Origin of the sequence: Nocardia pseudobrasiliensis NBRC 108224, assembly GCF_001613105.1 — a bacterium.
Lineage (GTDB): Bacteria > Actinomycetota > Actinomycetes > Mycobacteriales > Mycobacteriaceae > Nocardia > Nocardia pseudobrasiliensis.
Map to the genome: position 1 here is coordinate 1 of NZ_BDBS01000009.1, position 57346 is coordinate 57346.

At 67.2% G+C, this 57346-nt stretch carries 57 protein-coding genes (1 of these 57 cut by a window edge); 30 read left to right on the forward strand and 27 right to left on the reverse strand.

Annotation, left to right across the window (positions count from 1 at the left end; translation table 11 throughout):
- Together NP4_RS40810 and NP4_RS09555 are read right to left on the reverse strand one after the other, a co-directional pair.
- Positions 1 to 2115: WXG100-like domain-containing protein (locus NP4_RS40810; RefSeq protein WP_067995153.1), on the reverse strand; the 2115-nt coding region annotated here is incomplete at its 3' end.
- Between the two features lie 73 nt (positions 2116 to 2188).
- On the reverse strand, positions 2189 to 2377 hold the full coding sequence (locus NP4_RS09555; protein WP_211335883.1) for a GNAT family N-acetyltransferase: 189 nt from the start codon (positions 2375 to 2377) through the stop codon (positions 2189 to 2191).
- 123 nt (positions 2378 to 2500) lie between these two features.
- Here NP4_RS09555 and NP4_RS09560 point away from each other — a divergent pair, with 123 nt between their 5' ends.
- The gene (locus NP4_RS09560) at positions 2501 to 3322 is read left to right on the forward strand and encodes an MBL fold metallo-hydrolase (RefSeq protein ID WP_067995156.1); all 822 of its coding nucleotides are present in this window, start codon (positions 2501 to 2503) and stop codon (positions 3320 to 3322) included.
- Here NP4_RS09560 and NP4_RS09565 read toward each other — a convergent pair.
- The 5 genes from NP4_RS09565 to pheS all read right to left on the reverse strand — a co-directional run bounded on the left by NP4_RS09565 (position 3315) and on the right by pheS (position 10317).
- Positions 3315 to 4307 carry a Gfo/Idh/MocA family protein gene (locus NP4_RS09565; protein ID WP_211335882.1) on the reverse strand — a complete coding sequence of 331 codons (993 nt, stop codon included), beginning with the start codon at positions 4305 to 4307 and terminating at the stop codon, positions 3315 to 3317. The genes NP4_RS09560 and NP4_RS09565 overlap by 8 nt on opposite strands.
- 71 nt (positions 4308 to 4378) lie before the next feature.
- Positions 4379 to 6229: a Xaa-Pro dipeptidyl-peptidase gene (locus tag NP4_RS09570; protein WP_082875713.1), complete on the reverse strand. Its 1851-nt coding sequence runs from the start codon at positions 6227 to 6229 to the stop codon at positions 4379 to 4381.
- A gap of 170 nt (positions 6230 to 6399) precedes the next feature.
- Positions 6400 to 6666 (reverse strand): hypothetical protein, encoded by a 267-nt coding sequence (locus NP4_RS09575; protein WP_067995158.1) that lies wholly within the window; start codon positions 6664 to 6666, stop codon positions 6400 to 6402.
- A 53-nt stretch (positions 6667 to 6719) separates the two neighbouring features.
- Positions 6720 to 9224 (reverse strand): phenylalanine--tRNA ligase subunit beta, encoded by a 2505-nt coding sequence (gene pheT / locus NP4_RS09580; RefSeq protein WP_067995160.1) that lies wholly within the window; start codon positions 9222 to 9224, stop codon positions 6720 to 6722.
- 31 nt (positions 9225 to 9255) lie between these two features.
- Entirely contained in the window at positions 9256 to 10317 is a 1062-nt protein-coding gene (gene pheS, locus NP4_RS09585; protein ID WP_067995164.1) for a phenylalanine--tRNA ligase subunit alpha, read from the reverse strand.
- A 215-nt stretch (positions 10318 to 10532) separates the two neighbouring features.
- Here pheS and NP4_RS09590 point away from each other — a divergent pair, with 215 nt between their 5' ends.
- From NP4_RS09590 to NP4_RS40815, 3 genes are read left to right on the forward strand one after another with little or no spacing between them, the layout of a single operon-like run.
- Entirely contained in the window at positions 10533 to 11279 is a 747-nt protein-coding gene (locus tag NP4_RS09590) for a FadR/GntR family transcriptional regulator (protein WP_067995166.1), read from the forward strand.
- Entirely contained in the window at positions 11276 to 12025 is a 750-nt protein-coding gene (locus NP4_RS09595; protein ID WP_082875714.1) for a sterol desaturase family protein, read from the forward strand. Before NP4_RS09590 ends, NP4_RS09595 begins: the two co-directional genes overlap by 4 nt.
- 38 nt (positions 12026 to 12063) lie before the next feature.
- The gene (locus NP4_RS40815; RefSeq protein ID WP_156524900.1) at positions 12064 to 12225 is read left to right on the forward strand and encodes a hypothetical protein; all 162 of its coding nucleotides are present in this window, start codon (positions 12064 to 12066) and stop codon (positions 12223 to 12225) included.
- A 7-nt stretch (positions 12226 to 12232) separates the two neighbouring features.
- Here NP4_RS40815 and NP4_RS09600 read toward each other — a convergent pair whose 3' ends face one another.
- Complete coding sequence (locus NP4_RS09600; RefSeq protein ID WP_067995169.1) at positions 12233 to 12541, reverse strand: cytochrome P450 family protein; 309 nt, start codon at positions 12539 to 12541, stop codon at positions 12233 to 12235.
- Positions 12542 to 12633: 92 nt separating this feature from the next.
- Between NP4_RS09600 and NP4_RS42500 the strand changes: the two genes are divergently transcribed.
- Positions 12634 to 12903, forward strand: coding sequence for a response regulator transcription factor (locus tag NP4_RS42500; RefSeq protein ID WP_067995172.1), 270 nt, complete (start codon positions 12634 to 12636; stop codon positions 12901 to 12903).
- A gap of 6 nt (positions 12904 to 12909) precedes the next feature.
- Here NP4_RS42500 and NP4_RS09610 read toward each other — a convergent pair whose 3' ends face one another.
- Positions 12910 to 14226: an LVIVD repeat-containing protein gene (locus NP4_RS09610; RefSeq protein WP_114755694.1), complete on the reverse strand. Its 1317-nt coding sequence runs from the start codon at positions 14224 to 14226 to the stop codon at positions 12910 to 12912.
- A 166-nt stretch (positions 14227 to 14392) separates the two neighbouring features.
- On the opposite strand from NP4_RS09610, the gene NP4_RS09615 reads away from it, so the two are divergent.
- Positions 14393 to 15859, forward strand: coding sequence for a peptide ABC transporter substrate-binding protein (locus tag NP4_RS09615; RefSeq protein ID WP_067995178.1), 1467 nt, complete (start codon positions 14393 to 14395; stop codon positions 15857 to 15859).
- Between the two features lie 3 nt (positions 15860 to 15862).
- On the opposite strand, the gene NP4_RS09620 is transcribed toward NP4_RS09615, so the two are convergent.
- Entirely contained in the window at positions 15863 to 16297 is a 435-nt protein-coding gene (locus NP4_RS09620; RefSeq protein WP_067995180.1) for a hypothetical protein, read from the reverse strand.
- Between the two features lie 59 nt (positions 16298 to 16356).
- Positions 16357 to 17142, reverse strand: coding sequence for a hypothetical protein (locus NP4_RS41990; protein ID WP_067995183.1), 786 nt, complete (start codon positions 17140 to 17142; stop codon positions 16357 to 16359).
- A gap of 214 nt (positions 17143 to 17356) precedes the next feature.
- On the opposite strand from NP4_RS41990, the gene NP4_RS09630 reads away from it, so the two are divergent.
- Entirely contained in the window at positions 17357 to 18307 is a 951-nt protein-coding gene (locus NP4_RS09630) for a hypothetical protein (protein ID WP_373863819.1), read from the forward strand.
- A 142-nt stretch (positions 18308 to 18449) separates the two neighbouring features.
- On the opposite strand, the gene NP4_RS09635 is transcribed toward NP4_RS09630, so the two are convergent.
- Positions 18450 to 19922 (reverse strand): flavin-containing monooxygenase, encoded by a 1473-nt coding sequence (locus NP4_RS09635; RefSeq protein ID WP_067995188.1) that lies wholly within the window; start codon positions 19920 to 19922, stop codon positions 18450 to 18452.
- 160 nt (positions 19923 to 20082) lie between these two features.
- Here NP4_RS09635 and NP4_RS09640 point away from each other — a divergent pair, with 160 nt between their 5' ends.
- Positions 20083 to 20760 (forward strand): PAS and ANTAR domain-containing protein, encoded by a 678-nt coding sequence (locus NP4_RS09640; RefSeq protein WP_067995190.1) that lies wholly within the window; start codon positions 20083 to 20085, stop codon positions 20758 to 20760.
- A 3-nt stretch (positions 20761 to 20763) separates the two neighbouring features.
- On the opposite strand, the gene NP4_RS09645 is transcribed toward NP4_RS09640, so the two are convergent.
- Positions 20764 to 21960, reverse strand: a complete 1197-nt coding sequence (locus NP4_RS09645) for a cytochrome P450 (protein WP_067995193.1) — start codon at positions 21958 to 21960, stop codon at positions 20764 to 20766.
- 207 nt (positions 21961 to 22167) lie between these two features.
- Here NP4_RS09645 and NP4_RS09650 point away from each other — a divergent pair, with 207 nt between their 5' ends.
- Positions 22168 to 22857: a GbsR/MarR family transcriptional regulator gene (locus NP4_RS09650; RefSeq protein ID WP_067995196.1), complete on the forward strand. Its 690-nt coding sequence runs from the start codon at positions 22168 to 22170 to the stop codon at positions 22855 to 22857.
- A gap of 8 nt (positions 22858 to 22865) precedes the next feature.
- Here the strand turns inward: NP4_RS09650 and NP4_RS40820 are convergent, their stop codons facing one another.
- Positions 22866 to 23015: a hypothetical protein gene (locus NP4_RS40820; protein WP_156524901.1), complete on the reverse strand. Its 150-nt coding sequence runs from the start codon at positions 23013 to 23015 to the stop codon at positions 22866 to 22868.
- A gap of 41 nt (positions 23016 to 23056) precedes the next feature.
- Here NP4_RS40820 and NP4_RS09655 point away from each other — a divergent pair, with 41 nt between their 5' ends.
- The 3 genes from NP4_RS09655 to NP4_RS09665 all read left to right on the forward strand — a co-directional run bounded on the left by NP4_RS09655 (position 23057) and on the right by NP4_RS09665 (position 25918).
- Positions 23057 to 23782, forward strand: coding sequence for an LGFP repeat-containing protein (locus NP4_RS09655; protein ID WP_067995199.1), 726 nt, complete (start codon positions 23057 to 23059; stop codon positions 23780 to 23782).
- A 15-nt stretch (positions 23783 to 23797) separates the two neighbouring features.
- The gene (locus NP4_RS09660) at positions 23798 to 24463 is read left to right on the forward strand and encodes an alpha/beta fold hydrolase (protein ID WP_067995202.1); all 666 of its coding nucleotides are present in this window, start codon (positions 23798 to 23800) and stop codon (positions 24461 to 24463) included.
- A 192-nt stretch (positions 24464 to 24655) separates the two neighbouring features.
- Entirely contained in the window at positions 24656 to 25918 is a 1263-nt protein-coding gene (locus tag NP4_RS09665) for a DoxX family protein (protein ID WP_245997919.1), read from the forward strand.
- A gap of 4 nt (positions 25919 to 25922) precedes the next feature.
- Here the strand turns inward: NP4_RS09665 and NP4_RS09670 are convergent, their stop codons facing one another.
- A complete protein-coding gene (locus tag NP4_RS09670) occupies positions 25923 to 26501 on the reverse strand; it encodes a TetR/AcrR family transcriptional regulator (protein ID WP_067995205.1) in 579 nt (192 codons plus the stop codon).
- 53 nt (positions 26502 to 26554) lie between these two features.
- Between NP4_RS09670 and NP4_RS09675 the strand changes: the two genes are divergently transcribed.
- On the forward strand, positions 26555 to 27409 hold the full coding sequence (locus tag NP4_RS09675) for a phytanoyl-CoA dioxygenase family protein (protein ID WP_067995208.1): 855 nt from the start codon (positions 26555 to 26557) through the stop codon (positions 27407 to 27409).
- Between the two features lie 2 nt (positions 27410 to 27411).
- Here NP4_RS09675 and NP4_RS09680 read toward each other — a convergent pair whose 3' ends face one another.
- The 4 genes from NP4_RS09680 to NP4_RS09695 all read right to left on the reverse strand — a co-directional run bounded on the left by NP4_RS09680 (position 27412) and on the right by NP4_RS09695 (position 29611).
- A complete protein-coding gene (locus tag NP4_RS09680; protein ID WP_067995210.1) occupies positions 27412 to 27840 on the reverse strand; it encodes a VOC family protein in 429 nt (142 codons plus the stop codon).
- 70 nt (positions 27841 to 27910) lie between these two features.
- On the reverse strand, positions 27911 to 28288 hold the full coding sequence (locus NP4_RS09685; protein ID WP_211335881.1) for an SDR family NAD(P)-dependent oxidoreductase: 378 nt from the start codon (positions 28286 to 28288) through the stop codon (positions 27911 to 27913).
- An 88-nt stretch (positions 28289 to 28376) separates the two neighbouring features.
- Entirely contained in the window at positions 28377 to 29252 is an 876-nt protein-coding gene (locus tag NP4_RS09690) for a sigma-70 family RNA polymerase sigma factor (RefSeq protein ID WP_245997917.1), read from the reverse strand.
- Positions 29249 to 29611, reverse strand: coding sequence for a VOC family protein (locus NP4_RS09695; protein WP_067995213.1), 363 nt, complete (start codon positions 29609 to 29611; stop codon positions 29249 to 29251). The genes NP4_RS09690 and NP4_RS09695 overlap by 4 nt, the downstream gene beginning before the upstream one ends.
- Positions 29612 to 29682: 71 nt before the next feature.
- On the opposite strand from NP4_RS09695, the gene NP4_RS09700 reads away from it, so the two are divergent.
- Complete coding sequence (locus NP4_RS09700) at positions 29683 to 30558, forward strand: TIGR03621 family F420-dependent LLM class oxidoreductase (protein ID WP_067995216.1); 876 nt, start codon at positions 29683 to 29685, stop codon at positions 30556 to 30558.
- Between the two features lie 13 nt (positions 30559 to 30571).
- Here the strand turns inward: NP4_RS09700 and aspS are convergent, their stop codons facing one another.
- Both aspS and NP4_RS09710 read right to left on the reverse strand, forming a co-directional pair.
- A complete protein-coding gene (aspS, locus tag NP4_RS09705) occupies positions 30572 to 31858 on the reverse strand; it encodes an aspartate--tRNA(Asn) ligase (RefSeq protein ID WP_067995902.1) in 1287 nt (428 codons plus the stop codon).
- 201 nt (positions 31859 to 32059) lie between these two features.
- Positions 32060 to 32650 (reverse strand): TetR/AcrR family transcriptional regulator, encoded by a 591-nt coding sequence (locus tag NP4_RS09710; RefSeq protein ID WP_067995218.1) that lies wholly within the window; start codon positions 32648 to 32650, stop codon positions 32060 to 32062.
- Positions 32651 to 32741: 91 nt separating this feature from the next.
- Between NP4_RS09710 and NP4_RS09715 the strand changes: the two genes are divergently transcribed.
- The 7 genes from NP4_RS09715 to NP4_RS09745 all read left to right on the forward strand — a co-directional run bounded on the left by NP4_RS09715 (position 32742) and on the right by NP4_RS09745 (position 40382).
- The gene (locus NP4_RS09715) at positions 32742 to 33425 is read left to right on the forward strand and encodes a nitroreductase (RefSeq protein WP_067995221.1); all 684 of its coding nucleotides are present in this window, start codon (positions 32742 to 32744) and stop codon (positions 33423 to 33425) included.
- A 120-nt stretch (positions 33426 to 33545) separates the two neighbouring features.
- Positions 33546 to 34148, forward strand: a complete 603-nt coding sequence (locus tag NP4_RS09720; RefSeq protein ID WP_067995224.1) for a DUF4126 domain-containing protein — start codon at positions 33546 to 33548, stop codon at positions 34146 to 34148.
- A 73-nt stretch (positions 34149 to 34221) separates the two neighbouring features.
- The gene (locus tag NP4_RS09725; protein ID WP_245997914.1) at positions 34222 to 35103 is read left to right on the forward strand and encodes a D-alanyl-D-alanine carboxypeptidase family protein; all 882 of its coding nucleotides are present in this window, start codon (positions 34222 to 34224) and stop codon (positions 35101 to 35103) included.
- 54 nt (positions 35104 to 35157) lie between these two features.
- A complete protein-coding gene (locus NP4_RS09730) occupies positions 35158 to 37926 on the forward strand; it encodes an aminotransferase class III-fold pyridoxal phosphate-dependent enzyme (protein WP_082875716.1) in 2769 nt (922 codons plus the stop codon).
- A 174-nt stretch (positions 37927 to 38100) separates the two neighbouring features.
- Positions 38101 to 39123 carry an alpha/beta hydrolase gene (locus tag NP4_RS09735; RefSeq protein WP_245997913.1) on the forward strand — a complete coding sequence of 341 codons (1023 nt, stop codon included), beginning with the start codon at positions 38101 to 38103 and terminating at the stop codon, positions 39121 to 39123.
- A gap of 115 nt (positions 39124 to 39238) precedes the next feature.
- Positions 39239 to 39973 (forward strand): class III extradiol ring-cleavage dioxygenase family protein, encoded by a 735-nt coding sequence (locus NP4_RS09740; protein ID WP_067995229.1) that lies wholly within the window; start codon positions 39239 to 39241, stop codon positions 39971 to 39973.
- Positions 39974 to 40034: 61 nt separating this feature from the next.
- Positions 40035 to 40382 carry a hypothetical protein gene (locus tag NP4_RS09745; protein WP_147287977.1) on the forward strand — a complete coding sequence of 116 codons (348 nt, stop codon included), beginning with the start codon at positions 40035 to 40037 and terminating at the stop codon, positions 40380 to 40382.
- 18 nt (positions 40383 to 40400) lie between these two features.
- Here NP4_RS09745 and NP4_RS09750 read toward each other — a convergent pair whose 3' ends face one another.
- From NP4_RS09750 to NP4_RS09765, 4 genes are all read right to left on the reverse strand, one after another.
- Positions 40401 to 41081 (reverse strand): DUF8020 domain-containing protein, encoded by a 681-nt coding sequence (locus NP4_RS09750; protein WP_245997912.1) that lies wholly within the window; start codon positions 41079 to 41081, stop codon positions 40401 to 40403.
- Positions 41082 to 41184: 103 nt separating this feature from the next.
- A complete protein-coding gene (locus NP4_RS09755; RefSeq protein WP_082875717.1) occupies positions 41185 to 42096 on the reverse strand; it encodes an alpha/beta hydrolase in 912 nt (303 codons plus the stop codon).
- An 82-nt stretch (positions 42097 to 42178) separates the two neighbouring features.
- Positions 42179 to 43882 (reverse strand): arabinofuranosyltransferase AftB family protein, encoded by a 1704-nt coding sequence (locus tag NP4_RS09760; RefSeq protein WP_147287976.1) that lies wholly within the window; start codon positions 43880 to 43882, stop codon positions 42179 to 42181.
- A gap of 72 nt (positions 43883 to 43954) precedes the next feature.
- The gene (locus NP4_RS09765) at positions 43955 to 47134 is read right to left on the reverse strand and encodes a D-arabinono-1,4-lactone oxidase (RefSeq protein ID WP_067995241.1); all 3180 of its coding nucleotides are present in this window, start codon (positions 47132 to 47134) and stop codon (positions 43955 to 43957) included.
- 325 nt (positions 47135 to 47459) lie between these two features.
- Between NP4_RS09765 and NP4_RS09770 the strand changes: the two genes are divergently transcribed.
- From NP4_RS09770 to NP4_RS09780, 3 genes are all read left to right on the forward strand, one after another.
- On the forward strand, positions 47460 to 48323 hold the full coding sequence (locus NP4_RS09770) for a helix-turn-helix domain-containing protein (RefSeq protein WP_067995244.1): 864 nt from the start codon (positions 47460 to 47462) through the stop codon (positions 48321 to 48323).
- Positions 48320 to 48520 carry a DUF397 domain-containing protein gene (locus NP4_RS09775; RefSeq protein WP_067995247.1) on the forward strand — a complete coding sequence of 67 codons (201 nt, stop codon included), beginning with the start codon at positions 48320 to 48322 and terminating at the stop codon, positions 48518 to 48520. The genes NP4_RS09770 and NP4_RS09775 overlap by 4 nt, the downstream gene beginning before the upstream one ends.
- Positions 48521 to 48588: 68 nt before the next feature.
- Entirely contained in the window at positions 48589 to 48978 is a 390-nt protein-coding gene (locus NP4_RS09780) for a hypothetical protein (RefSeq protein ID WP_114755690.1), read from the forward strand.
- Positions 48979 to 49044: 66 nt separating this feature from the next.
- On the opposite strand, the gene NP4_RS09785 is transcribed toward NP4_RS09780, so the two are convergent.
- Complete coding sequence (locus NP4_RS09785) at positions 49045 to 49284, reverse strand: hypothetical protein (RefSeq protein WP_067995258.1); 240 nt, start codon at positions 49282 to 49284, stop codon at positions 49045 to 49047.
- Positions 49285 to 49609: 325 nt separating this feature from the next.
- On the opposite strand from NP4_RS09785, the gene NP4_RS09790 reads away from it, so the two are divergent.
- From NP4_RS09790 to NP4_RS09800, 3 genes are all read left to right on the forward strand, one after another.
- A complete protein-coding gene (locus NP4_RS09790) occupies positions 49610 to 50290 on the forward strand; it encodes an HNH endonuclease family protein (RefSeq protein ID WP_067995260.1) in 681 nt (226 codons plus the stop codon).
- 54 nt (positions 50291 to 50344) lie between these two features.
- On the forward strand, positions 50345 to 51175 hold the full coding sequence (locus NP4_RS09795; protein ID WP_067995264.1) for a helix-turn-helix transcriptional regulator: 831 nt from the start codon (positions 50345 to 50347) through the stop codon (positions 51173 to 51175).
- 82 nt (positions 51176 to 51257) lie between these two features.
- The gene (locus NP4_RS09800; RefSeq protein WP_067995913.1) at positions 51258 to 52355 is read left to right on the forward strand and encodes a serine hydrolase domain-containing protein; all 1098 of its coding nucleotides are present in this window, start codon (positions 51258 to 51260) and stop codon (positions 52353 to 52355) included.
- On the opposite strand, the gene NP4_RS09805 is transcribed toward NP4_RS09800, so the two are convergent.
- On the reverse strand, positions 52352 to 54649 hold the full coding sequence (locus NP4_RS09805; RefSeq protein ID WP_067995266.1) for an Orn/Lys/Arg family decarboxylase: 2298 nt from the start codon (positions 54647 to 54649) through the stop codon (positions 52352 to 52354). The genes NP4_RS09800 and NP4_RS09805 overlap by 4 nt on opposite strands.
- A 399-nt stretch (positions 54650 to 55048) precedes the next feature.
- On the opposite strand from NP4_RS09805, the gene NP4_RS09810 reads away from it, so the two are divergent.
- The 3 genes in view from NP4_RS09810 to NP4_RS09820 are tightly spaced (at most 6 nt apart) and all read left to right on the forward strand, a layout consistent with a single transcriptional unit that may run on beyond the window.
- On the forward strand, positions 55049 to 56599 hold the full coding sequence (locus tag NP4_RS09810) for an AMP-binding protein (protein WP_067995270.1): 1551 nt from the start codon (positions 55049 to 55051) through the stop codon (positions 56597 to 56599).
- Positions 56596 to 56844, forward strand: coding sequence for a phosphopantetheine-binding protein (locus tag NP4_RS41590; RefSeq protein WP_067995273.1), 249 nt, complete (start codon positions 56596 to 56598; stop codon positions 56842 to 56844). The genes NP4_RS09810 and NP4_RS41590 overlap by 4 nt, the downstream gene beginning before the upstream one ends.
- A 6-nt stretch (positions 56845 to 56850) precedes the next feature.
- Positions 56851 to 57346, forward strand: partial view of an acyl-CoA dehydrogenase family protein gene (locus NP4_RS09820; protein ID WP_211335880.1) — the start only. It continues 617 nt past the right edge of the window; only the first 496 of its 1113 coding nucleotides appear in the window; its start codon is at positions 56851 to 56853; its stop codon lies beyond the right edge, outside the window.

A 57346-nucleotide genomic window follows, 5' to 3' on the forward strand; every position in this document is an offset into this window, starting at 1 on the left:
GCCAACCGAGGGCGCACCCGCCGAATGCGCCGGACTGCCAGGCGGAGTCCCGCCGACCGGAGGCGCACCCGTCGAATGCGCCGGACTACCAGGCGGAGTCCCACCAACCGAAGGAGCCGGGGTTCCGCCGGTGGAGGGCGCGGGGGTACCCACCGGGGTACCGGTACCGCTCGGTGGGCGCCAGCCGCCGTCGACGGAGGATTCCCACGAGGTGGGTGGGCGTGGGGATCCGCCCGAGGAATTCGAGGAACCGGCGCTTCCCTGCGACCCGTGATTCGACTGTCCGCCAACCGAACCGCCCGGCCCGTGGACCGATGAGGTACTGGACCCGCCCCCACCGTAGAGATCGATCAGGCTGGACAGCCCCCCTCCGGAACCCGTCGACCGCCCACCGCTGGACCCACCCCCGTAGAGGTCGATCAAACTCGACAGTCCCCCTTCGGAATTCGTCGACCGCCCACCACTCGGCCCCCCGGTATACGAGCCGTCCGATGCGATGGACCCCGGCCGCGACCCCGACCCGCCGCCATACATATCGATCAAACTCGACACGCCGCCATCCGAATGCGTCGACCGCCCACCACCCGAACTCCCCCCGACCGACCCCCGCGTGGACCCCCCATCACCCACCTCGGGCACAACCGACGAAGACCGCGAATTCTGCTGCCCCCCACCGTGCGACCCCTCACTCGCCACCGACCCACCCCGCGAATTCCCGGACCCACCCCCCTGCGAACCCTCGACCACCATCGAGCTCGACCGCGAATTCCCCGACCCACCCTGCGACCCTTGCGACATCACAGACCCTGGTCGCGAACCACCCTGCGATCCCTCGGCCACGACCGACCCCGGCCGCGAACCACCCTGCGACCCTTGCGATCCCACCGCCCCAGGCCGCGAACCCCCGGACCCACCTCCATGCGACCCATCGGTCACCAAAGACCCCGGCCGCGAATTCGACCCCCCACCAACCGAACCGCCCCCACTGCTCCCCCCTGGCAGCGAGCCCAATTCGATCGATGACCCTCGACTCGACCCACCCACCGTCGGCGCGTTCGACGGCGGCGTGCGCGGCGAGCCGGGCTTGTGCATCCACAGCGGGTACCGCACATCCGATTGCGAGATCGGGCTCGACTTCGAGAACGCACCCCGCGCGCCGCCGACCAGCCCACCACGCGCGATACCGCCCACCCAGCCCGTCGGTGAACCGAACGAGGAGAAATCCCCGGTCGCCGCGCCGACCGCGAGATTGCCGAAGACCGAACTCACCACACCCGCCGACGCCCCGATGAACGCGCCGCGCCCGGTCCGCCCCCAGGCATTGTTCAATGCCCGCGCGCCCCACTTGTCGATGCCATTGCCCAGATACCGCGCGAACTCTCGCGACGGCAAGGTCCCGGCCACCGAGGCGAATATCGAGATACCGAATTCCCGGCCGTCGAAGCTGCGCCGCTTACCGTCGGCCATCTGCCCCAACTGCACCGCCGCGTTCAAACCCGCCGACGTGACCGCGCCCTCGCCGAATTTGACCGCGTAGACGCCGAAACCCTTCGCCGTCGGCAGCACGAACCGCCCGCTGGCCAAGGTCTTCCAGAAATACCGCTTCTCGGCCGAGGCGCCCAGCTTCAACGCGAGATTCTGAATCGCCTTCTGCACCATGTCCTCGAACACCCGCAGAAACGATCGGGTGGTCGACACCGCCGCGGCCTCCACCGCCGCCGCGGTCGGCGGAAACAGCCAGGCCCAGGCGATCTCGGCCGCCAGCCAGCACAGTGAGACGATGATGGTGAGTTTGGTCGCCTGCAGTTGCGTACCCATATCGAACGACGAATCCGAAATCTGCTGCAGCAGTTCGGCCAGCGATTCCAGGGACTGATCCCCCGACCGCAACCCGTCGAACAGCTTGCCCATCGCCTCCGCGGCCGCACCCTGCGGATAGGCCAGCTTCGTATCCTGCTTGGCGCCATCGACCTCGGCCAGCAGCGTTTTCAGTTCCGCACTCGCGGCCTTCCACGCCTCCGAGATCCGCCACATGGCGTCCTCGTCACCATCGGGCCAGCTCGATCCCGCGATCCAGCCCAGCCAGCGCAACTCCGGGGGCAGATCCAGACTCATTCGAATCAGCGAACATGACCAAGTTCACCGCCGCGCTAAGGAACTTCGCCACCGTGGTGACGGGCGAGTGAACTCATCTGTGCGGCGGCGCGGTGGCCAGCGTCTGCTCCGCGTCGAACAGCTCGAATGTCCCGACCGGCCGAAAACCCAAGCGAGCAGCCAGTTTCAGCGAACGCGCATTGGCGCTTCGGGTAATGATCAGAACCGGCTGGTCGGGTAACTCGGTCGCCGCCCGCAACACCGCCTCGTAGGCCAGCCCCACTCCCCACGCGCTGCGACGCAGCAGATCGAGATCGTCGGCAATCGGCTCATCCGGCCGATGCTAGCGCGGGGCGGCGAACGTCACAGTTGACCTCGAGCCCGCTCGAGGTTTCAGAATTCGATCATGACGACATGGATATGCGACGGCTGCGGACTCGAACACTCCGATTCGGTTGCACCGCCGGGGCGTTGCGTGCTCGCCAGCGATGCGGTCGGTGATGAGGAGCGCGGTGATCTCGGTCCGCACGGCCGATGGACCACACACGACGAGCTCGCGCGGACGCCGCATCGCACCGATCACCGCGACCATGGGCGCGGCGTGCACAGCCTGCGCCGCGAACCGCGCTTTGCCATCGGGCACTGGTCGTTCGTGGTGCGAACCCCGCACGGCAACCTGCTGTGGGACCCGCCCGCCTACCTCGACGACGAAATCCTCACCCGGGTGCGGGAATTGGGCGGCATAGCGGCGATCGCCACCAGCCACCCGCACATGTTCGCCGCCCAGATCACCTGGAGCCACACTTTCGGCCGCGTCCCGGTGTTCGTCAACGAACTGGACCGTGAGTGGATCCCCCGCCCCGACCCGGTGATCGAATTCTGGTCCGGGCGCGCCGAACCCGTCCCCGGCATCGACCTGATCCACGTCGGCGGCCATATGCGCGGCAGCTCGGTGGCCCGCACCGCCGACGGCACCCTCCTGTCCGGCGACTCCATCGCCGGAACCCTCACCCCGGGCTGGGTCTCCTTCCAGCGCAACTTCCCCCGCCACGTCCCGCTGTCTCCCACAGCCGTCCGCCGCATCGTCGACACCCTCGCCCCGTACCCCTACGACCGCCTCTACACCCTGGGCGGCGACACCCTCGACCACGACGCCAAGACCATCGTCGAAGCCGCCGCCGTCCGCCACATCCGCTGGGTGACAGGCGAATTCGATCACCTCATCTGATATCGTCCGGATACACCACCCCGACCTGCCCGCGGATCTCGTCCATCGTGCGCAGCACGTCGAGGGTCTCCGCCCACGGCACGAGCGGACTCTCGATCAATCCCGCACGCAGACACCGGTGCACCTCCAGCGCCTCGTGCGCCAGACCGCGGCCGATCAGCGGCGCGTCGATCCTCTCGATCGGCTCCGCGCCGCGGTAGAGGTGAAATCCGGAGGGCGCGAAGAAGTCTCGCCCCAGATCAATGCGCCCCTCGGTACCGGAGACGGTCGCGGTGCACGGCCCGTCGGCGGCGATCGAACTGGTGAGCACCGCCAGCGCGCCGCAGTCGTGGCCGAGGATGACCGCGATCGTCTCGTCGACCCCTTCGGGGGTCAATACCGCACGGGCACTGATCGTTTCGGGCGCACCGAGCACCACCCGCGCGATCGTCAGCGGATAGATGCCGACATCGAGCAGACTGCCGCCGCCCAGCTCCGGATCGCGCACCCGATGCCCCGGATCAGCACCGAAGTTGTTACTGAAATCCGCTGACACCAAACGAGGTTCACCGATCGCGCCCGCCGCGATCAACTCCCCCATCCGAACGATCGCCGGAACGCAGCGCGTCCACATCGCCTCCATGAGGAATACCTGCGCCGCCCGTGCGCGATCCATGAGATCGCGGGCCTGCGCGGCGTTCACGGCGAGCGGCTTCTCACACAGCACGGCCTTACCCGCCGCCAGACACAGCGCACTCGCCGCATGATGCGCCGGATGCGGCGTGGCCACGTAGACGACGTCCACGTCCGGATCCTCGGCAAGCGCCTGCCAGCCGCCGTAGGCCCGCGCAATCTCGAATTCGTCGGCGAACGCTCGCGCGGCCACCGGTGTGCGCGAGGCCACCGCTACCACCTCGGCGTCAGGCAGCAGGCACAGATCCCGGACGAAGACCCGCGCGATATTCCCAGTGGCCAGAATCCCCCAGCGAATCTTCCGTTCGGTCACAGCGTTCAGCGTAAAGGCCGCGATATACGACGAATCGGGCGGTCGGCGACCGCCCGATTCGCCTGTGCGCACTAGCCGATCGCCGCGTTGAGCGCCGGTTGTCCGCCCGCCACCGGGAATGAGATCCGTGTGGCGCCGAGATTCACGCTGAAGCCAGGGCCGGGTTTGGGCCGCAGCGTGTACTCGTTGTCACTGGACAGGATCACGATTCCGAGGCGATGCCCCTTGGCCAGCACATAATCGTGCGGTTGCATATTGACGTTGATCTGATACTCCTTGCCGGGAGTGATCGCGGTCGTCTTGTTGATCGCGTCGCGGTTCTGCGGATCGGTCCAGCCGCGCGTGACGATGCGCGAACTACCGTCGGGACCCCGGTCCACCAGCAGCGCGGTCACATTGGCCGCCTCCCGCTTGAACGACGCCGCCACCGAGACCCCGACCGTGCCGCTGATCCGCAGCGCCGCCTTGGTCGGCTTGGAGTAGTAGGCCAGGCGGTTGGGCGAACTCGACGCGGCGACGAGATCGGCCGCGAGTTTGGTCGCGTCGTCGTCGAGGGCTTCCACGGTCTGATCGGCGCGGAATCCGGCCGGGGTGAGCCCGCCGGTGGTGCGACCACCGGGCTGCAGCGCCGCCGCGGCGGTCATGGTTCCCGGTGCGGGCCAATCCGCCTCGTTCACCCAGGACTTGTCCTCGCGCTGGATGGTGGCCTTGGGCTCGACATCGATGCCGTTGTTCTGTCCCAGCAGATATTTGCTGAACCAGCGATTCACCGTGCGCAGCCACTCGTCGCGGCGCAGCCCGATCGGATCGGTGTGACCGGACTGATGCAACCAGATCTTGTGCGGCACACCGGCTTTGGAAATCGCCGAATACCACTGCGCGACCTGGGTGGTCTTGACGTTGAAATCGTTGAGCCCATGCACCGACAGCACGGCCGCGTGCACCTTGTTCACATTGTTCAGATAGTTGCGCTCATCCCACAGCGGGCTGTAGTCGCCGGTGATCCGGTCCTGATCGTGTTCGATCTTGCTGATGACCGGTTTGCAGATATCGCGATCGGCGCGGGTGTAGACGTAATCGGCGAGTACATCGAGATCCTCGCCCTGATACGTTCCCGGCGCGACCACCGCGCCATTGGCACGGTAGTAGTCGTACCAGCTGCTGATCGCGCCGATCGGTACGATCGCCTCGAGTCCGGGCACGCCCGTGGTGGCCACGGCGATGGGCAGGGTGCCGTTGTAGGACACGCCCATCATGCCGACCTTGCCGCTGGCCCAGCCCGCGGTGACCGGCTTGTTCTGCGCGTCGCGCGCGGCGGCGCGGCCGTTGAGCCAGTCGATCGGCGCACGCGCGCCGATGGTTTCGTTACTCGCCCCGGAGGTCGGGCAGCCGCTGGACTGGCCGCTACCCAGCGATTCGCCGTACATCACCGCGAATCCGCGCGAGAGGAAGTAGTCCTCGTAGGCCCAGGTGATCTGTCCTGCGCGCACGGCGATGCCGTTCGCCGCGAGCTCGTCACCGGAGCGCCCGCGCACCGGACCGGGCGGCAGGGCCATGCGGGTCTGCGCGCCGGGCGGGGTGTAGAGCTCGACGTCGACATTGTGATTGGCGACGTCGTTACCGCCCGAGAAATACGGGCTGGCCTGATAGACCACCGGCAGCTTGCCGGTGGCCCCCGACGGGCGCACGACCTGCACGTGCACCTCGTCGTTCTTACCGTCGCGATCGCTGTCGACGGGGGCCTTCACCCAGACGTCCTGGCGCACGGATTGGGCCGGATCGAATGCGGGTTGGGCCTCACCGCCGGAGAAGTGGGGTCCCGTCGGTGGCGGCGCCGCGACCGCGGCCGTGCCCGGGAGCAGTAGCGTCGCCGCCGTGGCGAACAGGATGAGCCGATATGTCAGTCGCCGTCTGGATGTCATGGATCCTCCGATACCCGATCACGACGCTCCCCCAACGAGCCAAATCCCCACCGGCTCAAGGGAATTGCCTGGAAAACCCATGGTAGGACGCGAATCGGGCGGCGATGAGCGCAACGGCGGCGCAATATGATCCGCCGCAGGCGTTTTCGCGGCGGGGTAGGGGTATGCGGTCAGGCCGGATCGCCGAGGCGACGAATCCGCGGCAGACCCGCGCCCCGCCGCGGCCGACCGGTGCTGCGGCGGTACACGTCGGCGGTGATGGTCGCGCCGAGGGAATCGGTGACGAAGAAGTATTCGCCACCGATTCCGGCAGCGGCGCGGGCGATCTCGTCGATAAGGCCGTGAATGTCACCCGCGCCCAGCGGGCTCGAGCGCATTTCGACCCTTCCGACCGCCTCGAATCCCTCGGACGGTGTGGTGCTGAGTTCCTCTGCCATCGGACGCACCGACCCACTGTCGACCGGTTACCGGCCGAAGTCAATGCCAGAACTCAGCCGCGCAGTACCGCGCCCACGGCATCGGACGCGGCCGCGACCGCGCCGTCGCGCGCGGCACTGGCCTCGTCCTCGGTCAGGGTGCGATCGACCGCGCGGAAGCGCAGAGCGTAGGTGAGCGATTTACGGCCCTCGCCCGCCTGCGCGCCCTCGTAGACGTCGAACAGGGCGATATCCTCGAGCAGTTCGCCCGCACCGGCGCGCAGGGCCGATTCGACCGAAGCCGCGGGCACGGCCTTGTCCACACTCACCGACACGTCCTGCAGCACCGCCGGGAACGGGGAAACGACCGGGGCCAAACGCGTTTCGCGCAGCGGCAGGGCGTCCAGATCGAGTTCGAGCGCGCAGGTGCGCGGCGGCAGGCCCGCGCGTTCCAGCGCGGCCGGATGCAATTCACCGGCGTGGCCGATGACCTGACCGTCGACGACCAGTTCCGCGCAGCGCCCGGGATGCCAGGGCAGATAGGCTCCCGCCCGCCGCTCGATCCGCACTCCGGCCGCGTCGGCGATCGCGTCGACCAGCGCGAAGGCATCGGCCGCCTCGACCGCGCGACCCGGCCCCCACGGACCGCGCGGATCCCGGCGACCCGACAGCACCGCCGCGACCCGCACCGGCTGCAGCGGCAGCGAATCCATCAGCGCCGCGATCTGTTCATCGCTCGGGCGCCGATCCACCGGCAGCGGCTCGACCGGTCCGGTCCGCTCGGTGGGCAGCACCACCTGTTCGATGCCGTAGATCGCCAGATCGCGCTGACCGCGAGAGATATTGCGGGCGGCCACTTCCAGCAGTCCCGGCAGCAGAGTGGTCGCGAGTTCGGCGCGCTCCACATCCAGCGGGTTCAGCACGCGCATGGTGTTGCGCCGCGGATCGTCGGCGGCCAGGCCCCAGGTGTCGAATACCGCGCCGGGCATGAAGATCGGCACCGGCACCTCGACGGTTCCGGCGAAGGCCAGCGCCCGGCTCACCGCGCGGCGACGCCGCTGGGCGGGCGACAGACCGCGCCCGGCGGGTGCGGTCGGCAGCACCGACGGGATCTTGTCCAGGCCCTCGAGCCGCAGCACCTCCTCCACCAGATCGGCGGGCTGCAGCAGATCGGGCCGCCAGCTCGGCGGGGTGACCACGAGCTGGCCGTGACCGGATTCGCTCACGGCCACCTCGACCGTCGCGCCGATCTGGGCCAGTCGGCGCGCGGAGGATCCGGTCGGGTAGCTCACTCCGGCCGTGCGATCGGCCAGATCGATATCGATGCGGATGGGCTGCGGGCCCGGCGTCGGCACCCGGACATCGCTGAGCACGGATTCGACCGTGCCCCCGGCGATTTCGGCCAGCAGCGTCGCGGCGCGATCGAGGGCGGCGATATTGAGCTCCGGATCGACGATCCGCTCGTAACGCTTGGCCGCCTCGGAGGGCAGCTTGTGCCGACGCACCGTGCGGGCGACCGCGATCGGATTCCAGGTCGCGGCCTCGAGCAGGATATCGGTGGACTCGCCGCTCACCTCGGTGCTCGCGCCGCCCATCACACCGGCCAGCGACTGCACGCCCGAATTGTCGGCGATCACCACATCCTCGGCGTCGAGCACGCGCTCGACATCGTCGAGGGTGCGCAGCGTCTCGCCGGTGTTCGCGCGGCGAACCACCAGGCCGCCATCGAGTTTCGCGGCATCCCACGCGTGCAGCGGCTGACCCAGTTCGAGCATGACGTAGTTGGTCACGTCGACGGCCGGGGAGATCGGGCGCACGCCCGACAGCAGCAGCCGCCGCTGCAACCACCAGGGACTCACCGCCTTCGGATCGATACCGGTGACCTTGCGCGCGGCGAACCGCGTGCACAGCGATTCCGGCTCGAGCCGGATCGGCCAGGCCTCGTCCTCGTCCTCGGGCAGCGTGCGCACGGCCGGATCGGCGTATTCCAGGTCGTAGGCGCAGGCCAGTTCGCGAGCCAGGCCGCGGACGGAGAACGCGTAGCCGCGATCGGCCGTGGGGGCCAGTTCGATGACCGTATCGCCCAGGCCCAGTAGATCATTGGCGTCGGCGCCCGGTTCGGCGGTGCCCGGCTCGAGCACCAGGATGCCCGCATGGTCCTTGCCGATACCCAGTTCCGCGACCGAGCAGATCATCCCGTTGGAGGTGTGCCCGTAGGTCTTGCGCGCGGTGATCTTGAATCCGCCCGGCAGCACGCCACCGGGCAGCACCACGACCACCAGATCGCCCACCGCGAAATTGGTGGCGCCACAGATGATCTCCTGCAAGTGGCCGGGCTTGCCGATATCCACCCTGCAGAACCGGATCGGCTTCTTGAACTCGGTCAGCTCGTCGATCTCGGCGACCCGGCCGACCACCAGCGGCTGTTCGATGTCACCGCCGATCCGCTCGAGGGTCTCGACCTCCTCGACCTCGAGTCCGACCCGGATGAACGCGGCGTCGAGCTCCTCGGGCGTCACCGACCACTCGGGGGCGGTCCGGTGCAGAACTTCGGCCAGCCAGGACTGCGCTACTCGCACTTGACGTTTCGCTTCCTCGTATAAGAGACGGTCAGGACTGGATGCCGAACGGCAGCGTGAAGCGCACATCGCCCTCGACGATGTCGCGCATATCCGGGATGCCGTTGCGGAACTGCAGCGTGCGCTCCAGGCCCATGCCGAACGCGAAGCCGCTGTAGACCTCCGGATCGATACCGCTGGCGATGAGCACCCGCGGATTGACCATGCCGCAGCCGCCCCATTCCACCCAGCCCGCGCCGCCCTTCTTGTCCGGGAACCAGACGTCGACCTCGGCGGAGGGTTCGGTGAACGGGAAGAAGCTGGGGCGCATGCGGGTTCGCGTCTCGGGACCGAACAGCGCCCGCGCGAACGCGTCCAGGGTGCCCTTCAGATCGGCCATGGTCAGGCCCTTGTCCACGGCCAGACCCTCGACCTGGGAGAACACCGGGGTATGCGTGGCGTCCAGCTCATCGGTGCGGAAGGTGCGGCCCGGGCACGCCACATACACCGGCAGCTCACGCTCGAGCAGCGAGCGCACCTGCACCGGGGAGGTGTGCGTGCGCAGCACCTGCCGCGAGCCCTCGGGCGCGACGTGGAAGGTGTCCTGCATGGTGCGCGCCGGATGGTCGGGCAGGAAGTTCAGCGCGTCGAAGTTGAAGTGCTCGGTCTCGACCTCGGGCCCCTCGGCAATCTCCCAGCCCATCGCGATGAAGATATCGGCGACCCGCTCCGACAGCACGGAGTTCGGATGCCGGGCGCCGACCGGCTGACGGCGCGCGGGCAGCGTGACATCGATCGCCTCGGCGACCAGCACGGCCGCGTCGCGCTCGGCCTGCAGCTGCGCCTGCCGGGCCTGGAAGGCCGCGGTGACCCGGCCGCGCGCGACGTTCACGCGCTTACCGGCCTCGGCCTTCTGATCTTTGGGCAGCGCACCGAGCGAACGCTGGGCCAGCGAGATCGGCGACTTGCCGCCCATATATTCGGTCTTCGCGACCGCGAGCGCGTCCAGGTCGGTGGCAGCGGCGAACGCCTTCTCGGCCGCTTCGGCCGCGGCCGAGAGCGATTCCTCGCTCAGCGCCTCGTTCTGCTCGGCTGGTGCGTTGTCCTCGGCCACGATGGTTCGTCTCTCCCCTGCTGCTGGCGGGTCTCGCGGGCGGATTACCCGCCCCTATTGTTGCTGGTCGCATCGTAGGCGATGCGACCAGGCCGCTTCACCTGGATTTCCGCTGCTCACCCGGCTGTCACGAGCGCGTCGGCCGCAGCCGGCACGGCACGATCGAATTGGTCTGACCACTTGACCTCTGACCACGCGAGTTCTACCGTCGGACCATGGCATTGCAGCGCATCGACCGGCGGACCGTCCCCGACACGGTGTTCGAGCAGTTGGTGGACGAGGTCCTCGACGGCGAACTCACCCCCGGCTCGGCCCTTCCGGCCGAGCGGCAATTGGCCGAGACGCTGGGCGTCTCCCGGCCGACCGTGCGGGAGGCGCTGCAGCGGCTGTCGCATGCGGGCCTGGTCGAGGTGCGTCAAGGCGGTGCGACGACCGTGCGCGATTTCCGCCGCTTCGCCGGATTGGACATGCTGCCGCGCCTGCTGCTGCGCAAGGGGACGCTCGACACCGGCGTGGTGCGCAGCATTCTCGAGACGCGCTCGACCATGGGCCGCGAGGTCGCCGCGCTCGCGGCCGCGCGCACCGGCGCCGGCATCGCCGAACAATTGCGCGCGGCGGTGGAATCGCTTGCGGCGGAGAACGATCCGGTCGCCCAGCAGTGGGCCGCGCTGGGGTTCTGGGAGATTCTGGTCGACGCCGCCGATTCCATCGTGCTGCGCCTGCTTTTCAACAATCTGCGCACCGTCTACGAGCCGACCATGGCCGCGCTCGCGCAGGTGATGACCGCCGAGGTGACCCGCATCGACCGCTACCGCGCCCTCGCCGAGGCGGTGATCGCGGGCGACGCCGCGGCGGCCCAGCGGTCCGCCGGGGAGCTCTTGTCCGCCGCGGCAACGGAATTCGCGACCGTCATGGACCGACTGGACCGGGCGGCCGAGGGTATCGAGGAGGTACAGCAATGAATATCAGCGCTCGCGTCCGGGCCCACCGGGATCAGGAGGCCCAGAGCGCCCGCACGGCCCGGGCGCGCCTGGCCGACGCCGAGGCCGCCGAATATGGTCGGCGGGCCCGCCTCTCGCTCGGCGGGGCCTTCGCCGTCTTCGCCCGGCGACCCTCCCCCTGGAGCATCGCCGCCCTGCTGGCCGGCGCGCTGACGGCCCGCCTCGTGGTCGGCGACTGGCAGCCCACCGACGCCCTCGTGCCGGTGCTCATGCTGGCGCTGTTCCCGTTCGCCGAGTGGGTGATTCACGTCTGCGTGCTGCACTGGCGGCCGCGACGGCTCGGGCCGGTGACGATCGATTCGCTGCTGGCACGCAAACACCGCGAACATCACGCCGATCCGCGCGATGTGCCGCTGGTGTTCATTCCGTGGCAGACGTTGCTGTGGCTACTGCCCGCACTCGTGCTCATCGGGCTGCTGGCATTTCCGCGCCCGGGGCTGGGGCTGACCTTCCTGGTGGTACTCGGCGTACTCGGGCTGAACTACGAGTGGACCCACTACCTCATCCACACCGACTATCAGCCCAGGTCGCGGCTGTTCAAGGCTGTGCGGCGCAATCATCGCCTGCATCACTTCAAGAACGAGCACTTCTGGTTCACCGTCACCACCTCCGGCACCGCCGACCGCTTCCTGCGCACCTGTCCCGACCCCGCGGGCGTCACCGCTTCCCCCACGGTCAAGGCCCTGCACGCGCAGGGCATCGGATAATTCGGTTTCGGTCGCATCCGATCGGCAATCCGGGACCCGTGAGCGACTCGGTGAATTTCGGGGAGTACAGCGACGAGGTGCCGATCAAACCGGACGAACCGCAACCGTCCGAGGATCGGGACGACAAGACCGCCGCCCAGGACGCGGGTCCCGAGGCGGCCACCGATCAGGCCGAGGGCAGCGGCGAACCACCGGACTAGCCGCGGCTCAGTCGACGGCCACGGGCAGCGCGAGTGGGCCGCGGTGACGAAAGCCGGAGCGCCAGTTGATGTTCTGTTCCTCGGCGAGGATTCTCAGCTTCGGCCAGCGGGTGTAGATCTGGGCGAGCACGGCCGCGGTGACGGGGCGGACGAGTCCGGTGCCGACGCATGCCCGCACACCGTGGCCCAGCGCCAGATGCGGATTCGTTGTGCGGGCGAAGTCGATTCGATCCGGCGCGGTGAATCGCTCATCGTCGTGATTGGCCGAGGCCAAGCAGAACAGGACGGTCTGCCCGCCCGCGATCCGGTGCCGCACTGCGTCTCGGCACCAGCGCCTTTCTCCCCAAATCCCTGCTCGCCCACGACCTCGTCACCGCCGTCCGCACCACCGCCCACGGCCACCCCCTGGTGAACCCCCACCTCACCCGCCGCCTGATCACCCGCCTGACCCACGGCGCCGAACCCTTCCCCACCGCCCCCGAACTGAAAACCCTGACCCCACGCGAACATCAGGTCCTACGCCTGATAGCCCAGGCCCACACCAACCCCGAAATAGCCCGAGCCCTCGGCGTGGGCGAACAGACGATCAAAACCCACGTCTCCAACATCCTCGCCAAGCTGAGCCTGCGCGACCGGGTCCACGCCGCCATCTACGCCCACACCCACCACCTGCTGTGAGGTCGGTCAGACGGTGAGCTGGAGAATATCGATGCCCCGGTTGTTGTCGGCGACGTAGACGAAACCCTTGTGCCAGTAGGGAGCCCATGCCCGCACGTCGGCCGGACGGTAATAGGCGATCTGCTTGGGGTTGGTCGGGTCGCTCACGTCGAGGAAGCGGGTGCCCTGGCCGTAGAACGACTGGACCAGAACCTTGCCTCGAACGTCGAAGTAGTGCGCCGAGCAGTCGCCGGACGCCGGGTCGCTGCCCTCCTGGCCCGCCACGGCCCAGGTGCCGATCGTCTTCAGCCGGAAGGGTTTCTGCGGTGTCGAACGCCAGCCCTCACCGTGGTAGGAGCCCTCGAGCGAGGAGATGACCAGTACGCCGTCGCCCGCGCAGCCGTCGACGAAGTTCTCCTCGGTGGCGTAGATCAGATTGCCGTCGCCCCAGGACCCGGCCACGCCGCCGTCCTCGATTCGCAGGCCGATCGGGCGAAAACTGTTGTGCATGAACCGTGATGGCGCGGCCGTCTCCTGAATTCCGCCGCCCGCATACGGAATCGGTTCGGTCGGCGAGGCGAGACGGTTCACCCCGGTCACCGGATCCACGTGCATGCCCTGGGTCCAGTAACCGCGCACGCCGCCGCGGCCGGACACCCAGGCGACGCCGGTCTGATCGACCTGCACATCGTGCACGTAATCGGTCTTACCGTCGTTGCGCGCCAACTCGATCGGATTCGGGAACACCTTCGGCTTGCGCGGATCGCTGACATCGGTGACCCAGATCGGGCGACCGCCCCATGCGGCGGGCATACTGTCGGCCTTGGCCGGACCACCGGTCCACAGGAACTGACAGTCGTTGATGCACGTCGTGGTGTGTCCGGCAGGCACTTTCACATAGCTCAGCACCGAGGGCTTCTCCGGGACCGCCAGATCCACCACGTAGATACCGGATTCGCCGGTGCCGGTGTTGCCGCCGAACGCGCGGGGATCGCGCGACAGGAAGGCCCGCTTGCGCACCGGATCGACCTCGGTGTCCTCGGTCTCCCACATCCCCGGAAGGTCCAGCCGCCCGACCAGCTTCGGCGCGGCCGGATTCGCGGTGAGATCGTAGGTCTTCAGACCGAACTGACCGGATACCACCATCACATCACGCGGCCCGTATTGCAGGAACTGCAGCGAGATCGCGCCCTGCGCATCGGGCAGATTGCCGACCACCTTGACATTCTTCTGCGCCCCGGCAGAGCCGGTCGCCGGCGGCGGCGCGGTTTGCGGACCGTCCTCGGCGCAGGCGGCGGCGGGTAGCGTCGTGGCGGCCAGGCTCGCGGCGACGGTGACCAACATCAGAGACGATCGAAAGAACCAGCGGCGCACGACTACCTCCCAGCGAGTCGTAGATACGGCTCAGGGTAGCCGCGCACCGGACGCGGCGGCGATACCCGAGCATCGATACCCCTACCGGGAGAACATCTTTCACACACCGAGCGGGCGCGCGGGGAATGATGTTGTCATGTCCGCTCGTCTACGCCCGATCGTCGTGCTGGCGGCGCTGCTGCTCGGCATGACCGGCTGCGCGCAATCACCCGCACCCCCGCAGCCGGGCGTGCTGACGGTAGGAGTCGGCGAACCGGCGAGCCTACTACCCGCCGACCTGCACGATCAGATGAGCCGGATGATCGTCGGCGCGCTCTGGACGCCCCTGGCCGACTACGACGCGGCGACCGGCCGGAGCACCCCGCGGGCCGCGGAGTCCATCACCAGCGCCGACCGGATCACCTGGGATGTGACGCTGCGCCCGGGCGGCCGGTTCCACGACGGCACACCGGTCACCGCGAAATCCTATGTCGACACCTGGCGCGCGGTCGTGGCCGAGCACTGGCCGGGATCGAGCGCACTGACGAAGGTGTTGCGCGCCAAGGAGATCAGCGCCACCGATGAGCACACCATCCATATCGTGCTGGACCGCCCCTTCGGTCAGGCCCCGGCGGTACTCGCCGCACCGGCTCTGCTCCCCCTGCCCGATTCGGTTCTGACATCACGGGACTGGGCCGGATTCGCCGCCAACCCCGTCGGCAACGGCCCGTTCCGCATGGCCGAGCCTTGGCGGCCCGGTTCGGGTGGTCGGCTCGTGCGAATCGACGACGCGCCCGGCAAGGCACGCGAAATCCAATTGCGGGTCGGCGATTCCACCGCGCAGTACGACGCGGTGAAGACGGGCGCGCTCGATCTGGCGAGCGAGGTCCCCGGCGAACGCCACGAGGCCATGCATCACGATTTCGCCGACCGGCACGCGATGTGGCCGCTGCCGGAGGCGGGATACCTCGCATTCCCGGTGTCCGACAAGCGATTCGAGGATCCGACCGCCCGCCACGCCTTCGCGATGGCGGTGGACCGCACGGCCCTGGCGGCCGGTCCGCTGGCCCAGCAGGTCGATCCGGCGGCATCGATCCTGCCTCCCGGTATCGCACCGGGAGTCCGCTCGGGCGCCTGCCGCCCGTGCGTCCATGATCAACCCGCGGCGAAATCCCTACTCGACCAAGCCGCCTTCACCGGCCCGGTCACCCTGTATTTCGATGCCGGACAACAGAGCTGGGCGAAACCGCTGGCCGATCAGCTCGCGACCGCGCTCGCTCTCGCGATCACCGCGACCCAGCGTGACGGCGAAACGAGCCGAAGCGCCGACGGCCCCTTCGCCGTGACGATCGCGCCGAGCACCCCCAGCCCGCACGAACCGCTCGCCGCTCTCGCCGAGATCAGCGGCTACACCGATCCGGGCTTCACCCAACTGCTCGCCGCCGCCGAGGCGGGCGCGGACGACAGCGCCCAGCTGTATCGGCTCGCCGAAAACCAACTGCTGCGCGATCTCCCGATCGCGCCGCTGTGGTCCGGCCACGGCCACGCGGTCTGGGCACAGCGGGTGCACGACGTCACCGCGACGCCGCTGCGCGGAATCGACCTCGCCGCGATTTCGGTGTGACCGTCAGCCCACGATGCGGACCGGCTTCGCGCCGGTGCAGGCCCGAACGGTCTGCCCCTGCACGAGCGCGACGGTCACGGTGCCGCCGGATTCATTGGGCAGCGCCCGGCCCGGCGCCACGAGCCGACCCGCCCACTCGTGCTGAGCGCCGTCGCAGTCGACCATGACCGGCCCGTCGAGCCGAATGGCGATCGGCCCGCCGACGCCGCCGCGGAACATCTGTTCCAGCGACCCGTCGGTGACATCGACCCCGGCGACGCCGCCGCCGTCACAGGCCGCGGTGCCCTTGATGGTCAGTGTGGTGACGTTGTAGGCGAGCTCCGGTTGGACCGCGATGGACGCGCCGTCCTCGGCCGAGGCGGGCGCGGCGAGCGGTCCCGAGCAGCCGATCGCAGCGACGACCAGCGGCAGCGCGGCGCGCAGTCGAATGTGAAACATGGATGGACCTCCTGTCGATGCCTGATCGCAAGATGCCAACCTGATCATCATCGCAGGTACTACCGGGTCGGGTGATTCCACCCGGACGGTGTCGGCGTCGTGGTCCGCGTCGTAGTCGACGGCGTCGTGGTGGGTGTCCGGGTCGGCGTGGTGGTCGGGGTCGCCGTGACCGTCACGGTGGTCGTGGGGATCGGCGCGGGCCGCGGCGACGGCCTGGTGCACGGACTGCGGCGCTGCGTGGTCGTCGGTGTCGTAACCGTCACGGAGACAGTCGGTTTCGGCCGCGCCCACGGCGGACGCAGGACGCCGCACGGGATCGGCGGACGGCCCTGGACATAGAGGAACAGCTCGATGTGCAGCGCCACCCGGGAGTCGGGCGGGACGACCGTCGCGGTGGTCGTGATCGGCGGGGAGGTGGTGTCGGTCGTGGTCGTATCGACGGTGGTGGTGCTCGACTCGGTGGTCGATTCGGTCGTCGACGCCACCGCCTCGGTGGTATCGGTCGTCGAGGTCGGCGTCTCACCGGTTTCGACGGTCTGCGTGCCCGGATCGGTGGCGTCGGTGGGCGGCGGATCGGTGGCGTCGGCGACCGGCGCGATCGGGGTGTCGGCCGGCGGTGTGTTCGTATCGGTCTGCTCGGACGCGGGGTCCGGCGGCGGCGGTTCGGTGGAGGTCGTCTCCTGCGGCAGCACGTCGACCGGCTGGGAGGTCGAATTGTCGACCGGCGCGGCGGCCAGCTGCTGCTGGGTCCCTGGATTCGGGGTGCCGACCGGAGCCGCCGAGGCCGACGCCAGCAACCCCACCACCGCCAGCACGGATACGGTGATCGGGGCCGAGATACGCATCCGGGCAATTGCTGTCGACGAAAACCATTGCTGGACACGGTAATACGCGTCACGCACCCAAGCATGGTAAACGAATCGGACACCGCCCGCCCGGCTTTCGGCTCCCGGAACGCGCCTACCCCTACTCGGCAGCGATGTCCGCGCCCCTGGCGCAACCCCCACCTGCGGCCCAGAATCGAAGGTATATGCACCATTGAATCCGAAGGGACAGGCAATGGTCGATTCACTGTTCGCGGACGTCTCCGAATTCCAGATTCCGGTCGACGACTCCTACCCGTACCAGATCTTCTCGCACCGCTCCAACGACGGCACCTACCGCGATCACAACTTCTACGACAACTACGCCTGGTCCGCCGCGGCCGCGGACGCCGGACGTATCTCGTGTTTCATCGTCTATTTCTACTGGCGGCCCAACTGGCTGGACACGATCAACACCCATCGGGACATGATCGGCCAGGCGGGCGGCCCGCATCCGAAGATGATCTCCATGGTCGACGTGGAATCGGGCGGCAATCCCGGCGGCGACCAGTCCGACGGCATCAATCGCGCCTACTGGGGTATGGCCGACTGGCTGGGCTCGACCGCGCGGGTCATCGGATACGCCAATCGTTCCGACTTCTTCACCATGTGGCCGGTGCGCCCGGACGGCCTGCGCGTCATCGGCGCGGGCTACGGCAGCAATCCCCTGCTGCCCGGCCAGATCGCCCATCAGTACACCGACGGTCGCGGCTACGGCGGCGGCCTGCCCGAGGGCGCCCCGCCGTTCGGCAACTGCGATATGAATTCCGCCGACGGCCTGTCACCGGAGGACTTCGCCAACGAATGCGGCGTCGGCACGGTCGCGCTGGATCCGGTGAGCGACATATGGATTCAGTTCATGGGCGTCGGCGGGCGGGGCTGGCCACAACTGGCCGATCGCTCCCTCGTCGACGCGGTCGCCGCCATCGGCCACACCCTCGGCATCCCCGGATTCCATCCGGCCACGCGCCCGGACGCCGCGCCGCTGCCCCGCGACACCTCCGCGCGCATCCGGGAACAGTGGATCCAATTGCACGGCAACCGAGGTCAGGGCTGGCCCCAACTCGCGGGCCTGACCTTCGTGGACGCCATCGCCGCCATCGGCAACCACCTCGACATCCCCCAATTCCATTCGCCCACCGACTGACTCGCGGTCACGGCGCGCTCGTCATCGTCCGGCCGAGCCCAGCGCTGACGCGATACCGCCGAGAAAGTCGGAGACGGCGATATTGGCCGCGGCGATGGCCACCAGAATGAATTCCATATCGGGACCCGGGCGTATCGGGGCGTTAACCCCTCGCGGCGCTGCCGCGCAGGTGGAAGTCGTTCTCGTCGGGGGCGGCGAGCATGCTTTCCATGGTTCGGCGGTCGAAGGGCAGCAGGTCGATGGCGCCGCCCTCGGTGAAGTACCAGGAATTGCAACCGGTGTTCCACACGGTGGGTTCGAGCGCCTCGCCGACCTGGGCCCCGAAGCGCGCGGTGGCGTCCTCGGTGACCTCGACGGTGTCGAATTCCCCTGCGCTCCAACGCTCGAGCCATGCGCTGATGTAGCGGGCGGTGACCTCGGCCGCGTGATGCAGGGGAATCGAGCCGGTGGGTGAGTTCGGGCCCAGCACTGTGAACAGGTTGGGGAAGCCGGGGATCGCGGTCATTCGGTAGGCGCGCGGCCCCTTGGCCCAGGCGTCGTCGATCGAAATGCCGTCGCGGCCGGTGAGATTCATCGGCCGCATGTAGTTGTGCGCGCGGAAACCGGTGGCGAAGACGATCAGATCGACCTCGTGGTGCCGGCCGTCGGCGGTGCGGATTCCGGTCGGGGTGACCGCCTCGATCCCGGCGGTCACCAGTTCGGCATTGCGGGCGTGCAGCGCGCGGTAATAGCTGCCCGAGAGCACCTGCCGCTTGCACAGCGGCTGATAGTCGGGGGTCAGTTGTTCGCGCAGCCGCGGGTCGCGGACCTGGGCGCGCAGGCTCAGCCGCGCGAATTCCTGTACCGCCCGCCGCCGCCAACTCGGCCGGGTGACGATATCGGTGAACAGTCGTGCCCCGGTCATACCCGCCTGATACAGCGCCCGATTGAGCCTGGGCGCCCGATCGAGCAGCGCGCCGACCAGCGCGGGTTGCGGCAGACGCATCGGCGCCCAGATCACCCACTGCGGGCTGCGTACGAAATGGGTGAGCCGCCGCGCGTTCGGCTGCAGCGCCGAAACCACCTGCACGCCGGTCGATCCGGTGCCGATTACCGCGATCCGGCGTCCCGCGGTCGGCACCGCGTCGTCCCAGCGCGCGGTATGCAGCACATCGCCGGTGAACTCGTCCAGTCCCGGCAGCTCGGGCCACGCCGGATGATGCAGCACACCGGTCGCGGCGATGACGAAATCGGCGTCGTAGCCGTCACCGTCGGCGGTGTCGACCCGCCAGCCCGAACCGGTGAAGCGCGCCCCGACCACCTCGGAGTTCAGCCGCAGATGCGAACGCAACCCGAACCGTTCGGCCACCTCGGCCAGATAGCGCTGGATCTCCGGACCTGGCGCGAAGATATGCGACCAGTCCGGCTTGGGCGCGAATCCGAACTGATACAGCTGCGAGGGCACATCGCAGGTCAGTCCCGGATACCGGTTCCAATGCCACACCCCGCCGACATCGAACCCCTTCTCCAATATCACGAAGTCGTCGAAGCCGTTGCGCCGCAATGTAATCGCACTCGCGATGCCGGAAACGCCGGCGCCGATGATCACGATGCGGGGTGTGCGATCACGCGCCACGACCCACCTCCTAGACAGATACCAACAGTATTCGAATACCGACGGTATTGGGCGACGGGTATCGTGTCAATCTCATCCATCACCCCCTGAACACCCACTCGCTTCTATTGTGATGCGCGTGGGGCCCGAGCGCGGCTACCAATAGGGCAATACTGGACCCGTGACTCCTCCCGCGACGCCGGACACCTCGGACTCGGGCCTGCCCGCGCCGGGTGGGCCGACGGTCGGCAGCTTCCGGTTCTGGTTCGCCACGCAGCGGTGGGAATGGTCGCCCGAGGTCTACCGGATACACGGGTACGCCCCCCGGGAGATCGAACCGACCACCGAACTGATGCTGGCCCACAAACATCCCGACGACCGCGGCTACGTCGGCGACACCATCGCGCGCTGCATCGAATACGGCGAACCGTTCTCGAGCCGCCACCGACTGATCGACACCACCGGCGCCGAGCACACCGTCATGGTCGTCGCCGACCGCATCCTCGACGACCGCGACCGGCCCGCGGGAACGGCCGGTTTCTATATCGACCTCGGCGGCATGCTCGCCGAGACCGAACAGGACGTGCTCGACACCGCACTACCGCAATTGGTCGCCGACCGCGCGATCGTCGAACAGGCCACGGGCATGCTGATGTGGGTCTACCGGATCAGCGCCGAACAGGCCCTGAAGATTCTCACCTGGCGATCCGACGAGACCGGCACTCCCCTGCGCCTGTTCGCGGCCCGCCTGATCGCCGATCTGAGCCAGGAGCCGCCACTCCCCGCTTCGACCACCGCGGCCGTGGATCACCTCCTGCTCACCCTTCACCACCGCGCACCGGCCGAGAAGCCGCACTGAGCGCTACCAGGTGACCAGCAGGCGTCGCACACCATAGACGCCCATCGGATTCGGGCGCATCACGATGTCCTGCGCCGCCACCGCGAGCCGCAGATCCGGAAACCGGGACAGCAGGGCGGGCAGCGCTATTCGCATTTCGACCCGCGCCAGCTGCTGCCCCAGGCATTGATGGACCCCGTGGCCGAACCCGAGATGCCCGATCGCCGAACGCCCCAGATCGAGGCTGTCCGGCCGCTCGAACCGCGCGGGATCGCGATTGGCGGCCTGCAGCGAAAGCGATACCGTCTCACCGGCTTTGATCACCTGACCGGCCAATTCGACATCCTCGAGGGCGGCCCGGGTGGTGGTGTGGGCGACCGACAGATAGCGCATCAACTCCTCGACCGCGCGATCGATGAGATCGGGATCGGCGCGCAGCGCGGCCAGTTGTTCCGGATTGCGCAGCAGTGCGAAAGTGCCGAGCGCCAACATATTCGCGGTGGTCTCGAACCCGCCGATCAGCAGCAGCACACCGACCCCGGTCAGCTCCTCGTCGGTGAGATCGCTGCCGGTCAGATCGCCGAGCAGATCATCGGTCGGTCGCACGCGCTTGGCCTCGACCAGCCGCCGCATGTATTCCTGAGCCCGCGCCAGCGCCGCGAGACCCTGTTCGAGAGCCTCGCTCGGGGACAGGGCCGGATCGTTGAGCCGGGCGACGATCTCGGATATCAAGCGCTGGAACCGCTCCCGATCGGCCTCCGGCACACCGAGCATCTCGCAGATCATCACCGCCGGAACCGGATAGGCGAACGACTCGACCAGATCCACCGGGTCGCCGGCGCGTTCCATGGCGTCCAGATATTCGGCGCATGCCCGCCGCACCCGCTCGGCCAGCAGTCGCATCCGCCGCACGGTGAACTTGCCGGTCAACAGCTTTCGATAGCGCGTGTGCTCGGGCGGATCGAAGGCCAGGAAGTCACCGGGCGGGGCCGGGGGCAGCCGATCGCCCTGTGGGGAACGCATGAGCTCGGTGCGCGCGCTGAAACGCGGATCGGCCAGCACGGCGCGCACCGTGGCATGCCCAGTCGCCAGCCAGCCTTCGTGTCCGCCGGGAAACACTATGCGCGTCAGCGGGTTTCGATCGCGCCACAGCGCCAGTTCGGCGGGCGGATCGAACGGACGATCCTCGGGGCGCGCGGTGGGTATCGAGGCGGCGGTCATGGCGTTCCTCCCGGGTGCACAACTTTCGATATGCGCCGAACGCTAGGTTGCGTTCAGCAATGTCTCAACAAGCATCGGCCGACATTTTCCCATCACCGCAGGTAGATTTGATTCACACATGCAATGACCCTGCAACCGAACGCAATAGCGAACGGGTCCGATTGCAATGGGATGCCGCTGAACGCATGATCACGAAGGATTGCACCGATGCCAGGAGGCAGACTCACCCTGCACGAGCGGGAATGTATCGCGGCCGGTCTGGCCGACGGACTGGGCTACACCGAGATCGCGCGCCAGCTCGACCGACCGGCCTCCACCGTCAGCCGCGAGGTGACCCGCAACGGCGGACCCGGCCGCTATCGCGCCGATCGCGCGCACCGGGCCACCGTGGCGCGGGCGCGGCGCGGCAAAGCGTCCGCCGCGCCGCGTTCGGCCCCAGCGGGATTCGTCGTCGACAACGACGCGCTGCGCGAATTCGCCGACCACTTCACCGAATTGCTCACCGCCGAGGGCCTACCCCGCATGCAGGCGCGGGTGCTGACCTGTCTGCATCTCACCGATTCGGGCAGTCTCACCGCCGCCGAACTGGCGCGGCGGCTCGAGGTGAGCCCGGCGTCGGTCTCCACGGCCGTCCGCGCGCTGGAACGGCGGGATCTCCTTCGCCGAGAACGCGATTCGCCCCGCCGCGATCGCTACCGCATCGACAACGACACCTGGTACCGCGGCACCCTGAACCTCGCCCGCACCGCCGAGGCCCGGTTCCGCGCGGCCCGCCGGGGCGCCGAACTCCTCGGTCCGGCGACGCCCGCGGGCCAGCGGCTCGACGAGATGGGCCGACTCTTCGACTATCTCGGCCGGGAGATGGTCCTGGCCGTCGAACGCTGGCGCTCGACCTGACCCGGCGATCAGCGACGTCGCCGAGGCAGCAGCACGATGGCCGCACCCGCGAACATCACCACGACCGCGCCGGACACGAGGATCGGCGGGAGCTTCGCGCTGTCCACGGCGATCTCGCCATCGGCACCGCGGCCCTTGGCATCGGCCGTATTGATCACGCAGAATTGATGTCCAATGTCCTGGGGTGCAAGGAGGGGCCATGTCATCCCGCGCGTTCCGAGCCGCCACCGTACTGGCGGTGTTCACCACCCTCACGCTGACGCCCGTCGGGGCCTCCGCACAGCCGTATCCGATCTACGGCGCGATCCGGATCGAATACGACGAGGCCGGCGGCGCAACGTTTTTCGGCAATGCCATCAACGCGGAGTCCGACGCCGCCCGTGGCGGGCGCTGGCAGGAGTTCGAGAAGAACAGCTCGATCTATTGGCACCCACTGGTATCCGACGGTCACGCCAACCAGATCGGCGGTGCGATCCGCGCCAAATGGGCCGAGCTCGGCTGGGAGAACGGCGCGCTGCGCTATCCCACCACCCGGGAGCTGCCGACCCGTAAACCCGGGCGGTTCAACCACTTCGAGGGCGGCACGATCCACTGGTCGCAGTCGACCGGCGCGCACAATACCTGGGGCGAGATCCGCAACAAGTGGGCCACGCTGTCCTGGGAGGACGGCCGCCTCGGCTTCCCCGTCACCGACGAGTTCCGCGCCAAGAACGGCGGGGCGGGACAGCATTTCGAGGGCGGTTCGATCTACTGGTCCGCCGATACCGGCGCACGCGTGGTCGTCGGCGCGATCCGGGACACCTGGGCGAGTCAGAACTGGGAGAACGGCCGCTACGGCTATCCGATCAGCGATGAGTACGACTACAACGGCGGTCGCGCCCAAGACTTTCAGGGCGGCCGAATCGAATGGTATCCGCCGCGCTGACGCTACGGTCGAGCCGTGGCTACCTTCGTTCTCATCCACGGCGCCGGTGACGTCGGCTGGTACTGGCATCTGGTGGAGGCCGAGCTGCGCGAGCGCGGGCACGACACCGTGGCCCCGGATCTGCCCTGCGACAACGATTCAGCGGGTCTGCCCGACTACGCCGACACCGTCGTCGCCGCCATCGGCGACCGCACCGACCTGGTGATCGTCGCCCATTCGATGGGCGCGTTCACCGCCCCGCTGGTGTGCGAACGAGTACCCGCCGAACTGCTCGTCCTACTCACCCCCATGATCCCCGCCCCCGGCGAGTCGCCCGACGCCTACTGGTCCGCCTCCGGCTACGACCGGGAGGAACGAGACCGCTACGACGACACGATCGCCCTGTTCTACCACGATGTCCCACCCGCCCTGGCCGCCGAGGCCCTACGGCGCGGCCGCGCCCAATCCGAAGCCCGATTGGGCGAACCATCCCCGCTGCGCTCCTGGCCCGACGCCCCCACCCGAGTCCTGATCTGCCGCGACGACCGCATGTTCCCACCCGCCTTCCTCCGCCGCGTATCCCGCGAACGCCTCGGCATCACCCCCGACGAAATGAGCGGCGGCCACACCCCGGCCCTGAGCCATCCCCGCGAACTGACGAACCGCCTGACCGCCTACGCCGACGCCGTCCTGCCTCGCTGAACGCGATCGCCCACTGTTGCGATGGTGGTGCCAACCCCACCCCGGCCCGGGGGCGCACCGGATTTTCCCGACAGCCGTCGCTTCGTAGCGTCGACGCCGATCAATGACCTCTCTTCCAGGAAGGGGACCGGCGTGGGCGTTGGCTGGAATCCGTTGACCCGTATCGCATTCCGCTTATGCTTCATATATTTCGTGCTGTGGTGCCTCAGCAATTCGCAGATCACCGGTGTATTCCTGGGCTGGTTCGAAGCGCGGTTGCCCAGGGATGTGGTCGCCGGGCAGGAGTGGTTACTCACGCCCGCGGTGAAATGGTTGGGGCACAACGTCTTCGGCGTCGACGCCATACTACTCGACACCGGCAGCGGTGATCAGACCTATCACTGGGTATTGCTGTTCTGCCTGCTGGGTTTCGCGGCGGCGGCAACGGCCGTGTGGACCGCGCTGGATCGGCGACGTACCGAGTATCGACGGCTCGCCGGCTGGTTTCTGCTGTTCATTCGAGTCTGCCTGGGCGGGCAGATGTTCTACTACGGCGTGGGCAAGATGATTCCCCTCCAGATGCCCGAACCGGGACTGGCCACGCTGCTGCAGCCCTACGGTGATATGACGCGCATGTCGGTGCTGTGGAATCAGGTGGGAGCCGCCCCGAACTACGAAATCCTGCTCGGCACAGCGGAAGTGCTGGCCGGACTGATGCTGTTCATCCCGAGAACCGCCGTCCTCGGCGCGATGCTGGCCCTGATCGATATGGCGATGGTGTTCGTCCTCGACCTGAATTTCGATGTGCCCGTGCGGATCGGATCCGGTCACCTCATGCTGATGAGTCTGCTGCTGCTCGCTCCCGAGGCGAAGCGGCTGGCCGCGGTGCTGGTGCTCGATCGGCCGTCCGGCCCGCCGACCGCGCCCCGCCCGTTCCACACGCCACGATCGCGACGCCCCGCCGCGATCACGCAACTCGCACTGGGTATTTGGATCATCTTCGCGCAGGTTCATGATGATTGGGGCTACTGGAACAAGTACGGTCCGAACCGTCCCGAACCGCCGCTGTACGGAATCTGGACGGTGCGGGAGTTCACTCGCGACGGCCAGGACCTTCCGCCGCTATTGACCAACGAGAATCGTTGGCAGCGAGTGGTTTTCGATACTCCCGGCCTGATGCAGTATCAGCGGATGGACGGCACGCTGGTACCCGCGCGACTGGAGATCGATCCGCAGGCGCATCGCCTGCTGCTACGGACCGCCGAAGCGCCGGCCACGATGCATCGGACACAACCGCGACGGCAGCCGGAATCGGTGGGCGCCTTCACCTTCCAGCAATCGGCTGCGGATCGGCTGCGCTTGGACGGCGAATTCAACGGTCACCCGGTCACCGTCACGCTCGAACGGTTCGACGAGAACACATTTCCGTTGCGCGATCGCGAATTCCGCTGGGTGCACGAATATGCCGGATTCTGAGCCGTCACACGATACCGAGGGCATTGCCGGTCAGACGCCAGAGCCGATCGGTGGCCTGTTCGACGGTCGGGCGCGGGGTCAGGCGCAACTGCTGGGCGATGCCGTGGCGCAGACCGCCGATCACATAGGCGCCCGCGCTGTCGGGGTCGATGGATGCCGGGATCTGGCCGGTCTCCTGGCCCTCGCGAATATTGTGTGCCGCGGCATCGCTCATAGCACGCACGTAGACGCCCTCCAGCTCGGTCAGTTCGAGGACCGGCGCGGCGCGGTTGAGCAGGAGCGGCGCGAGCGGATCGCCGAAATGATAGGCGACGAATCGGCGGGTCCGCTCGCGCTCGCGCGCACCCCAGCCGACCGCCTGGGGCAGGTGAGCATCGGCGATGGCGTGAGCCAGCCCGTCGTAGAAACCGTCGTAGATCGCCGCCAGCAGACCGGCTTTGGACCCGAAGTGGTGATACAGCGCACCGGTGCTCAACCCCGCGCTGCGGGTCAGCGCGCTCAGCTCCAGATTGCCGTTGCCACTGACCAGGGCCTCGCGGGCCGCGTCGAGAAGTTGTTGACGTCCGATCGGTGCGCGTGCCACAGTCGAACCATAACAGAATTCAGTTATGTTTCAGCCGCAGGAGGAGTTCCCTCATGAGTTCGGACCTGTCGTCAGCGGTGGATCTGGGTGGTGACCTGGCCGGAACCTATCGGTGGACGGCCAGCAGCGGGGCGGGCGTCGACCCGGCGATCGTGGAGGCCGATCTCGCGACCCTGCGACGCGACGGCTATGTGATCCTGCCCGATCTGTTGACCACCCCCCAGCTCGACGCGATTCGCGAAGCCGTGGGACCGCTGCTGAATCGGCAGGGGCGCAACACCTTCGAGGGTCACACGACACAGCGCGTGTACAGCGTGCTCAACAAGACCCGCGCCTGTGATCGGATCGCGGATCATCCCCGCGTCCTCGCGCTGCTGGACCGGATGTTCCTGCCGAACTATCTGCTGTCGATGCTGCAGGTGATCAATATCCTGCCCGGCGAGCGGGCGCAGATGCTGCACACCGACGACGGCTTCTATCCTCTGCCCCGCCCGCGCGCGGCCCTGGGCGCGGCGACGATCTGGGCCATCGACGATTTCACCGCCGACAACGGCGCGACCGACATCATCCCGCGCAGCCACGAGTGGGGCGAGCGCCTGCCCCGCGACTCCGAACGCGAACCGGTCGTCATGAGCGCGGGCTCGTGCGTCTTCTTCCTCGGCACCCTCTGGCACGGCGGCGGCGCGAACCGTACCCCGCACCCTCGCCTGGCCCTGACCGCCCAGTACTGCGAACCGTGGCTGCGCCCGCAGGAAGCCTTCACCCTCTCGACAACCCGCGACACCGTCCGCGCGGTCTCCGAGGACATCCGCCGCATGCTCGGCTACAGCATCCACCCACCGTTCATCGGTCAGGTCGACGGCATGCACCCCAAGCGCCTGCTGGAACCGGACGCACCGGAGGTCTGAACTCAGCCGTTCAGGAAGTAGACGACCTCCCACATATGCCCGTCGGGATCCGCGAAGTAGCCCGCGTAGATTCCCCACGGGCGTTCCAGCGGGGCCCGGACGATGACGCCGCCCGCCTGCCGCGCGCGTTCCAGCACGCGATCGACATCATCGCGAGCATCCACGAAGTACCCCAGGCTCATCGGTGATCCGGCGATGCGGTCGGTATCGACACCGGCGTCCTTCGCGAGGTTCTCCCGCGAGTACAGCGACAGAATGAGCCCGCTCTCCAGCGTGAACATCACCGTAGCGCCGCCCGGATTCCTCTGATCCGCAACATATTCGGTACCGATGATCCCCGGCGAGGACAACCCCAACCCGTCCCGATAGAACCGCAGCGACCGCTCCAGATCCGCGACCCCCAGGGTGATCGCGGCAATATCGATCTTCATTGCAAGACTCCTTTCCTCGCGCATCAGTCAACGCCGAGCGCGAGGAGCGGTCTTGAAGAAATCGGACGAACTAGGGCGCTTCAGCCAACGACAGGCTGTTTCGATCGGGATGCCATGCGCCGCGAGGCACCTCATCAGCGCCCATGATGTTGAGCCCCGCATTGTGCACCAGGATGTCGATCCCCGACTCCCCGTGCGCGCGCAGCCCGGCCTCCAATTCGCCGGTGAGCGAATCGACATCACCGGGAACGCCCAATTCCGCGCCCACGATGAAGGCCCGGCCACCGGCCCGCTCGATCGCCGCCGCGGTCTCCTTCGCGGCCGCCTCATTACTGCCGTAATGCACCCCGACCAGCGCACCGTCGCGGGCCAGCCGTTCGGCGATACCGCGCCCGATACCCCGGCTGCTACCGGTGACCAGCGCGACCTTTCCACTCAGGTCTCCCATGTCGCTACCTCCTTACTCGCTCGAGTGGATCGGCCGATCCGGTACGACATCAGGCTAATTCGGCGCATCGACGGTAGGCGGCCAACTTCTACCCCGAGACGGCCAATCGGATCGAGGCGAGTTTGGCCGGGTCGACGACAATGTGGATGGCGACGATCCGGCCTTCGGCCACCACGAATGCGATGAGCGACAGGGGCGTTCCATCGCCGCGCCACGACATATGTCCCGGAAGGCCGTCCACCAGCACGGGCCGATGCCGCGCGACCTCGCCGGAGAACATGCGGGCCCCGGCCGCGACCTCGGTCGCGCCCAGCGTGACCACCACGCCGCCGGGGGTATCGACGGTCAACTTCACATTCGGGTCCAGCACCCGCAACAATGCCTCGAAATCACCACTCAGCGCGGCCGCGCGAAACGCTCGAACCACCTCGCGCCCGGCACGATCCGCGCCCATCGGCCGTTCCGCCACCCGGACCTTGCGCCGCGCGCGACTGGCGATCATCTTGGCCGCATCGGCGGATTTGCCCAGAATCTGGCCGATCTCGTGGAACGAGACGCCGAACATATCGTGCAGCACCAGCGCCAGCCGCTCCCCCGGGGCGAGAGAATCGAGTACGACCAGCAGCGCGAGGCCGACCGAATCGGCCAGCGCCACTTGCTCATCCGGCGTCGGATCGTCATCGGGCGTCACCACGAACTCCGAAAACTCACTCCCATAGGAGGTTTCGGGGCGGGCCTGACGAGAGCGCAGCAGATCCAAGCTGATTCGACCGACGACGGTGGTCAACCAACCCGCCACATTGTCGATGGCCGCCGCGTCCTGGCGGACCAGGCGCATCCACGCCTCCTGGACGACATCCTCGGCGTCGGCGTGCGAGCCCAGCACGCGGTACGCGACGGCGCGCAGCCGATCGCGCTGGGCCTCGAACACCTCGGCCATGACGCCGGACGAGCGGGCGGTCACCGCTTGGACTGCTCACGCAGCGAGATCAGATTGCCGTCCGGATCCCGCGCCCCGATCCGCACGCCGAACGGATAGTCCTCGGGTTCGGATCGATCGAACGCGACGCCGCGCTGCCGCATGACCTCGAAATCCTTTCGCAGATCCTCGGATTCGAGAACGATCGGGCCGGGCTCGGCACCGGCCGCGTGCGGCCAGAGGATGATCTGCGCCGCATTGCCGGGAACGCCGACGGTGAGGAAACGTCCCTCGGGTCCGGTGACGTCGATCCGCTTCTCCAGGCCGAGCCTTTCGGTGTAGAACTCCAGCGCGCGGTCCTGATCGGTGACGTAGATCGTCACGAACATGATGTCTGTCAGCATCCTGCTTCTCCATTCACTCACCGATACGACGAGCGCCGAACCGAAAAGGTAACAGTTGGTAGGTTGGGCCGATGGGAAGCGGTTTTCGGTTCGGTGTGGCCATGACCTCCTCGGGTTCCCGGGACGACTGGATCGAGAAGTGCCGCCGGGCAGAGGGATTCGGTTATGACGTGATCGGCGTCCCCGACCATCTGGGCATGACCGCCCCCTTCCCCGCGCTGATCGTGGCCGCCGAGGCGACACAGCATGTGCGGCTCAACACATTCGTGCTCAACGCCCCCTTCTACGACCCGACGCTACTGGCCCGCGAGGTGGCGACGGTCGACCAACTGACCGGCGGCCGAGTCGAACTGGGCCTCGGCGCGGGTTGGGTTCGGGCCGAATTCGACGCCGCGAACATCCCGTTCCTCACCGGCGGCCAACGCGTCGCCCACGTCGCGCAGACCGCCGCCACCCTGCGACGCCTGTTCGCCGACCCCGCCTACCGTCCCCGCCCGACCCAGCCCGGCGGCCCGCCCCTGCTCATCGCCGGATGGGGCGAGCGCATGCTGCGCACCGCGGCCGAGCACGCCGACATCATCGCCCTCACCGCGGCCGCAACCGCCGACGACGGCCGCATGATCCTGGCGACCCAGGCCGAGACCGCGAACCGCATCGCCCGTATACGAACGCTCCTGGGCCCCCGCTCCGACACCACCGACATCAATCTCGTGATCCAGGCACTGCTCGCCCCGCACGAAAACGAATCGGCTCTCGCACCACTGGCCCGATACCTGACGATGGGCAAGGACACCGACCTCGAGGACTACCCGGCCCTGCTCGTCGGCACGCCGCACCACATGGCCGACCAACTCCGCCACCGCCGCGAAACCTACGGCATCGACTACATCACCGTCCTGGAACGCAATATGGCGAAATTCGCCCCTATCCTCGAGCTCTTGCGCTGAGCCGCAACGACTCTCACGGCTGGATCCGGTGGATGTCGCGAGGGAACAACGCCGCGTAGCGAATGTTGTCCGCCCGCAGCAGGCGTGCGATGAGGCGTTCCAGACCGATCGCGAAACCGCCGTGCGGCGGCATACCGTGCGCCATCGCCTCCAGATAGGACGAGTACTGCTCCGGACGCTCGCCGCGCGCGGCCAGTGCCGCGAGGTAGTCGGCGTGGCGGTGCAGGCGTTGCCCGCCGGTGACGAGTTCGAGTCCCCGGAACAGCAGATCGAAGGAGTTCGTCCAGCGTGGGTCGCCGGGCTGCGGATGGGTGTAGAACGGCCGTTTCGCGGCCGGATATCCCTCGACGGCAAGGAAATCCGAGCCGAATTCCGCCTGCGCCCATTTCCCCAGCGCGCGTTCGTGTTCCGGCGCGAGGTCGGGTTCGGCGGGGTCGGCCCCGACGAGTTCGAGAGCCTCGGCGAAGTGCACGACCGGGATGGCCTCCGGCACGCGCGGCAGTTCGACGCCCAGGGTTTCCACCGCGCCGCCCGCCGTGTCACCGATGCGGCCGATCATCACGGCCAGGGTGTCGCGCAGCAGCGCCAGCACGTCGCGATGATCGTCGATGAAGCCGAATTCGACATCCAGGGAGAGGTATTCGGACAGATGCCGCGCGGTGTCGTGCGGTTCGGCGCGAAAGACCGGCCCGACCTCGTAGACCCGTTCGAAGACCCCGACGAGGATCTGTTTGTAGAGCTGCGGGGATTGGGCGAGGTAGGCGGGTGTGCCGAAATAGTCCAGGGGGAATGCGTTCGCACCGGATTCGGAGGACTGCGCGACGATCTTCGGGGTCGCGACCTCGGTGAATCCGATGCCGTCGAGATGCCCGCGAAATCCCGCCAGCGCGGCCGCCGCGATCGTCCACACCGCCCGGCGCGCTGGGTGACGCCAGGTCAGCGCCGCGTGGTCGAGCACTGTCGGCAATGTCGCGCTGAGCGTGGGCCGCCACAGTTCGACGGGTTGCCGCCCAGCCGGTGCACCGAGCGCCGTGATCATCGGATCGATGATTTCGACACCGCCGGGCGCTTTCTCGCTGGCGACCAACGCGCCGGTGACACGCACGACGGTCTCCTCCGGCAGCGCCGCCGCCTGCGCACGTATCGCGGGATCGGTCACGACGACCTGCGCGAATCCGGAGCGGTCGCGAATCACGACGAAGGTGACGGTCGCGAGTTGTCGACGCCGATGGATCCATCCCTCGACGGTGACCACTTCATCGAGTGCGCGAGTCAAGCTCGAACAAAGGCTGCGTGGCATGAGGCTCACCTCTGGTTGCTGTCCCCGGGAGGTGTGGGCGATCGGGTTCGTCGCGGTGCCACCACACCTTCGCGGCGAATCGCCGCCTCTGCGGTCGGTTTTCGATCGGCGACCAACCGATGCGGCTCGAGGTTCGTCACACCCGTCGCAGCCGACTGGGCCCAACATATCTCCGACGACCGGTCGAGCGCATCCGGATTTTCACGCCGACCGAGACACCGCGTCGAGCAGGGCCGTCGCGGCGGCTCGTGCGTGCCGGAGGCAGGCGGGGTCGTCGAGGACCATCGAGCGGCTGGCCGCGCCGTCGGCGAGGATGGCGAGTTGTTCGGCCAGGGGTCGGGGGGGGGTGACTTCGAGGGTGGACAGCAGGTCGGTCAATAGGTCGGAAAGGCGGCGTTTCTGGGTGGCCGCGTAGCGGTGAACCGCACTGTTCGGGTCGGGGAATTCGGCTGCTGCGGCGACGAAGGGGCACCCGCGGATCGGGGCGGTTCCTCGGGCCGGGGGCGTGAACAGGGCCAGGATTCGTTCGCGCGGAGCCAGATCCTCTCGGCGTAGTACGCCCTCCATGGTCTGCCCGGATTCGAGCAGATGCTCGAGGTAGGCGACGACGAGTTCGTCCTTGTTCGAAAAGTGCGTGTACAGGGTGCGTTTGGAGACGGGAGCGGCGGCGGCGACCTGTTCCATACCGGTCGCGGTGATCCCCTGCGATTCGAACAGCGCGGTGGCCGCGGCGAGGACGCGCTCTCGGCCGCCCCGGCCGCGGCGACGTCGGATCGTCTGCTCCTCACTCATCCCTAAAGCATACGGCACTGTTTACTTAATGAGTACGCGGTGCTAGCCTGCCAACGTTATGTAAACGAATATGTATACATAAGGATCAGCCTTGACCGCACCAGACATCCGCCCCGAATACGCCGAGCGATTGATCCGCTCCCGAAAAGCCGTACGCGCCTTCCGGTCCGATCCGATCCCGGACCACACCATGCGAGCGATCTTCGCCCTGGCGGGTACGGCCCCCTCCAACTCCAACACCCAGCCCTGGACCGTCCACGTGGTCAGCGGAGCCGCCCGCGACCGACTCAGTGAGGCACTGCTGGAAGCCCACGCCCACCAACGCCTCTCGGTGGACTTCCCCTACCGCGACGAGCACTACAACGACCTGCACCGACAGCGTCGCCGCGACTTCGGCGAAAGCATGTACGCCGCACTGGGTATCGCCCGTGACGACCTCCCGGCCCGCGCCGCGCACAACGCCGAAAGCCTCCGCTTCTACGGCGCACCCCACGTCGCCCTGCTGTGCGCCCCCGCCGACGCGGACGCCCGCATGACCGCCGACATCGGCATGTACGGCCAAACCCTGCTCCTGGCCATGACCGCCTACGGCATCGCCAGCTGCCCCCAGGGCCTATTGGGCTTCTACGGCAACACGATCCGAGAGACTCTGCACATCCGCGACACCAAGGTCCTGTTCGGCGTCTCCTTCGGATACGCCCGCGACCAGGCTCCGGTCAACAACCTCGCCATTCCCCGCGCGGCGCTCCACGAGACCACCAGATTCCACGACTGACGCTCCGGTTGATCCGATTTGCCGCGTGTCGCCACCCCTGAACGCCGACACCGACGTCCGTACGCCGCTCATGGCGCGGCCACTGCTGTGGACCGCGCGCCGTGACGGCACACTTGTGGCATGGAGATCACTTCGGCCGTCGGGGCGGTTCTCGGCGCGTTCGGATTGTCGGGCGCGGCGGGGCTCAATGCCTGGCTACCGCTGCTGGTGGTCGGCGTGGCCGATCGGTTCGGATGGATTGATCTCGGCGACTCCTACGGGTGGCTGTCCTCGACTCCCGCGCTGATCGCCATCGCCGTGCTGTTCATCCTGGACCTCGTCGGCGACAAGGTTCCGGCGTTGGATTCGGTGCTGCATGCCATCGGAGCCCTCGTGGCGCCGGCCTCCGGGGCGATCCTGTTCACCGCCGAGTCCAGTCTGTCCGCACATCTGCCGCCCGCCGTCGCCGCGGTGCTCGGTGCGGTCACCGCGGGCAGCGTGCACGCCGGGCGAGCCGTGGCGCGGCCGTTCGTGACGGGAACCACTGCGGGCGTGGGCAATCCGGTGGTGTCGACCGTCGAGGACGGCGTCTCGCTCGCGCTCACGGTCCTGGCCTTGGCGGTACCGGTGGCGGCCTTCGTGGCGATCCTGATCCTGCTGACAGCGCTGGGCTGGTTGGCATTGCGCGCGACCCGCTGGCTGCGCAACAGACGCGGACGTGAGCCGGGCCGAACCCGACCGTGATCGAACTCGCCGGACGCGTCCGACGAATTCGCGAAATCCCGCTGTTCGACGCCTCGGCCGGCACAATGTAGCGATGCGATCATTTGCCCGAATGATGCTGGCCGCCGTCGCCGGAGTGCTGATCGGGACGGGCCAGGCCGCCGCCGTACCCGCCTGGTTGTCCCCGGAACCACCCGATGTGCAGGCCCCGCAGGCGGCGCTGGCCGACGGGAACACCGGCGCGATCCGCTGGTCGCGCGAGGCGAATACGCCCGTCCCGATCGCCAGCATCACCAAGGTGATGACCGCGCTGGTCGTATTGAACTCCGGCGATATCGATCGCACTATCACTGTGCCGCAAGGGATCATCGACTACGACCGCAAATACGGTGCGAGCACGGCCGATCTGGTCCCGGGCGAGGTGCTCACCGCGCGCGAGCTGCTGTACGCGCTGCTGCTGCCGTCCGGCTGCGACGCCGCCTACACCCTCGCTGAGGCCTACGGACCCGGCCGTGGCGAATTCATCGCCAAGATGAACGACACCGCACGCCAACTCGGTATGGCCGGAACGCATTTCAGCGATCCCAGCGGACTGCCCGACCCGACCGACTACTCCACCTATTCCACCCCCACCGACCTGGTCACCCTCGGCCTGCGCGCGATGAGCCAGCCGCTGTTCCGCGATATCGTCCGCCAGCAGAGCCACCACCTGCCCGCGGCCCCCGGCCACCGCGATCACGTCTGGGAAACCACGAATTTGCTGCTGCACGACTATCCCGGCACCGTCGGCATCAAGACCGGCTCCACCGACGCCGCGGGCACCTGCCTGCTGTTCGAGGCGGTCCGATTGGGCCAGCCCCTGATCGGCGTGGTCCTGCACAGCTCCCCCGACAGCGACGTCGCCGCACAACGCGACGCCGAGCACATGCTGAACTGGGGCTTCGGACCGATTCTGAGCGCGCTGCCGATCGGTTAGGCGCTCGCCCGCACCGGTCGACAGGCTCGCGCGCGTCGCTTAACTTCGGATGCCATGACCAGAAGGCTGTCCGCGGAAACGCTTGCCACACTTGCCGAAACGCTGTTCGGGGTGGCGGCCGAGGCGGTTCCGCTGGCGGGCGAATGTCAGTTGAACGCCCGATTGGATGTCGATGGGCGGCCGCGGTATCTGCTCAAGATCTATGACGCCGACGCCCCCGAGGTGGTATTGCAGGAGGCCCTGCACGCCCACCTCGCCGAACCCGAATCGGCACTGCGTCATTCGGCGACCACCGTCATCGATGGCCGATCGCGAGTGGCCCACCTGCTCGACTGGGTCGAGGGCGCGGTATGGGCCGCGGCCGGTCCCGCCGATACCGCGCGACTCGTCGGCCTCGGCGCGGCAGTCGCCCGACTCGACACGGCCCTGGCCGGTTTCGACCACCCCGCGCTGGATCGACCGTATCGCTGGAATCCCTTGTACGGCAATGAATTGCAACGAACCCTGCCGATCCTGACCGATCGGGATCGACCGATCGTCGAATACGGCCTGTCCCGGCTGGCCGCCATCCTGCCGACCCTGCGATCGCTCCCCCGGCAGGCCATCCACAACGACGCCAATGACCACAACGTGATCGTCGCCGCCGACGGATCCATCGCGGGGATCATCGACTTCGGTGACATCGTCCGCGCGCCTCGGGTCTGCGGGCTGGCGGTGGCGATGACCTACGTCCAACTGGACACCCCCGATCCGATATCGGCCGCGACCGCCGTGGCGTCCGGGTATCACGGCGAATCCCCCTTGACCGCAACCGAACTGGCGCTGCTACCCGATCTGATCGATATCCGACTGGCAACCAGTGTCGCCAACGCCGCCGAACAGTACGCCGCCGATCCGACCAACGACTATCTCACCATCAGCCAGCCACAGATCCGCCGACTCGTCGCGACCTCGGCCGACCACCCCAGGCCACTGCTCGAGGCACGCCTGCGCGACGCCTGCGGCTACCGGCCGATCGCCGCCGAACGCGCCATCGTGTCCTGGTTGCGCTCGGCCGAATGCCGACCCGCACGGATACTGCGCACGATCGACATCCGTCCCCCGAGCGACGAACGCGTCCACCTGGGAGTCGAATTGTGCGGTGCGCCGGGCGAACCGGTGTTGTCCCCGCTGGACGGCACGGTGATCGCCGTGGACGAGCCGAACAACGCCGTTCTGCTCGAGCACCACACCGGCGACGGCACACCGTTCTGGTCGCGCCTGCGGCACCTCGGCGAACGCACCGCCGAGCAGGGCGACCATCTTCGCGCCGGAGACCCGCTGGCACACCTTCCGACCGACGAGCCCCACCTCCACCTGCAACTGTTCACCACCCTGCTGGACCGCCTCACCGATCTTCCCCACACCGCCGACCCGGCCGAGCAGGACATCTGGGAAAGCATCTCCCCGTATCCGAATCTGCTGCTACGCCAACCGATATCGCCGCGGTCCATCCGCCGCCGCACCGCCTCCGAGATCGCCGCGCGCCGCCGATCGAATCTGTCCGCGGCGCTGTCGCTCAGCTACGACGAGCCCCTGCACATCGCGTCCGGCCGGGGCGCGGAACTGATCGACGCCCACGGCCGCCGCTATCTGGACCTGGTGAACAATGTCTGCCACGTGGGCCACTGCCACCCGCGAGTGGTCGAGGCCCTCAGCACCCAGGCGGGCCTGCTGAACACCAATACCCGCTACCTGCACGCGAACCTCACCGATTACGCCCGCCGCCTCGCGGCCACCTTCCCCGACCCGCTGAATGTGGTGTTCCTGACCAATTCCGGCAGCGAGGCCAACGATCTCGCGCTGCGACTGGCCCGCACCGCGACCGGCCGCGAGCACACCCTGGTCCTGGACTGGGCCTACCACGGCAACCTCACCTCGCTGATCGAGATCAGCCCGTACAAGTTCAACGGCCGGGGCGGCCTCGGACCCGGACCGCGCGTGCGGATATGCGCGGTACCCGATCCCTACCGGGGCGAATTCGGTTCCGACGGTCGACGCTACGTCGCCGATGTCGCCGCCCACTGCGCCGAATTGACCGCCGCCCGAACACCACCCGCCGCCTTCATCCACGAGTCGATACCGGGCTGTGCCGGACAGATCGACCTCGCCGACGGCTATCTGGAACACGCCTACGCCACCGCCCGAGCCGCGGGCGCGCTGTGTATCGCCGACGAGGTCCAGTGCGGCTTCGGCCGCGTCGGCACCCATATGTGGGCCTTCGAACGACACGGTGTGACGCCCGATATCGTCACGCTGGGCAAGCCGATCGGCAACGGCCACCCGATCGGCGCGGTGGTCACCACCCCGCAGGTCGCCCGCCGATTCGTCACCGGCATGGAGTATTTCAACACCTTCGGCGGAAATCCGGTCTCCTGCGCGGTCGCCTCGGCCGTCCTCGACGTCATGGAGGATGAACGATTGACAGCACACGCCCAGATCGTGGGCGGGCGGCTGCGGACCGTGCTGGAATCGCTCGCCGAACGCCACGACGCGATCGGCGATGTCCGCGGCCGCGGCCTTTTCCTGGGCGTCGATGTGGTGACCGACCGGCAGAGCAAACGGCCGGATCGCGCAGTGGCCGAACGCATTGTCGAAGTGGCCAAGCACGAGGGCATTCTGCTGTCAACCGACGGTCCGGCGAACAATGTGTTGAAAATCAAGCCGCCCATGGTGCTTTCGATGACGCAGGCGGAACACGCCGCGGCCGTAATCGGCAACGCACTCGATCAAATACGTTCATCCAGTTCAAAATGCGAGAATTTCACCGAGAGAAGGGGTTGAAACCGGGCGGTCTTCGGGTACGAGACCGCATTGCGTCGGGGGCGTAAGTATTACGAATTGCGCAAAAGGCTCCGAAGCCGTTGCGGCTCGATAAGACGGCGCTATAGCCTGCGAATCACGTTGAACGATCAACCTCGGGATGATCGTTCTCGTGAATCACCAAGGAGCGCAATCGTGCGAAATTCATTACGTACAATCTCCGCATCGCTGACCGCGGCACTGCTCTGGCTCGTACCGAGCGTATGTCAGGCCGATCAGCCCGCTCAACCGGATCACTGTGAGTCGGTTTCCATTTCGGTGCTGCTGGGCGCCCTGGCCGGGACGCTATGCCTGCCCGACAGCGGCCCGACCGGCACGGTCATGGTGTTGATGGCCGGTTCCAACTACAACCACACCTACTGGGATTTCCCGTACCAACCCGAAACCTACAATTTCCGCCGCGCGATGAACGCGGGCGGTTACGCGACGCTGGTGGTCGATCGGCTCGGCAACGGCGCGAGCACCCGCCCGCCGAGCGCCACGCTCACCGCGACCGGATCCGCGGCCGCATTGCATCAGGTCGTCCAGGCGCTGCGCCACGGACTCGCGGGCCATCAACCGTTCGACAAGGTGATCACCGGCGGCCATTCGCTCAGTTCCGGTTTCAGTGTGCTGGAGGCCGTCACATTCCACGATGTCGACGGCGTATTGCTCACCGGATACTCGCACACCCTGGACTATCTCCAGGTGGGGAGCGTGGTGTCCACCTATTATCCGGCAATCCTGGATCCGAGGTTCATCGGCCGCGGCTACGATCCGGGTTATCTCACCACACGACCCGGCACCCGAGCCGCCGATTTCTATGGACCCGGCGACTTCGATCCGCAGGTGCTCGCGACCGATGAGGCAACCAAGGAAGTCTTCTCGCTCACCGAATATCCCGACGGCCTGGCCTCCACGCTCCCACCGGTTTCCAACCTCATCGATGTCCCGGTCATGGTGGTCGACGGCAGTATGGACAAGTTGTCCTGCGGCCCCGATTTCTCGATCTGCCACGACACCGCGGCATTGCAGGCCGCGGAAGCGCCGTACTTCAGCCCGGCCGCGCATCTGCGCACCTATGTACTCCCCGGTTCGGGCCATTCGGTGAATCTCGCCCTCAACACCGAGGATTATCAAGCCGCCGTTCTCGACTGGGTGAACTCCACGGTCCGATAGGCGGATTCCGCATTCGGTTCCCGCGTGTTCCGTTCGGAACACGCGGGAACTTCCCCTGCCAATCACCTTGATCCCCAGTACGTTCGGATGTGACGCACGCTCACGAGGAGGACCTGTGCCGCTGATCTCGGCCGCGATCTGCCCGCACCCGCCGTATCTCATCCCCGAGGTCGCCGGAGCCGCCGCGCCCGAATGGGCCGGATTGCACACCGCGTGCACGGAATCGTTGCGGCGGTTGCGGATTCCGCAGTTCGGGGTGAAGGCCGACGGGTGGGCGGTGTTCGACAGTTTCGATCTGCGCCCCGCCGACGCCAGCACACCCGACCTCGTGGTGATCGTCGGCGGCGACAGTTCGACCAGAACCTACGACGGCCCGGGCTCCTACAGCAGCCTCGAGCAGCAGGGCATCGACTGGGACTTCGGCTGGGGCCGGACCACCGACAACCCGATACCCCTGCCGCTGTCGCTGTCGCTGGGCCACTGGATCCTCTTCGGCTGCAGTCCCACCGCGCTCTTGGTGGCCGACCTGGAGTTGCAGGCCGTGGCGTTCGACGCCCCGCCGCAGGAGTGCGCGGAGCTGGGGCGTGCACTGGCCGCACGGGCCGAGCGGGTCGCGATGCTCGTCATCGGCGATGGGACGGGTTCGGATCACACCCGAATCGCCAGCGCTCTCGCGCACGCCGATGCCGCAGCGCTGGACCGACTCGATCCCACGCCGACCCCGAGCGGGCGAGCGCCCTGGCAGGTCCTGGCCGGCGCTGCCGAGGGACACCGCTTCACCGGCGAACTCCGCTCCGACGAGAAATCCCACCGCGCGGGCTTTTTCGTCGCCAACTGGTTCCGGGCGTAGGCGCCGCCGGTTGATAGGGTCGATCAGGCGGAACGATCCGCGAGACGTGAAGGAGAGCGGCATGCCGGAGGTCCTGGTCGCTGAGATTCACTCGGATAGCCGGCCCCGTTCGGGGCAGAAGGATCGGTGCAGCGCGAACTTCTCGCTGGCCGACATTCCGCAGGAGACAAGGGAACTGCTCTGGCGAACCGACCCCGACGCCGCGACCATCAGATTCAGCGTCATGTCCGACGTGCGAGCCAACTACGACCAACGCGTCCTGTCCAATATCCAGTCCGGCTCACGAACCCCGGTCCCCCGCGAACGACAGTCACTGTCCCGCCGCGGCTTCTACCTGGCCGACCCCTCCGGCGCACCGGAATCCGGCTTCACCGTAAGGGTTTACGCCCTACTGCCCGACCCGCGCTAGCTGTACCCGGTCAGCGGACTAATTCGTCGGCGCGGCGGGCTGGTCGACCGTGTTGAAGAACAGGATGGCTGCGGCGATGGCTACCGGGACGCCGACGGCGATGGTGCCGACCAGGCCGCCGATGGCTCCGGCGGCTACCGCGGTGAGCAGGCAGCCGCCGAGGAAGCCGGGGACGGCCAGGACGCCGATCGACGGGATGGCCGCGACCGAACCGGCGGCCAGGCCGCCCGCGAGACAGCCGATGCCCGCGCCGATAACCGTGCCGATCAGGCCGCCGAGGGCGGTGCCGATGCCGACCTGGGTACCGAAGTGGGACAGGGCGTCGTTGAATTGGTCCGAACCCGGGTTGAGGTCGACCTGGGTGAGGGCCGGAAAGGGCGCGGGGGTCGCGGCGGCCGGGTCGGTGCTGGGCGTGAGCCGGGCGGTCCGGCCGGTGATGGTTGCGGCAATCGGCCAGCGTTTGCCGTCGCGCTCGTAGAGCAGCGGGATGCCGCCGACCAGGACATCGCCCGGATCGCGGATCTGCAATTGCCCGTCGGCCACCGCGAGACGACCCGAGTCGACGCTCATCAGCACCGAGTCACCCGAGATATCGGCGCTGTAGTGCATATCCTCGGGCGCCTCGGCGCGGGCGACCGCCGCGGTTCCCACCACGCTCACCACGAAGGCCGACAGCATCGCAATACGTCTTACTTTCACCGAGACACCCACAATCAAGCGCACGAAGGTTCTCTCGATGAAACAGGCAATTATTCAGCTATTCAACGGTCTGTGACGGAAATTACCGTCTGGAAATACCCGTTCAGGCGCCGATGGCCCGGGCAAGCTGCGGCCAGGATTCGTGCAGATCGGTCTCGAACAGCCCCCACGTATGCGACCCCTCCGAACGCACGATGTGGGTAGCCGGAATACGCAACTGACTGAGCCGACTCGCGAACGAGGTCGTACACGAATTCGCGATCGACTCCACCGGCGGGAAGGTCAGCCCGCCCTGATCGATCGTCCCGGGCACACCGGACGCGGCCGACAGATAGACCGTCTTCCCCGACAGCGCGTCGGCATGCAGGAAAGCGTCGTGCGCACGCCAGGTCTCACTTCCCGGCACACCCCACATGTTCCCGGGATTGCCGCCCCCGCGAACCACCTGCGCCGCGACCATGGCCGTACCCGCCGGATCCGAGGTCCACGGACATCCGCTGTAGGCCGCCACCGCCTCGTACCGATCCGGGGCCTGCACGGCCAGATCGACCGCCGACGCCGCACTCATCGACACACCCGCGATCGCGTTGCGCCCGGTGGAATTCAGCCGCTCGTCGAGCACCGCGGGCAACTCCCGGGTGAAGAACGTCTGCCACCGATTACGCCCCAGCACGGGATCGTCGGCGAGCCAATCGGTGTACATGCTGTAGGCCCCGCCGATCGGCATCACCACATTGACATGCTTATCGGCGAAGAACTTTCGCACATCGGTATCGTCCCACCACGAAATGCCGTCCGCCCCACCGCCGATGCCGGTGAGCAGATACAGCGTCGGCGCGGGCCCGCCACCCGCGGCGCGAATCACCCTGCTGCTCACCACCTTGTCCATCGCGGGCGAATACACATCGATCCGTTCGGCGGAATCATCGATCGGATCGGAGGCGACCACCCGCGCCCCGGGCGGAGCCGCCGCGGTCGGCCCGGACGCGACGAACGAACCCACGATCACACTCATCAACACTGTCAGATACTTAGAAGCCCTCACTATTCCGGTCTACCGCGCCGAGATCATCGCTACACACCCCAGTTTCGTGGTCTCAGTCGCAGAACCGCTGTTCCGCGATGACCGGGTCCTGCGGAATCCGCAGGGTCGTCCGGCGCAGCGCACCGGTCAGGTTGCGCCAGAAGCGACTCGGGCTCATCGGCCGACTCGTCGAATCCACGAGATCACGAAGCGGCTCGCAGGACAGCGCGTGCCGCGCCGCGCGCACTTGGGCTCGCGTCGCACCTCGCGTCTCGTCCATGGTGGCGACCAGATCCGCATCGGCGTACTGCGCGAGCACCCACGCTGTGGGAAGCCACTTTTCGTGACCCGGCCGCCCGCGCTGGTCGAGTCGCAGATGACCGGCCAGCGGCGACACCAGCCCGTTCACATCGACCACGGTGCCGTGCAGCGGCATGATCGCCGCCGCGATACCCATATTGTTGTAGAAGTAGACGCTGTGATCCGGCGCCGTCGCCGACAGCGGCATCATCCAGATATTGCCGTCGGCCGTGATTCCGCTGCGCAACACCAATGTGCGGTCGCGGTGATCGGTCAGGCTGGCCAGCGTCGCCAGCAGCGTGATGTCCCGTCGGCGTGATTCGGCGCGCGGGTTCGGGTCGCTGTAAACCACCGCCTCGTAGGCGCGTTCGTCGGTCAGCCCGGTCGGGCCGAACTGAGTGCCGTGATACGACGGCCCGAGCCACAGCCCGGCGATCAGCGCCCACCCCGCGAGCAGTACCGCCCCGATCGTCTCCAGCCGCCGCGCGACCGGCGCGGCGAACATCGGCAGCAGCAGGGCGAACAGCACGGGAATCCACAGCCGGGCGTGCATGTAGTCCCCGCCGACTCGGACCAGATAGACACCGAGCGCCACGGCCGCCAGCACCGGCGCGGCCATCAACACCGCACCGCGCCGATCGACCCCGCCGCGATCGAGCAGGCGGGTACCGATGACCGCGATCACCAGCAACGGAATCCACAGCAGATAGGCCCCGACGAAGTCGTTGAGATACGACAACCCCTGCGCCCATTGGGATCTGCCGGCCTCCTTCGCCAAAGCCGGTAGCGGTACCAGGATTCCGTAATATCCGGCCCGAAAGATCTCATAGCCGACCGGTACCACCAGCCCCGCACCGCAGTACCACAGCGCTCGCCCGCGACCGGGCCGTGTGATCATCAATGCCGCCACGCCGAAGACGATCGACGCCAACAGGAAATCCGGCCGGATCAGCGGCCCGAGTCCGATCACCACCGCGGCCACGATCATCCGCGCGCGGCCGGATCGTTCGGTGAGCGAAACCAGCAGCCACCACACCGATCCCAGCCAGCCCAGGCTGAGCCCGGTCTCCAAACCCGATGTGGCATAGTCCCAGAACCCGCCGACCGCCAGTGGTACCAGCGCGCCCATCGGCAGGATCATGCCGGTCTCGCCGCGTTGCCGATACAGCGTCACGCATCCGGCCAGGCCCGCGGCGATGCCCGCCATGGCGAGCGCCAGCCCCAGCCCGACCGAGGTCGCCGCGATATCACTCGGTCGCAGCCAGCCGAACGCGGCGAGCAGCCACACCCACAGCGGGCTGGTCGCCGCCTCGGCGCGCTCGAACGGATTGTAGTCGGGCCCCGCCCCGGCCAGGATCTGCTCGGCCACCCGCACCACGATCATGCCGTCATCGCTGATCCACCGGCGCTCATAGGCGAACACGCCGAACAGCAGGACCGTCACAAGCCCTGCTGTCAGCGTGAGGCGTTCCCTCATCGGTATGGACATCGCACTTCGATGGTCCAGCGCCGAGGCCGAACAATCAACCAGCGCAGTATATTTGAGGCTTCACGCCCCCGGGGCGGCCGCCATGCGCGCGGCGAGGTTGTCGCCCGCCCATTTCAAACCCGCGGCATGGTCCTGGTCACCGGGAAATTCCGTCACCAGCGCCTGATACATCACCACTCCCGCCTCGGTGACGTCCACGGCCTCCTGCCCCGCCGGGAGATAAGCGCCGACATAGATCAGATTCGACGCGACATCGGCGCGCGCCTTCGCCTCGGCGTGGGTGAGCCCCGCCGCCAATTGCGCGGCCTCGTAGCCGAGTCCGTCTGCGCCGTGCGGATTTCCGGCCCCGTTGTACCGAGCGACCAGATTGTGCAGTGCCCACGACAGGCTGTCGAGATAGGCGAAGTTGTCGGGAAACGCGGCATGAAGATCCCGATAGACGGCGACGCCCGCGGCCGTGACGTCGACGGCCTCCTGTCCGGCCGCGAGATAAGCGCCCACGTAGACGAGATTGGAGGCGACATCGGCACGAACGTTCTCGGCAGCCCCGGTAGTGACGAACCGTTCGGGCAGCCGGGCGGCCTCATGACCGAGACCCGCTGCGCCCTGCGGATTTCCGGCACCGTTGTGGCGGGCGGTGAGATTGTGCAGCGCCCAGGACAGGCTGTCGAGATAGGCGGCGTTGTCGGGGTGCGCGGCGTTGAGGTATCGATAGACCGCCACACCCGCGACCGTCACGTCGACGGCCTCCTGTCCAGCGGGCAGGTATGCGCCGATGTAGATCAGATTGGAGGCGATCGAGGATCGTACGTCGGCGGGTGGCTCGGTGGCGGTGAATCGTTCCGGTAGTTGGGCGGCCTCGTAGCCGAGTCCGTCCGCGCCGTGGGAGTTTCCGGCGCTGTTGTAGCGGGCGGTCAGATTGTGCAGCGCCCAGGACAGGCCGTTCAGGTAGGCGGGCGAATCTACCTGGGCGGCAACGGCATCGCGCAGTAGCTGGACCCCAGCGGCGGTGACGGCTACCGCCTCGTCACCCGCGGCAAGGTAAGCGCCGAGGTAGATCAGGTTTCCGGCCATATCGGCGGAATCGTCGGCGGTGGTCCGCAGGTCGCCGAGCTCGGCCAGCGATCGCTCGGCCTCGTAACCGAGTCCGGCGGATCGGTCCTGATGTCCGCTCGACTGCAGTTGCCGCGCGGAGTCGTTGAGTATTCGAAGGCGAGCCCGAATCGCTTTGACCGACAATGGTTCCAGCCCGTTCGTCCGGCTGAACGCCGTGCTGAACACATCCTGGCCCGCATCGGTCAGGGTGGCCAACGCCATGCGCCAGGTTCGCATTCGATCGCCGTAGAGGCCCGCGAGATCGCTTGCGGGGATTCGGAATTCCTGTCCCCAGTGTGGGATCGCGCCGAAGGTCCGAGCCGCGGCGTGAACGTCGTCCCAGAATCCGGCGTAGATATCGTCCTGCCGCGCCCGGCCGGTCGCGATCTCGACCGAGACGCTCAGGTCGTAGCGCTGCATCGCGATCAGCGCCGAGGATTTGGGCGTGAACCGAATCCCTATGTACCCGAACACCGGACGTCCGGCGGCGAGCCGATCGCGCGCCAATTGCAGAATCGTGTCGATGAAGGATTGATAGTTCAGGCCCGCGTCGAATATGAACTCCGCGGAATTGCCGCTCTGCGCGCCGTCGAGTGCGTAGTTGTGTGTGTCGAGCATGTCGCAGGCGTGCCCCAGCCGCAGCACGGGACTGAAACTGTCGGCCAGCAATTGGGAGACCGCGGCAATGACCTGGGGTCGCCCCTGCGGACCGAGAACCGGATTGGTGGCGAGTCGATACAGAATGAGTACGATCGCCTCGCCGCTCGTGGTGCTGGACTGGAGGATTCGCTCGAGTTGCGGGCGGAAGTTGTCGACGAGCTCCTCCGCATTGTCGCAGCCCAGCGCATTCCCCAAGGCGATCTCCAGGTCGGAGTAGTCACCCTTGATCTGATCCCACAGCACCGGCCCGATCTCCACTGGCGACCGCGGATGTTCGATGACGGCCTTCGCGACTCCGGTCGGCGGTTTCGGCGTGAGATCGGCCTGTCCGGTCCCGATCGGCACGGCCCAGCGCCGGGTGATCCAGCACTGGTCCGGGCGCGACAGATTCACGCCGATATTGAGGTGCCGCAATGGTTTCGCGGGACTGCCGTGCAAGCGCTCGGCGATGCGATGCAGTCCCCAGTGATCGATCCACGTCTGAAGCGACGCCAGCTCCGGGAACACATCGCCGACGGTCCAGACCGGCGTCGGCGCGATACCCGGATTGTCGAGGATGAATTGTTCCTTCTGTCGCTTCACGTACTCGTAGGCTTGTTCGAAGTAGCCGCCGCCCAGATCGGTGAACAGGGCGTCGAAGATTCCGGTCCGCTCACCCGCGCCGATGTGACTGTGCGCCAAGGTATCCCGAATGGAGGGCCAGCTGTGCTCGAGATTGATCTCGAACAGCGCGTAGTCCGGCACGACCTCCAGAATCACGGCATAGGCGACACCGGCGCGACCGACCGCGACCCGGGCCGCGTCGAACAGGTTGTCGTCGGCGGCGATTCGGGTCTCGGCGCACCACTGCGGTAGATGCTCGCGCGCCTTCTCACCGGGAAACAGCGGATCGGCGGGCGTGATCCACCATTCGATGCCACCCGGCCCGACCAGCAGTATCGCCCGGATCCAATCACCGAGCGGCGACACCTCGAAATCGCCGCCGTGCGTGCCGGTCGACACCGCGCCCGACAGTGTCTGCCCGCCGCCCGCGCCCATCGTCGGCAGCGCCAGCCCGCACCGCTTCAAATCCGTGAGCAACTGTTTGATCTGAATCCCGGCCTCGACGAAGACGAAATGACGCCCCGGCAGATCCGCGGCCTCCCGGGCGCACATCCGCGACAGCAGCAACTCATCGGCCCCCGGCAGCAGCCGTTCGGGGGTCAGCTGTCCGCGCGGCCTCGGATACGGCTGCGACAGATGCGACTGAAGAAAGGTCATCGCCACCAGATTGTCGGCAACGTGATTGGGCGACAACGAATACAGCGACCCGGCGGCGCGCAGCGACCGCCCCTCACCGGCGGCCGCCAGCACCGCGGCGACCAGCGCGCCCCTGGTCCGTGGCGAATACAACTTCGCCTGGAAGGGATGCAACTCGAGCAGATCGGTGAGTGTTATAGGACTCTCGGTGAACTCGTCGTCCTCGAGCGGACTCTGGCACGGCATCGCGCACCTTCTCTTCATTCGAACATGCGCAAGCACATGTGCTGGGTCCCCGACCTCCGACAGGGACAAGTATGAGCGGGGCGAGTATTCATTTCAAGCTCGATTGCGCACATCGAAAGCACATGGGGTACAAGGTAATTGAGTAGTTCCTTCCAGGTCGAATCGGAAACAGAGCGGTATGTGTAGTGATACTCTTCCGCTCAGCAGGGCGGGAGTATTCGGTGGCCACGGTGCCGCAATTCAGTCGCGTTTCCAGAATGGCGCTTTCCAAAATTGGGCCCAATTCTTAGAGAGGCTAACGATGGCCAGTCCAACGCTTGCGAGCATGGCACTCGGGCGACAGCTGCAGAAGTTCCGGGAGCGGGCCGGGCTCTCACAGAACGCCGTGGCGCGGGCGGTGGAGATGTCGCCGCAGACCTACGGGCGGCTGGAGGACGGGGTGAAGCAGAACCTCACGACTCTGTTGACCAATGCCCTCTGTGACACGTTGAGCGTGAGTGCCGAGGAGCGGCGGCAGTTGCACTTGCTGGCGGAAGAGGTTCGCAAGCAACACAAGTCCGGGGAGCGCGGCTGGTGGCGGCCGTACATCGACGATTTGGAGAAGAACTTCGCGTACTACCTACAACTCGAGGGGAACGCGCGGAAGATTACCTACCTTCACCTGAATCTCGTCCCAGGCTTGCTTCAGACGACGGAGTACAGACGGCAGCTCGTCTGGGCGGAGTTCCCGCAACGATCGCCGGAGGAGATCGACAGGTTTATCCAGGTCGTTGTCCAGCGCCAAAAGCGGCTCACGGACTCGCAATTCGAGCTCGAGGTGTTCGTCCCGGAAATAGTGCTGCGGCGGCCGATCGGGGGGCCAGGCGTGATGGAGGACCAGTTGCACCATCTCGCTGAGGTGGGCCAGTTGCCGAATGTCTCCATCAGGGTGATCCGGGACAACCGCACGAACCCGATGATCTTGGTGGCGGACAGCTTCAACTTCATGACCTTCCCACCGCTGCCGAACACGAAGCTGACGCCTCCTCCGGTGGTGTACAAGGACGGATTCACTGGTGCGCTGTACCTCATCGGAGAGAAGGAAGTGGCCAAGTATCGCGAGGTGATATCCATACTCCGCCGTGTAGCGTTGGACGAGGGCGCGACCAGGGATCTGGTCCTGACGATCGCAAGGGAGTTCTCGTCGTGAGCATCGAGCTATCCAGCGCAGTATGGTTCAAATCCAGTCGAAGCGGTGGCCGCGAAGCATGCGTCGAGGTCGCCCACCTCCCGGGCGGCATGACCGGCATCCGCGACTCCAAGAACCCCACCGGCCCAGCCCTCGTCTTCTCCCCCACCGAATGGGACACCTTCACCGCGGCAATTACTCACGGCCGATTCGACTGACACCCATCCTTACTTCCGGCTGATACGAATTGCTCCGGGGTACGACAGCCGAGAAGGAGGAGTCTTTCGTGAAGGTGCTCTCAACCGTGGGCGTGTTGTCGGCCGTGATGCTGGCGGCCGCTCCCGTCGCACAAGCGGCCGACGCACAGGATGCCAATGCGGGAGTGTTCAAGGTCAGCCATGTCGACGGGTCGGTGATTATCGCCTACGACTGCCCCAAGGGAGACAAAGCAACCATTACCGTGCAGGTGAAGGACAAGAAGAAAGACGATTCCGGCAAGGGCAAGGCCGAGAATTTGGAGTGCACCGGCAAGCCGACGTTGACGACTGTGGACACCGACCTCGACGACGCCGAACACGGCGACCCGGTCACCGCCGAGGTGAGCATCAGCGCCACGGGAAATGTGCCGGTAGATCGCAAGATCTCCGACTATATGGGCTCCGCGGACGATGCCTGACAACCAGTAACGACCAGGGGCCGCCCGGTTGTCCTGGCCTGGCGGCCAAGACAACCGGATCACAACTCAGCCCAGGCACCCCCGCTGTCTCAGCTCGGCAGCCGTATCGTCGGACAACATCACCGACTCTCCCGGGCTGACCGACATGAATTTGTCCATGTCGGGCGTCTTGATATCAGCCTTCGTCGCGCAGTCCAACATCTGGGCGGTCACCGTGATGGACTGATCGGCGCTGGCCACGCCCGCTCCGGACATGAGCGCACCCGCCAGTGCCACGGCAAAAGCACCTGCCTTGGCGAATCGCATGAGATCTCCTCCTTCGAATCGCATTCGTGTGACTTTGCTCGTTACCTGGTCAAGCATTGGCAGGCTTCCCCGCTAGCGGGAAATTAACCCCGAGGTGGCCTCGAGGATCGCCGAATGCGGGCGACCGGGCTCGCGGCGGCGCTCGAGGCCCTCGCAGACCCGGTCCGGCTCCGATTGCTGTCCGTATCGCCGCACCCGTATCACGCCCGGTATGACAGCACGCAGGGGCACAATGGAACCTGATGAAGGTCGGCCGAAGGTAGCTGCCCGCCAACGGGTTTGCGCGTATGTTGCCTGGCGGCTAGTGCTCGGCAAAGGAAGTTCGATGAGGTTCGTCGTCACGCTGTCGGTATCTGTACTGGCAGCGGTTTCACTGCTGTCCGGATGTAAGGCGACCACCGTGCCGGGAGCGCCGCCCGCGGGGCCGGTTGCGCCGGGTCCGATGAGTCCCGCTGCGGCGCAACAGATGTTGGATCAGCTGCCGATCAAGGGGCGGGCCCCGATGACGGGATACAGCCGCGATCAGTTCGGGGAGGCATGGACCGACGACAACAACGCACCCGACGGGCACAATCACTGCGACACCCGCAACGACATCCTGCGGCGCGATCTGGTCGACATCACACCGGCCACGGGCTGCCAGGTCACCTCGGGCACCCTGCACGATCCGTACACCGGCAAGACGATCACCTTCACGCGCGGCGCGAAAAGCACTGTGGTGCAAATCGATCACATGGTTCCGCTGGGCGATGCCTGGCAGACCGGCGCACAGCAGCTGCCCGCGGACCGGCGACGCGACCTCGCCAACGATCCCCGCAATCTACAAGCCGTCGACGGGCCCACCAACGAGCAGAAGGGCGACGGCGACGCGGCCACCTGGCTGCCGCCGCAGAAGTCCTATCGCTGCACCTATGTCGAACGGCAGGTCGAGGTGAAATCCGTATACGGGCTGTGGGTCACACAGGCCGAGCACGACGCCATCGCCGGGATCCTGCACAACTGCTGACACAGGGAGTGCCACACCCAGGCAGACAGGCCCGCGGCCACCTACGATCCGAATATGGCTGCTTCCGAATTAGGCGACTATCTGCGGGCCAGACGGGCGCTCGTCGGGCCCGACGAGGTGAATCTGCCCACTGTCGGCCATCGCCGGGTGCCGGGTCTGCGCCGCGAGGAGGTGGCGCTGCTGGCGGGTATCAGCGTCGATTACTACGTGCGGCTCGAGCAGGGCCGCGAGGTCGGGCCGTCGTCGCAGGTGGTCGATGTGCTGGCGAGCGTGCTGCGGCTGGACGAGGACGGGCGCGGCCATCTGTTCCGGCTGGCGGGACTGAGCCCGCGCGCCCGGACCGACGCGGTATGCGATCGGGTCGATCCGAGCCTGCTGCAACTCATGAGCGCCTGGCCGGACAATCCGGCGATCGTCTACAACCGCGCCTACGACGTGCTGGCCTCCAATGCCATCGCCGACGCGCTGTTCCACGACTGGACCCATTCGCGCAATCTGCTGCACATCGTCTTCACCGATCCCGGGGCGCGCACGTTCTACCGCGATTGGCCCGAGGTCGCCCGCAATTCGGTCGCCGGATTCCGCATCGGCTACGGCGAGGCGCCGACCGATCAGCGGATCCGGCAGGTACTCGGCGAAATGCTCGACCACAGCCCCAGTTTCGCGAAACTGTGGACCACCCATGATGCCCGGGGTAAGACGTTGGAGCGCAAGCGCTTTCACCATCATGACGTCGGCGAGCTCACCCTGACCATGCAGACCTTCGACGTTCGATCCGCTCCCGGGCAGCAGTTGGTCGTCTACCACGCCGATCCGGGCTCCCCCAGCGGCTCGGCCCTCGTTCTGCTCGGCACACTGGCCGCCACCGCCCGCGGAGGGGCCTGACGCGATTCTCATACCCGGGTGCGAGGAGCGCTGATACCGCGGTCCAATGCGTCCGCGCGACACCGGTTCCTACCGTCGGGACATGCGTATACAAGCCCTTGCCGTCCCGCTCTGCGCGGCGGCGCTGCTTCTGACGGCCTGCACGGCGAACGCCGCCCGAATGGACACGGTGCGTGGCGATCTCGACGCGATGATCCGTTCGGGCGCGGTCGGGGCCGTGGCGACGCTCACCGACAACGGCGTCACCACCGTCATGGCCACCGGCCTCGCCGACCTCACCGCCAAGTCGCCGATGCCGACCGATCCCACCGAACATTTCCGGGTCGGCAGCATCACCAAGAGCTTCACCGCGGCGATCGCGCTGCAACTGGCGGCCGAACACCGCCTCGATCTCGACCGGTCGATCGAGACGTATCTGCCCGGCCTGCTCACCGGCAACGGCGTCGACGGACGCGCCATCACCGTCCGCCAGATCCTGGGGCACCGAAGCGGACTGTCCGACCCGACCGCCACCGCCGACACGAACGAGTACGAGGCGGCCCGAACCGGCCGAACCTACACGCCCACACAGGAAATCGCGCTCGCCCTGCGTTCCTCGACGCAGATAACCCCGGGCATCCGATTCGAATACTCCAATACCAACTACCTCATCGCGGGCATGCTGATCGAGTCGGTGACCGGCCGCCCCTACGCCGACGAACTTCGCGACCGCATCCTGATTCCCCTGAACCTCGCCGACACCTATCTACCGGCCACCGGCGACACGGGACTGCGCGAGCCCCACCCCACCGGATACGCGGTCGTCGACGGCGTGCCCGTCGACCGGACCCGCGTCGAACCGTCGCTGCCCTGGACCTCGGGCGCACTGGTCAGCACAGGAACCGACCTGAACCGCTTCTACACGGCATTGCAATCGGGTCGGGTTGTGCCGCAAGCCCAATTGCGGCAGATGCTCGACGGGGTGGATATGGGCCACGGCGACGGCATGTCCTACGGACTCGGCGTCGGATACACCCAATTGCCTTGCGGCACAGAATTCATCGGTCACGTGGGCGGGCTCACCGGATTCTCCGCGATAGCCGGGGCCACCGCGGACGGGCGCGCGGTCACCATCTCCTACACCGGCCAACCCGCCATCGACGACATCCCCGGCCTGCTCGCCCACGCGCTGTGTGACTAGCGCAGGCAGGTGATCCAGTAGTCCCCGTCGGTGTCGCGGTGCACACCGTGTGTCTCACTGGGGAATCCGGGGAAATGCCGATCGAAATCCTCCAGCGCGCGCAGGTAGCGCAGGGTCGCGGAATCCTTGTCCCCGGCGTTCTCCCCGGGCATCAGCACCGGGATGCCGGGCGGGGTGGTCACCACCTGGGTGGCCACCGTGCGATCGGCGAGTTCGGCGAGGCGGACCGGTTCGGTGCCGCCGCGCAGCAGTCGCTGATAGGTCTGCGCCGGTGTGAGTTCGGGGCGGGGCGGGTGGGTGAACGCCTCGTCGAGCAGCGGGATCAGCTCGCTCGCGCGCAACTGCCCGTGCATCTGATCGCACAGCTCGCGCAGGGTGAGGCCCGCGTATCGGTCGGGGTGGTCCTTGATCAAGCCGGGCAGGACGTCGACCAGGGCCGCGCCGGAATCATAGAGGGATTTGAAATCCAGCAGGCCGTCGATGAGCGTGCCCCACTTGCCCTTGGTGATGCCCATGGAGAACAGGATCAGACAGGTGTAGGTGTCGGTCTTCTCCACGACGATGCGGCGGGTCTCGAGGTAGGCGGTGAGGATTTTGGCGGGGATTCCGGTATCGGCCGGTGTGCCCTTGGCATCGGTGCCGGGGCAGGTGACGCTGACCTTGATCGGATCGAGTAGGCAGTAACCGGATTCCATGTCGGGGAAGCCGTGCCAGTCGGCCCCGGGTTCGAGAGTCCAGCACGCGGGTTCGGTGCGCAGCAGTTCCAGCGGGGCGTCGGCGAACGAATAGCGTTGTCCGGTGGCCGGATCGGTGACCTCGTCGGGTTGCCAGGTGCCGAAGAACCAGCCGGGACGATCACCCGCGGAGGCGATGCGGCGGCCGATGCGGGCCACGGCCTGACGGAATCGGATCGCCTCGGTGACGGCCTCGTCGGTGAGCCATCGGCCGCCCGGGCCGTCCATCATGCCCGCGGCCACATCGAGTCCGGCGATCAGCGGATACAGCGGGGAGGTGGTGGCGTGCATCATGAAGGTCTCGTTGAACTGCCGCTGATCCACCGGCGAGCGGGGCGAGTTCTTCACGTGCACCATCGCGCTCTGCGACATCGCGGCGAGGAGTTTGTGGGTGGACTGGGTGGTCAGCACGGTCGGGCGGATGTCGTCGGGGACCGTACCGGGGTCGACCGACATGCCGTAGCGACGGGCGTAGAGGGGATGGAAGCGGGCGTAGGCGAACCAGGCCTCGTCCAGATGCAGGCGCGGCACGCTCCGGCCGAGCAGTGTGGCCAGGCTGATCGCGTCGTAGCACAGGCCGTCGTAGGTGGAGTTGGTGATCACGGCGTAGACCGGTGACGGGTCGGCGGCGTCGGCGGCAAGTGGGTTGCGGCCCAGTACTTCCGCGATCGCGGAGCTGGTCAGCGCGGCCGGTGGGATCGGGCCCATCAGGCCGTAGCCGTTGCGAGTGGGAACCAGATACGCGGGACGGCCGCCGCTGAGGGTGAGGCCGTGGTAGATCGCCTTGTGGCAGTTGCGGTCGACCAGCACCAGTTCGTCGGTGGCGATACTGGCGTGCAGGGCGATGCGGTCGCCGGTCGAATCGCCGTGCAGCACGAAGAATGTCAGGTCCGCGCCGAAGATACGAGCGGCATTGCGTTCGGCGTCGCCGATGGGTCCGGTGTGCTCGAACAGTGAGCCGAGTTCGGCCACCGAGATGGACAGGTCGGTGCGGAACAGGCGTTCGCCGTAGTAGTCGAACAGCGCGCGGCCGACCGGGGATTTCAGGAACGCCACGCCGCCCGCGTGTGCCGGTGTGTGCCAGGAGTATTCGTGGGTGTCGTCGAAGCGGCGCAGTTCGCGGAAGAACGGGGGCAGCAGATCGTCCTGATAGCGGCGGGCCGCGACACCGATACGGCCCGCGATGAATCCCGGGGTGTCCTCGAGCAGCCAGACGTAGCCGCACACCGCCTCCGAGACCCACAGCGGCAGATCGTCCACCGAGGCCGCGGTGGTCACCAGGAATACCGGCAGGCGCGAGAAGCGGGCCATGAGTGCCTGTAGCACCGCCTCGGCGGGGCGCTCGAGTACACCGTCGGCATCGTCGAGATCCCAACTCACCAGGGCCGCGGTCAGATCGGCTCGGCTCTGCACCAGCGCGAGCGCGTCCTCGTCGGTCCCCGCGCGGACCACGCCGTGGCCCTCCTCGTCGAGATGTGCGCAGATCCGCTCCAGCTGATCGGCCAGCACCGAGCCGGGGATGATGTCGTTGACCGCCAGCAGAATCGTCGATCCGGTCATGTTGAGCCACCTCCTGACCTGTATTCGAAGGTGGGCGGCGTGTCGGATTGCACGACTCGGCAAATTTGTCGCCGTTGTGTTCGGGTGTCCGGCCGGGTTGATCTTCACCTCCGCCACCGACGCCTCGTACCCGGACACCGACGCCCTACCACGAGGTCACCACCACCATTGGGCCGCTGGCTTTTTGGGGACATTACGAACCGATTAACTTCTGGCCGAATATTTTACCTGGTAGTAGATTATCTTTGCACCCCCCGACCGGGTGGAATTGATGTGCAGAATATCCCAGCCCCCCAAATCTGGGGGTACAGCCCATGTTTGTGATCCGGTAATGTTTCAACTCGGCAACGCGAGGGTTCTGTGCGCATTCATGCCGGTTCAGTTGTGACTACAGGGGGAATGAAATTGGGCCGATTGGACGAGTTGATAACCGACCGGGCTCGAGAGTGTCCGGACCGTATCGCGGTTGTCGATTCCACGCGTTCACTCACCTATTCCGAGCTGGACCGCGAGATCGATGAATGCGCAGTGGCATTCGCCCGGGTGGGTATCGGTCCCGGAACGCGGGTCGGGCTGATATCTACCAAAAATATAGCGACCGTAACCGCGATCTACGCACTGCTGCGGCGGCGCGCGGTGGTCGCCCCCATCGATCCGGCCGAACCGCCCGAGCGAATCCAGCGAATGGCTCGCAGTGGATTGCTCGCCACGCTGATATTCGACGCGCGAGCGAAGAAGACCGTGGTCGCCGCCGCCGAACGCCTGACCCCCGACCGCATTCCCGAACAACCCCAACAGGTTTGGCCGAGCCTGTTCGCCGCACCCACCGTGCCGGAATTCGACGGTCCGATTCCGGGCGGCGAACAGCTGCGCGATGTGGGCTACATACTGTTCACCTCCGGCAGCACCGGCTGGCCCAAAGGGGTTGCCCTCACACACGAGAACGTCCTGCACTTCGCCCGGTGGGCGGCCCATCGGCTCGGCGTGCGGGCCGACGACGTCGTCGGTTCCCAGGCCTCGCTGGGGTTCGACCTGACCACCTTCGACCTGTTTTCCACGGCCCTGGCCGGTGCGACGGTCTCGCTGCTGCCCGACTTCCTGCGCAGCTTCCCGCGCGATGTGCTCGATTGGCTGCGCCGCGACCGCGTTTCGATCCTCTACGCCGCGCCCAGCCTGTACGTGCGGTTGCTCGAGCGGGCCGGACTCGACGGCGAACAGGCCGACCGGCTGCGCGTGCTGGCCTACGCGGGCGAGCCGTTCCCGGCCCGCGCCCTCTACCGGCTGCGGACCGCCTTCGCATCCGCGCAGATCTGGAATCTGTTCGGCCCCACCGAAACCAACGTCTGCGCGGCCTACCGGATACCCGCCGGATGGACCGCCGAGGATCCCGTTCCCATCGGTAAGCCGATCGACGGCACCTGGATCGAGGTGATCGACGACGCGGGCCACCCGAGTTCGACCGGACAGCTCGCCGTGAGCGGCCCGTCGGTCTTTCCCGGCTATCTGGCCGACGGCCGATTCCGGGATCCGACGGTATTCATCGAATGCCGCGACGGGATCACTCGCCGCTGCTACCCGACCGGAGACCACGGCGGGTTCGACGCCGACGGCAATCTCTACTTCACCGGGCGGCGCGATCATCAGATCAAACGTCGCGGCGTTCGCATCGATCTCGCGGATATCGAAGCGGCGGTTGCCGATTTCCCGGCGGTCGACGCCTGCGCGGCGGTATTCCTCGACACCGCCGACGGCGGTCACATCACATTGTTCGTCGGCGGCCGCGGCCTCGAGCCCCCGGCGGTCGATTCGGTGATCGCCGCGGTGCTTCCGCCGCGTTCGGCGCCCGACGATGTCGTGATACTCGACGAACTTCCTCGCAATATCAGAGGAAAGATCGACCGGCAGCAATTGACCGCGTCGATCCGCATGAATTCAGGAGATGGACTGTGACAACGATTACCGATATCTGCGATATCGTCCAGCGCAACGTTCGCGCCAGCGCGGGCGCTGAGGACACCGTCGTCGAGCCCGACACCGAACTGCTGCTGACCGGTCTATTGGATTCGCTGACGATCATGAAGATCGTCACGGAAATCGAGAAGGCCGCGGGCATTTCATTTCCCGACGACGCGATCGTGGCGGCCAACTTCCGCTCGCCGAATCAGCTGCACTCCCTGGTCGCACGGATCGGCTGAGACATCGTGGAAATCGAAGATGTCATCGCCGAAACGGAAACCCAGGCACGGGAACTGCTTTCGAAGCTGACCACGGACGCGAACTACGCCGACTATTGGAACGGCCTCGCGCCACTGGGACTTCTGGGTGCGAGCGGTGAGCCCGGTGGCGGCGCGGTCACCAGGGCGGTCGCAAGGATCGAGGGACTGGGTCGCGCGGAAGCCCCCGCGGGTATCGTCTACGCGCTCACCTCACAGCTGTTCGGTCTGCAGTTTCCGCTGCGGCGCGCGCTGTCTGTCGCGCCGGATTGGCTCGAAGACGCCGAGACCGGCAAGGTTTCGCTCTGTCACGCGCTGACCGAGGAGGGCGGCGGCAGCGATCCGCTGTCCATGCGGACCTCCGCCGCGCGCCAGCCCGACGGGACGTATCTGCTCACCGGACGCAAAGCCTTCGTCACCGCGGCGCCGGTCGCCGCCTATGCGCTGGTGTTCGCCCGGACCAGCGAGGGCCGCCAGCCGTTCG

What these genes read in the sequence shown, in the direction of transcription:
- NP4_RS09685 (WP_211335881.1), bottom strand. Translation starts at nt 28,288, where the DNA reads ATGGGAGACCTGAGTGGAAAGGTCGCGCTGGTCACCGGTAGCAGCCGG.
- NP4_RS09790 (WP_067995260.1), top strand. Translation starts at nt 49,610, where the DNA reads ATGAGGTTCGTCGTCACGCTGTCGGTATCTGTACTGGCAGCGGTTTCA.
- NP4_RS09610 (WP_114755694.1), bottom strand. Translation starts at nt 14,226, where the DNA reads ATGTTGGTCACCGTCGCCGCGAGCCTGGCCGCCACGACGCTACCCGCC.
- NP4_RS09760 (WP_147287976.1), bottom strand. Translation starts at nt 43,882, where the DNA reads ATGAGGGAACGCCTCACGCTGACAGCAGGGCTTGTGACGGTCCTGCTG.
- NP4_RS09810 (WP_067995270.1), top strand. Translation starts at nt 55,049, where the DNA reads ATGAAATTGGGCCGATTGGACGAGTTGATAACCGACCGGGCTCGAGAG.
- NP4_RS09650 (WP_067995196.1), top strand. Translation starts at nt 22,168, where the DNA reads ATGCCAGGAGGCAGACTCACCCTGCACGAGCGGGAATGTATCGCGGCC.
- aspS (WP_067995902.1), bottom strand. Translation starts at nt 31,858, where the DNA reads ATGCCACGCAGCCTTTGTTCGAGCTTGACTCGCGCACTCGATGAAGTG.
- NP4_RS09725 (WP_245997914.1), top strand. Translation starts at nt 34,222, where the DNA reads ATGCGATCATTTGCCCGAATGATGCTGGCCGCCGTCGCCGGAGTGCTG.
- NP4_RS09570 (WP_082875713.1), bottom strand. Translation starts at nt 6,229, where the DNA reads ATGACATCCAGACGGCGACTGACATATCGGCTCATCCTGTTCGCCACG.
- NP4_RS09745 (WP_147287977.1), top strand. Translation starts at nt 40,035, where the DNA reads ATGCCGGAGGTCCTGGTCGCTGAGATTCACTCGGATAGCCGGCCCCGT.
- NP4_RS09795 (WP_067995264.1), top strand. Translation starts at nt 50,345, where the DNA reads ATGGCTGCTTCCGAATTAGGCGACTATCTGCGGGCCAGACGGGCGCTC.
- NP4_RS09765 (WP_067995241.1), bottom strand. Translation starts at nt 47,134, where the DNA reads ATGCCGTGCCAGAGTCCGCTCGAGGACGACGAGTTCACCGAGAGTCCT.
- NP4_RS09710 (WP_067995218.1), bottom strand. Translation starts at nt 32,650, where the DNA reads ATGAGTGAGGAGCAGACGATCCGACGTCGCCGCGGCCGGGGCGGCCGA.
- NP4_RS09755 (WP_082875717.1), bottom strand. Translation starts at nt 42,096, where the DNA reads ATGAGTGTGATCGTGGGTTCGTTCGTCGCGTCCGGGCCGACCGCGGCG.
- NP4_RS09805 (WP_067995266.1), bottom strand. Translation starts at nt 54,649, where the DNA reads ATGACCGGATCGACGATTCTGCTGGCGGTCAACGACATCATCCCCGGC.
- NP4_RS09695 (WP_067995213.1), bottom strand. Translation starts at nt 29,611, where the DNA reads ATGCTGACAGACATCATGTTCGTGACGATCTACGTCACCGATCAGGAC.
- NP4_RS09680 (WP_067995210.1), bottom strand. Translation starts at nt 27,840, where the DNA reads ATGAAGATCGATATTGCCGCGATCACCCTGGGGGTCGCGGATCTGGAG.
- NP4_RS09630 (WP_373863819.1), top strand. Translation starts at nt 17,357, where the DNA reads ATGGTCGATTCACTGTTCGCGGACGTCTCCGAATTCCAGATTCCGGTC.
- NP4_RS09700 (WP_067995216.1), top strand. Translation starts at nt 29,683, where the DNA reads ATGGGAAGCGGTTTTCGGTTCGGTGTGGCCATGACCTCCTCGGGTTCC.
- NP4_RS09720 (WP_067995224.1), top strand. Translation starts at nt 33,546, where the DNA reads ATGGAGATCACTTCGGCCGTCGGGGCGGTTCTCGGCGCGTTCGGATTG.
- NP4_RS09620 (WP_067995180.1), bottom strand. Translation starts at nt 16,297, where the DNA reads ATGTTTCACATTCGACTGCGCGCCGCGCTGCCGCTGGTCGTCGCTGCG.
- NP4_RS09770 (WP_067995244.1), top strand. Translation starts at nt 47,460, where the DNA reads ATGGCACTCGGGCGACAGCTGCAGAAGTTCCGGGAGCGGGCCGGGCTC.
- NP4_RS09785 (WP_067995258.1), bottom strand. Translation starts at nt 49,284, where the DNA reads ATGCGATTCGCCAAGGCAGGTGCTTTTGCCGTGGCACTGGCGGGTGCG.
- NP4_RS09595 (WP_082875714.1), top strand. Translation starts at nt 11,276, where the DNA reads ATGAATATCAGCGCTCGCGTCCGGGCCCACCGGGATCAGGAGGCCCAG.
- NP4_RS09615 (WP_067995178.1), top strand. Translation starts at nt 14,393, where the DNA reads ATGTCCGCTCGTCTACGCCCGATCGTCGTGCTGGCGGCGCTGCTGCTC.
- NP4_RS09590 (WP_067995166.1), top strand. Translation starts at nt 10,533, where the DNA reads ATGGCATTGCAGCGCATCGACCGGCGGACCGTCCCCGACACGGTGTTC.
- NP4_RS09575 (WP_067995158.1), bottom strand. Translation starts at nt 6,666, where the DNA reads ATGGCAGAGGAACTCAGCACCACACCGTCCGAGGGATTCGAGGCGGTC.
- NP4_RS41990 (WP_067995183.1), bottom strand. Translation starts at nt 17,142, where the DNA reads ATGCGTATCTCGGCCCCGATCACCGTATCCGTGCTGGCGGTGGTGGGG.
- NP4_RS09675 (WP_067995208.1), top strand. Translation starts at nt 26,555, where the DNA reads ATGAGTTCGGACCTGTCGTCAGCGGTGGATCTGGGTGGTGACCTGGCC.
- NP4_RS09730 (WP_082875716.1), top strand. Translation starts at nt 35,158, where the DNA reads ATGACCAGAAGGCTGTCCGCGGAAACGCTTGCCACACTTGCCGAAACG.
- NP4_RS09560 (WP_067995156.1), top strand. Translation starts at nt 2,501, where the DNA reads ATGACGACATGGATATGCGACGGCTGCGGACTCGAACACTCCGATTCG.
- NP4_RS09655 (WP_067995199.1), top strand. Translation starts at nt 23,057, where the DNA reads ATGTCATCCCGCGCGTTCCGAGCCGCCACCGTACTGGCGGTGTTCACC.
- NP4_RS09645 (WP_067995193.1), bottom strand. Translation starts at nt 21,960, where the DNA reads ATGACCGCCGCCTCGATACCCACCGCGCGCCCCGAGGATCGTCCGTTC.
- NP4_RS09800 (WP_067995913.1), top strand. Translation starts at nt 51,258, where the DNA reads ATGCGTATACAAGCCCTTGCCGTCCCGCTCTGCGCGGCGGCGCTGCTT.